Source organism: Flavobacterium davisii, from assembly GCF_019565505.1.
Taxonomy (GTDB): Bacteria; Bacteroidota; Bacteroidia; order Flavobacteriales; family Flavobacteriaceae; genus Flavobacterium; species Flavobacterium davisii.
The window spans coordinates 517,964-575,634 of the sequence record NZ_CP067378.1 but is presented as its reverse complement, the minus strand read 5'-3'; the positions used below and the strand labels follow the sequence as shown (position 1 = coordinate 575,634).

50 protein-coding genes and 7 pseudogenes (1 of these 57 cut by a window edge) are annotated in these 57,671 nt (G+C 30.3%); 35 read left to right on the top strand and 22 right to left on the bottom strand.

Annotated elements, in window-relative coordinates; genetic code table 11:
• Positions 1–7: 7 nt before the first annotated feature.
• Positions 8–1,485, bottom strand: a pseudogene (gene proS / locus JJC05_RS02855) (proline--tRNA ligase).
• 98 nt (positions 1,486–1,583) lie between these two features.
• Between proS and JJC05_RS02850 the strand changes: the two are divergent.
• From JJC05_RS02850 to JJC05_RS02820, 7 genes and pseudogenes are all read left to right on the top strand, one after another.
• Positions 1,584–2,777, top strand: coding sequence for a hypothetical protein (locus JJC05_RS02850; protein WP_235878165.1), 1,194 nt, complete (start codon positions 1,584–1,586; stop codon positions 2,775–2,777).
• 62 nt (positions 2,778–2,839) lie between these two features.
• Positions 2,840–4,363, top strand: coding sequence for an OmpP1/FadL family transporter (locus JJC05_RS02845; RefSeq protein ID WP_235878163.1), 1,524 nt, complete (start codon positions 2,840–2,842; stop codon positions 4,361–4,363).
• Positions 4,364–4,628: 265 nt separating this feature from the next.
• A pseudogene (gene rimO / locus JJC05_RS02840) lies at positions 4,629–5,931 on the top strand (30S ribosomal protein S12 methylthiotransferase RimO).
• Positions 5,932–6,303: 372 nt separating this feature from the next.
• Positions 6,304–6,687, top strand: a complete 384-nt coding sequence (locus JJC05_RS02835) for an IS110 family transposase (protein ID WP_235877351.1) — start codon at positions 6,304–6,306, stop codon at positions 6,685–6,687.
• A gap of 59 nt (positions 6,688–6,746) precedes the next feature.
• A complete protein-coding gene (locus JJC05_RS02830) occupies positions 6,747–7,100 on the top strand; it encodes a hypothetical protein (RefSeq protein ID WP_235878161.1) in 354 nt (117 codons plus the stop codon).
• On the top strand, positions 7,081–7,473 hold the full coding sequence (locus JJC05_RS02825) for a transposase (protein WP_235878159.1): 393 nt from the start codon (positions 7,081–7,083) through the stop codon (positions 7,471–7,473). The genes JJC05_RS02830 and JJC05_RS02825 overlap by 20 nt, the downstream gene beginning before the upstream one ends.
• 17 nt (positions 7,474–7,490) lie before the next feature.
• On the top strand, positions 7,491–7,628 hold the full coding sequence (locus JJC05_RS02820; RefSeq protein WP_235877300.1) for a hypothetical protein: 138 nt from the start codon (positions 7,491–7,493) through the stop codon (positions 7,626–7,628).
• 373 nt (positions 7,629–8,001) lie between these two features.
• Here the strand turns inward: JJC05_RS02820 and JJC05_RS02815 are convergent.
• A pseudogene (locus JJC05_RS02815) lies at positions 8,002–10,193 on the bottom strand (B12-binding domain-containing radical SAM protein).
• A gap of 429 nt (positions 10,194–10,622) precedes the next feature.
• Between JJC05_RS02815 and bshC the strand changes: the two are divergent.
• Both bshC and JJC05_RS02805 read left to right on the top strand, forming a co-directional pair.
• Positions 10,623–12,210 (top strand): annotated as a pseudogene (bshC, locus tag JJC05_RS02810) (bacillithiol biosynthesis cysteine-adding enzyme BshC).
• A 102-nt stretch (positions 12,211–12,312) separates the two neighbouring features.
• On the top strand, positions 12,313–12,732 hold the full coding sequence (locus JJC05_RS02805) for a nucleoside-diphosphate kinase (RefSeq protein ID WP_063744076.1): 420 nt from the start codon (positions 12,313–12,315) through the stop codon (positions 12,730–12,732).
• 549 nt (positions 12,733–13,281) lie between these two features.
• Here the strand turns inward: JJC05_RS02805 and JJC05_RS02800 are convergent.
• The 6 genes from JJC05_RS02800 to JJC05_RS02780 all read right to left on the bottom strand — a co-directional run bounded on the left by JJC05_RS02800 (position 13,282) and on the right by JJC05_RS02780 (position 17,529).
• Positions 13,282–13,947 (bottom strand): lysoplasmalogenase, encoded by a 666-nt coding sequence (locus JJC05_RS02800; protein ID WP_105196746.1) that lies wholly within the window; start codon positions 13,945–13,947, stop codon positions 13,282–13,284.
• Positions 13,948–13,956: 9 nt separating this feature from the next.
• Positions 13,957–14,166 carry a hypothetical protein gene (locus JJC05_RS17905; RefSeq protein WP_309597400.1) on the bottom strand — a complete coding sequence of 70 codons (210 nt, stop codon included), beginning with the start codon at positions 14,164–14,166 and terminating at the stop codon, positions 13,957–13,959.
• Between the two features lie 140 nt (positions 14,167–14,306).
• Entirely contained in the window at positions 14,307–15,221 is a 915-nt protein-coding gene (locus JJC05_RS02795; RefSeq protein WP_309597399.1) for a sterol desaturase family protein, read from the bottom strand.
• Between the two features lie 102 nt (positions 15,222–15,323).
• On the bottom strand, positions 15,324–15,599 hold the full coding sequence (locus JJC05_RS02790; protein ID WP_088392018.1) for an ATP-dependent Clp protease adaptor ClpS: 276 nt from the start codon (positions 15,597–15,599) through the stop codon (positions 15,324–15,326).
• A gap of 76 nt (positions 15,600–15,675) precedes the next feature.
• Positions 15,676–16,509, bottom strand: a complete 834-nt coding sequence (prmA, locus tag JJC05_RS02785; RefSeq protein WP_105196744.1) for a 50S ribosomal protein L11 methyltransferase — start codon at positions 16,507–16,509, stop codon at positions 15,676–15,678.
• Positions 16,510–17,019: 510 nt separating this feature from the next.
• The gene (locus tag JJC05_RS02780; protein ID WP_235878158.1) at positions 17,020–17,529 is read right to left on the bottom strand and encodes a GNAT family N-acetyltransferase; all 510 of its coding nucleotides are present in this window, start codon (positions 17,527–17,529) and stop codon (positions 17,020–17,022) included.
• Between the two features lie 26 nt (positions 17,530–17,555).
• On the opposite strand from JJC05_RS02780, the gene JJC05_RS02775 reads away from it, so the two are divergent.
• The 4 genes and pseudogenes from JJC05_RS02775 to JJC05_RS02760 all read left to right on the top strand — a co-directional run bounded on the left by JJC05_RS02775 (position 17,556) and on the right by JJC05_RS02760 (position 21,265).
• Positions 17,556–17,900: a hypothetical protein gene (locus tag JJC05_RS02775; RefSeq protein ID WP_235878157.1), complete on the top strand. Its 345-nt coding sequence runs from the start codon at positions 17,556–17,558 to the stop codon at positions 17,898–17,900.
• Between the two features lie 368 nt (positions 17,901–18,268).
• Positions 18,269–19,933, top strand: a pseudogene (menD, locus tag JJC05_RS02770) (2-succinyl-5-enolpyruvyl-6-hydroxy-3-cyclohexene-1-carboxylic-acid synthase).
• Positions 19,934–20,011: 78 nt separating this feature from the next.
• Positions 20,012–20,353 carry a DUF2853 family protein gene (locus tag JJC05_RS02765; RefSeq protein WP_105196740.1) on the top strand — a complete coding sequence of 114 codons (342 nt, stop codon included), beginning with the start codon at positions 20,012–20,014 and terminating at the stop codon, positions 20,351–20,353.
• Positions 20,354–20,431: 78 nt separating this feature from the next.
• The gene (locus tag JJC05_RS02760) at positions 20,432–21,265 is read left to right on the top strand and encodes a CvfB family protein (protein WP_105196739.1); all 834 of its coding nucleotides are present in this window, start codon (positions 20,432–20,434) and stop codon (positions 21,263–21,265) included.
• A 380-nt stretch (positions 21,266–21,645) separates the two neighbouring features.
• Here JJC05_RS02760 and JJC05_RS02755 read toward each other — a convergent pair whose 3' ends face one another.
• The 6 genes and pseudogenes from JJC05_RS02755 to JJC05_RS02730 form a co-directional block, all read right to left on the bottom strand.
• The gene (locus JJC05_RS02755) at positions 21,646–22,350 is read right to left on the bottom strand and encodes a DUF6048 family protein (RefSeq protein WP_105196738.1); all 705 of its coding nucleotides are present in this window, start codon (positions 22,348–22,350) and stop codon (positions 21,646–21,648) included.
• Positions 22,322–22,816 (bottom strand): DUF6452 family protein, encoded by a 495-nt coding sequence (locus tag JJC05_RS02750; RefSeq protein ID WP_123901284.1) that lies wholly within the window; start codon positions 22,814–22,816, stop codon positions 22,322–22,324. Before JJC05_RS02750 ends, JJC05_RS02755 begins: the two co-directional genes overlap by 29 nt.
• A gap of 168 nt (positions 22,817–22,984) precedes the next feature.
• Positions 22,985–24,396, bottom strand: a pseudogene (gene rlmD / locus JJC05_RS02745) (23S rRNA (uracil(1939)-C(5))-methyltransferase RlmD).
• A 663-nt stretch (positions 24,397–25,059) separates the two neighbouring features.
• Positions 25,060–25,272: a hypothetical protein gene (locus tag JJC05_RS02740; RefSeq protein ID WP_235878155.1), complete on the bottom strand. Its 213-nt coding sequence runs from the start codon at positions 25,270–25,272 to the stop codon at positions 25,060–25,062.
• Positions 25,263–25,451 carry a hypothetical protein gene (locus JJC05_RS02735; protein WP_235878152.1) on the bottom strand — a complete coding sequence of 63 codons (189 nt, stop codon included), beginning with the start codon at positions 25,449–25,451 and terminating at the stop codon, positions 25,263–25,265. Before JJC05_RS02735 ends, JJC05_RS02740 begins: the two co-directional genes overlap by 10 nt.
• Positions 25,452–25,456: 5 nt before the next feature.
• Positions 25,457–25,972 carry a beta-1,6-N-acetylglucosaminyltransferase gene (locus tag JJC05_RS02730; RefSeq protein WP_235878151.1) on the bottom strand — a complete coding sequence of 172 codons (516 nt, stop codon included), beginning with the start codon at positions 25,970–25,972 and terminating at the stop codon, positions 25,457–25,459.
• A gap of 414 nt (positions 25,973–26,386) precedes the next feature.
• On the opposite strand from JJC05_RS02730, the gene JJC05_RS02725 reads away from it, so the two are divergent.
• Together JJC05_RS02725 and JJC05_RS02720 are read left to right on the top strand one after the other, a co-directional pair.
• A complete protein-coding gene (locus JJC05_RS02725; RefSeq protein ID WP_105196734.1) occupies positions 26,387–26,923 on the top strand; it encodes a DUF1697 domain-containing protein in 537 nt (178 codons plus the stop codon).
• 7 nt (positions 26,924–26,930) lie between these two features.
• A complete protein-coding gene (locus tag JJC05_RS02720) occupies positions 26,931–27,398 on the top strand; it encodes a DUF1003 domain-containing protein (RefSeq protein WP_235878149.1) in 468 nt (155 codons plus the stop codon).
• 89 nt (positions 27,399–27,487) lie between these two features.
• Here the strand turns inward: JJC05_RS02720 and JJC05_RS02715 are convergent, their stop codons facing one another.
• From JJC05_RS02715 to JJC05_RS16495, 3 genes are all read right to left on the bottom strand, one after another.
• The gene (locus JJC05_RS02715; protein ID WP_235878147.1) at positions 27,488–29,245 is read right to left on the bottom strand and encodes a cytochrome-c peroxidase; all 1,758 of its coding nucleotides are present in this window, start codon (positions 29,243–29,245) and stop codon (positions 27,488–27,490) included.
• A 389-nt stretch (positions 29,246–29,634) separates the two neighbouring features.
• Positions 29,635–30,612: an alkaline phosphatase PhoX gene (locus tag JJC05_RS02710; protein ID WP_258929751.1), complete on the bottom strand. Its 978-nt coding sequence runs from the start codon at positions 30,610–30,612 to the stop codon at positions 29,635–29,637.
• Positions 30,549–31,088 (bottom strand): hypothetical protein, encoded by a 540-nt coding sequence (locus JJC05_RS16495; RefSeq protein ID WP_258929436.1) that lies wholly within the window; start codon positions 31,086–31,088, stop codon positions 30,549–30,551. Before JJC05_RS16495 ends, JJC05_RS02710 begins: the two co-directional genes overlap by 64 nt.
• A gap of 516 nt (positions 31,089–31,604) precedes the next feature.
• Between JJC05_RS16495 and rocD the strand changes: the two genes are divergently transcribed.
• The gene (gene rocD / locus JJC05_RS02705; protein ID WP_088393975.1) at positions 31,605–32,849 is read left to right on the top strand and encodes an ornithine--oxo-acid transaminase; all 1,245 of its coding nucleotides are present in this window, start codon (positions 31,605–31,607) and stop codon (positions 32,847–32,849) included.
• Between the two features lie 52 nt (positions 32,850–32,901).
• On the opposite strand, the gene JJC05_RS02700 is transcribed toward rocD, so the two are convergent.
• Positions 32,902–33,213, bottom strand: coding sequence for a DUF2752 domain-containing protein (locus JJC05_RS02700; RefSeq protein ID WP_105196731.1), 312 nt, complete (start codon positions 33,211–33,213; stop codon positions 32,902–32,904).
• Positions 33,214–33,260: 47 nt separating this feature from the next.
• On the opposite strand from JJC05_RS02700, the gene JJC05_RS02695 reads away from it, so the two are divergent.
• A complete protein-coding gene (locus tag JJC05_RS02695) occupies positions 33,261–33,806 on the top strand; it encodes a DUF8465 domain-containing protein (protein WP_088393979.1) in 546 nt (181 codons plus the stop codon).
• A gap of 1 nt (position 33,807) precedes the next feature.
• On the opposite strand, the gene JJC05_RS16490 is transcribed toward JJC05_RS02695, so the two are convergent.
• Entirely contained in the window at positions 33,808–33,999 is a 192-nt protein-coding gene (locus JJC05_RS16490) for a hypothetical protein (protein WP_258929435.1), read from the bottom strand.
• 146 nt (positions 34,000–34,145) lie between these two features.
• On the bottom strand, positions 34,146–34,727 hold the full coding sequence (locus tag JJC05_RS16485) for a hypothetical protein (RefSeq protein ID WP_258929434.1): 582 nt from the start codon (positions 34,725–34,727) through the stop codon (positions 34,146–34,148).
• A gap of 85 nt (positions 34,728–34,812) precedes the next feature.
• Here JJC05_RS16485 and JJC05_RS02685 point away from each other — a divergent pair, with 85 nt between their 5' ends.
• The 6 genes from JJC05_RS02685 to dnaK all read left to right on the top strand — a co-directional run bounded on the left by JJC05_RS02685 (position 34,813) and on the right by dnaK (position 42,184).
• Positions 34,813–36,468, top strand: a complete 1,656-nt coding sequence (locus tag JJC05_RS02685) for an MFS transporter (protein ID WP_088395085.1) — start codon at positions 34,813–34,815, stop codon at positions 36,466–36,468.
• A gap of 76 nt (positions 36,469–36,544) precedes the next feature.
• Entirely contained in the window at positions 36,545–37,432 is an 888-nt protein-coding gene (locus JJC05_RS02680; RefSeq protein ID WP_235878145.1) for an EamA family transporter, read from the top strand.
• Between the two features lie 169 nt (positions 37,433–37,601).
• Positions 37,602–38,123 carry a hypothetical protein gene (locus JJC05_RS16480; protein WP_258929433.1) on the top strand — a complete coding sequence of 174 codons (522 nt, stop codon included), beginning with the start codon at positions 37,602–37,604 and terminating at the stop codon, positions 38,121–38,123.
• A gap of 11 nt (positions 38,124–38,134) precedes the next feature.
• The gene (locus JJC05_RS16475) at positions 38,135–38,506 is read left to right on the top strand and encodes a hypothetical protein (protein ID WP_258929432.1); all 372 of its coding nucleotides are present in this window, start codon (positions 38,135–38,137) and stop codon (positions 38,504–38,506) included.
• Between the two features lie 622 nt (positions 38,507–39,128).
• Positions 39,129–39,803 (top strand): metalloprotease, encoded by a 675-nt coding sequence (locus JJC05_RS02670; RefSeq protein WP_235878143.1) that lies wholly within the window; start codon positions 39,129–39,131, stop codon positions 39,801–39,803.
• A gap of 491 nt (positions 39,804–40,294) precedes the next feature.
• Positions 40,295–42,184 (top strand): molecular chaperone DnaK, encoded by a 1,890-nt coding sequence (dnaK, locus tag JJC05_RS02665; protein WP_105196726.1) that lies wholly within the window; start codon positions 40,295–40,297, stop codon positions 42,182–42,184.
• Between the two features lie 567 nt (positions 42,185–42,751).
• On the opposite strand, the gene JJC05_RS02660 is transcribed toward dnaK, so the two are convergent.
• Positions 42,752–43,132 (bottom strand): RidA family protein, encoded by a 381-nt coding sequence (locus JJC05_RS02660; RefSeq protein ID WP_088393201.1) that lies wholly within the window; start codon positions 43,130–43,132, stop codon positions 42,752–42,754.
• A gap of 18 nt (positions 43,133–43,150) precedes the next feature.
• A complete protein-coding gene (locus JJC05_RS02655) occupies positions 43,151–45,352 on the bottom strand; it encodes a putative LPS assembly protein LptD (RefSeq protein WP_309597398.1) in 2,202 nt (733 codons plus the stop codon).
• 617 nt (positions 45,353–45,969) lie between these two features.
• Between JJC05_RS02655 and JJC05_RS02650 the strand changes: the two genes are divergently transcribed.
• From JJC05_RS02650 to JJC05_RS02605, 12 genes and pseudogenes are all read left to right on the top strand, one after another.
• Positions 45,970–47,139, top strand: coding sequence for an N-acetylmuramoyl-L-alanine amidase family protein (locus JJC05_RS02650; protein WP_309597397.1), 1,170 nt, complete (start codon positions 45,970–45,972; stop codon positions 47,137–47,139).
• A gap of 30 nt (positions 47,140–47,169) precedes the next feature.
• Positions 47,170–47,508 (top strand): MlaD family protein, encoded by a 339-nt coding sequence (locus JJC05_RS17900; RefSeq protein ID WP_309597396.1) that lies wholly within the window; start codon positions 47,170–47,172, stop codon positions 47,506–47,508.
• Positions 47,462–47,791 carry an MlaD family protein gene (locus tag JJC05_RS17895; protein WP_309597395.1) on the top strand — a complete coding sequence of 110 codons (330 nt, stop codon included), beginning with the start codon at positions 47,462–47,464 and terminating at the stop codon, positions 47,789–47,791. The genes JJC05_RS17900 and JJC05_RS17895 overlap by 47 nt, the downstream gene beginning before the upstream one ends.
• Before the next feature lie 17 nt (positions 47,792–47,808).
• Complete coding sequence (locus tag JJC05_RS17890; protein WP_508625135.1) at positions 47,809–48,114, top strand: hypothetical protein; 306 nt, start codon at positions 47,809–47,811, stop codon at positions 48,112–48,114.
• Between the two features lie 28 nt (positions 48,115–48,142).
• Positions 48,143–49,477 (top strand): 4Fe-4S dicluster domain-containing protein, encoded by a 1,335-nt coding sequence (locus JJC05_RS02640; RefSeq protein ID WP_235878140.1) that lies wholly within the window; start codon positions 48,143–48,145, stop codon positions 49,475–49,477.
• 35 nt (positions 49,478–49,512) lie between these two features.
• Positions 49,513–50,304: a (Fe-S)-binding protein gene (locus JJC05_RS02635; RefSeq protein WP_088393193.1), complete on the top strand. Its 792-nt coding sequence runs from the start codon at positions 49,513–49,515 to the stop codon at positions 50,302–50,304.
• Between the two features lie 7 nt (positions 50,305–50,311).
• Positions 50,312–50,794: an ABC transporter ATPase gene (locus tag JJC05_RS02630; protein WP_127823200.1), complete on the top strand. Its 483-nt coding sequence runs from the start codon at positions 50,312–50,314 to the stop codon at positions 50,792–50,794.
• Positions 50,795–50,803: 9 nt separating this feature from the next.
• A pseudogene (locus JJC05_RS19020) lies at positions 50,804–53,809 on the top strand (serine hydrolase domain-containing protein).
• A 332-nt stretch (positions 53,810–54,141) separates the two neighbouring features.
• Positions 54,142–55,269, top strand: a complete 1,128-nt coding sequence (bshA, locus tag JJC05_RS02620; protein WP_105196720.1) for an N-acetyl-alpha-D-glucosaminyl L-malate synthase BshA — start codon at positions 54,142–54,144, stop codon at positions 55,267–55,269.
• Positions 55,270–55,658: 389 nt separating this feature from the next.
• Complete coding sequence (gene tssD, locus JJC05_RS02615; RefSeq protein ID WP_105195469.1) at positions 55,659–56,045, top strand: type VI secretion system tube protein TssD; 387 nt, start codon at positions 55,659–55,661, stop codon at positions 56,043–56,045.
• Positions 56,046–56,454: 409 nt separating this feature from the next.
• Positions 56,455–56,844, top strand: a complete 390-nt coding sequence (gene tssD / locus JJC05_RS02610; RefSeq protein WP_088395034.1) for a type VI secretion system tube protein TssD — start codon at positions 56,455–56,457, stop codon at positions 56,842–56,844.
• 29 nt (positions 56,845–56,873) lie between these two features.
• On the top strand, positions 56,874–57,671 hold the 5' end (the start) of the coding sequence (locus JJC05_RS02605; protein ID WP_235878138.1) for a type VI secretion system Vgr family protein. It continues 1,122 nt past the right edge of the window; 798 of the gene's 1,920 nt are visible here — the first part of the coding sequence; it begins with the start codon at positions 56,874–56,876; its stop codon lies beyond the right edge, outside the window.

The following is a 57,671-nucleotide window of genomic DNA, read 5'->3' as shown; positions in this document are numbered from 1 at the left end:
TCTTTTTTTAGTAAGCCTTTGCAAATAAGACTCTTCCGTTTGAAGGATTTCCTGAAAAAATACAATTCCCATTCTCTTCTTTTCGATCTAGAGGGATACAACGAATGGTTGCTTTCGTTAATTCTTTAATTTTTTCTTCAGTTTCTGGAGTTCCATCCCAATGAGCAGATACAAATCCTCCTTTGTTGTCTAAAATATCTTTAAACTCATCAAATGTATTTACTTCTGTAATATGAGTATTTCTGAAATCTAAAGCTTTGTTAAACATTTCTTTTTGTATTTCCTCTAATAGGTTTTCAATAAAGGCTACTGTTTGATCTTTATTAACTACTTGTTTTGATAAGGTGTCACGACGGGCAATTTCAAAAGTTCCATTTTCTAAATCTTTAGGACCTATGGCAACACGAACTGGAACTCCTTTTAATTCCCATTCAGCAAATTTAAATCCTGGTTTTTGTGTAGTTCGGTTATCAAATTTAATAGAAAGGCCTAGTTTTCTTAATGATTTACTTAGTTCATCGGCTACCTCGGTAATTTTTTCTAGCTCTTCTTCTGATTTGAAAATAGGAACGATAACAACTTGAATAGGAGCTAAATTAGGAGGTAATACTAATCCGTTATCATCTGAATGGGTCATGATTAAAGCTCCCATTAAACGAGTAGAGACTCCCCATGAGGTTCCCCATACGTACTCTTGTTTACCTTCAGCGCTTGTAAATTTTACATCAAAGGCGTTGGCAAAGTTTTGTCCTAAAAAATGCGAAGTTCCCGCTTGTAAAGCTTTACCATCCTGCATTAAAGCCTCTATGCAAAAAGTTTCCTCAGCACCAGCAAAACGCTCATTGGCTGTTTTTACTCCTTTTACCACAGGTATAGCCATAAAGTTTTCAACAAAATCAGCATATACATTCATCATTTGTACTGTTTCGTTCAAAGCTTCTTGTTTGGTGGCATGAGCCGTATGGCCTTCTTGCCATAAAAACTCTGCTGTACGTAAAAATAAGCGAGTACGCATTTCCCAACGTACCACATTTGCCCATTGATTGATCAATAAAGGAAGATCTCTATATGATTGAATCCAGTTTTTATAGGTACTCCAAATAATCGCTTCAGAAGTAGGGCGTACAATTAGCTCTTCTTCTAGTTTAGCATTAGGATCAACCATTAATTTTCCGGTCTTTCTTCATCATTTTTTAAACGGTAATGTGTAACTACTGCGCACTCTTTAGCAAAGCCTTCTGCATTTTTTTCTTCCGCTTCAAACATGCTTTTAGGTACAAAAAGAGGAAAATAGGCATTGCTATGTCCTGTTTCTTTAAACATTTTATCTAATTGCGCTTGCATTTTTTCCCAAATTGCATATCCGTAAGGTTTTATAACCATACATCCACGAACTGCTGAATTTTCAGCTAAATCAGCTTTTACTACTAGTTCGTTATACCATTTAGAATAATCGTCTGCGCGCTTTGTTAAGTTCTTGCTCATTATCAGTATTTTGGCACAAAAATTGTGATTTGTTAAAGTTGAAATAATTTGTGCAAAACTAGTTATTTTTGTATTGTCCAACAATAAAAAATTGAGAAATGAAAACAATCTGCCAATATTTAGGAAGTACTGTTGTCAAAATAGTATTAGTAAGCATGGGGATTTTTATCCAAGCTTGTGGTTCTTATCAAAATGTTTCCTATTATGATAATGATGGAATTTACGGTTCAACTCCTAAAGAAGTAGGAGGGGATCAGATAGTTAAAGATTTAAATAATAATGGAGGGCGTTATAAAGAATATTTTGGAGCTAAAACAAATGATTTTCAAAAATCTGATAATGAGGTTTTTACAGATATTTCGAGTTATTCTTCAAGGAAAGATACAACTAAAACGGCAGTGAAACAGAGTTATGCAGGTTGGGGAAATAATGATAAACAATTAACTGTCAATGTGTATAATAGTTCATGGAATAATTGGGGCTGGAACTATGGGACATGGTGGAATCATTGGGGGTATAGATCTTATTATTCAGGATTTAGTTATTGGAATGATTGGTATTACAGCCCTCATTGGGGATATACTTATTATGGACCTCATTGGAGAGCAGGTTGGTATAATAATCCCTATTATTATGATGGATTTTATACTAATAGTTACTACGGTTGGAATGATTCTTATTATCATGGAGGAAGTTATATTTACAGTATGGGAAGAAGATCAAATATGTATGAAGGAACAGGTTATTCAAATTCGTATTTAAATTTTGGAAGAACAACCAATTATAACCTAATCCCCCAAAGGAATTATAATACTAATTCGATTTATACAGGTACAAGGAGAAGTGGAGGAGAAGTGCAAAATTTAATAAATGATCAGAATCCAAGAACTTACGAATCACCTAGAACTTACGAATCACCTAGAACTTACGAATCACCTAGAACTTACGAATCACCTAGAACTTACGAATCACCTAGAACTTACGAATCACCTAGAACTTACGAATCACCTAGAACTTACGAATCACCTAGAACTTACGAATCACCTAGAACTTACGAATCACCTAGAACTTACGAATCACCTAGAAGTTACGAATCGCCTAGAAGTTATGAATCACCTAGAAGTTATGAATCGCCTAGAAGTTACGAATCGCCTAGAAGTTACGAATCACCTAGAAGTTACGAATCGCCTAGAAGTTATGAATCACCTAGAAGTTACGAATCACCTAGAAGTTATGAATCTTCCCCTAGAGCTTATAATAGTGGATCAAATTCAGGAGGAGGGAGACGATAACCTAAGGATTTATTGAAAAAATATAAAACATGGTTTTTATTTAAAACTTTATAGATAAAAAAATGAAAAAAATTTATATAGCATTCACTATTGTTGTAAACTTTTTAAATAGTAATGCACAAGGAATAAAAGAAGCATTACAGTATTCTATAACAGATATGAACGGAACGGCTCGATTTAGAGCATTAAGTGGTGCTTTTGGTGCCTTAGGAGGCGATTTGTCAGCTATAAGTGTTAATCCTGCAAGTTCTGTTGTATTTGTAAATAATCAATTTGCTTTTACTTTAAGTAATAAATACAATACTGTAAAAAACCAATATCTTGGAATGAATACGACTACTAATACGGCTGGTTTGGATTTTAATCAAATTGGCGGTGTTTTTGTTTTTGAAAATAATAGTAAATATTCAGGATGGAATAAATTTGCTTTAGCTTTAAATTATGATAATCAAGCGAGTTTTAAAAACACTGTGACGATATTGGGAGAAAATCCTTTGAATTCGATTGACCAATATTTTTTAAATCAAGCAACAGGAATGCGTTTTTCAGATATTTCGAGTTTTAATTACAGTCAAATGGGATTTCGTCAAAATCAAGTCGCATTAGGCTATAAATCACAATTGTTAGATTATGATACTTCAAAAAATATATTTTATGCAAATATTTCACATGCTTCTGATGGAGGAAATTATATTCAAAAAAGTTATATAACTAATACGGGGTATAGTGGAAAACTAGCTTTTAATTTTTCCGCAGAATATGATAAAAAACTAATGTTTGGAATGAATTTAAATGCACATTTTTCAGATTATACTCAACAGAAAACTTTTACTGAAAAAAATAATAAAGCCTATTATTCAATAGGAGCAACAATAAATGATATCTCATTTTATAATGAATTGACAACAAAAGGGTCTGGTTTTTCACTTCAATTAGGAGCGATTTATAAACCTATTGCTGGTTTAAGATTAGGTATTACTTACGAGTCGCCTACTTGGATGGTGTTAGAAGATCAGTTAATACAAAGAATATCCACATCAGGAGTCGTTAAAACTGCTGGAACTAATTATGTACCTGTTAATAATAGAGTGGATCCAAGAACCATTGTTTTATTTGCACCCTATACGATTGTTACTCCGAGTAAATGGAGTTTTAGTGGAGGATACGTTTTTGGAAAACAAGGATTTATTAGTTTTGATTATAGTGTAAAAGATTATTCTGGAATTGTATTCAAACCCTTTAATCAGTTCAATAATCCAGATGATAACAATTCTAATAATATATTTCCTAATTTATTTAAAACAGCCAATGAGTTTAGAGTAGGGATAGAGAAAAAAGTAAAACAATGGAGTTTACGTGGAGGATATAGATACGAAGAATCACCTTATAAAAATAAAAGTTTAATGAGCGATTTAAATGGTTTTTCAGGTGGTTTTGGTTATAATTTTGGAGGAACAAAAATAGATTTTGCTTTTTCTACTTCTAAAAGAAGCTATAAAGAACAAATTTTTGAGGGAATTCCTGATTTAGTTAATACTACAAAAAGAAATAATAGCGCAACTATTACACTTTCATTTGAGTTGTAAATAAATAAAAGAAAGAGAGTATTAAAAAAATAATAGTAAGTTTTATTTATAAATTTAACGATAACAAAGAAAAGTATAAAATGCTCCCTGTTGAATTTTTTAAAGTTTCCTTTTGATTAAAAACGAAGATTAAACGAAGTTAATAGACTTGATTGTGACTCTTTTAGATAATCTTTTTTGTTTACAAGTAAAGAAGTGTTTTTGGTTTAGAGTGCCTTATCTTTCAATTTTTTATCGTAGTTTTGCACTCCAATTTTTTATAGTTATGAGAACCAAGACATTAAAGAAAAATAAAATCAATGTAATTACCCTAGGTTGTTCTAAAAATGTATATGATAGTGAAGTTTTAATGGGGCAGCTAAAGGCGAGTGGAAAAGAAGTAGTACATGAGCAAGAAGGAAATATTGTGGTAATTAATACTTGTGGTTTTATTAATAATGCCAAAGAAGAATCGGTTAATACTATATTAGAGTATGTAGATAAAAAAGAACAAGGTTTAGTAGATAAAATTTTTGTGACAGGTTGTTTGTCAGAAAGATATCGTCCTGATTTAGAAAATGAAATACCAGATGTAGATCAATATTTTGGTACTACAGATTTACCTTTATTATTAAAAGCCTTGGGAGCTGATTATAAACATGAATTATTAGGAGAACGTTTAACTACTACTCCTAAAAATTATGCGTACTTAAAAATTGCAGAAGGATGTGATCGTCCGTGTAGTTTTTGTGCTATTCCTATTATGAGAGGGAAACATGTGTCTCAACCTATAGAAAAATTAGTAAAAGAAGCCCAGAATTTAGCAAAAGAAGGAGTAAAAGAATTGATCTTAATTGCACAAGATTTGACTTATTATGGACTGGATTTATATAAGAAAAGAAATTTAGCCGAATTACTCGAAAACTTAGCTAAAGTAGAAGGTATCGAATGGATTCGTTTGCATTATGCTTTTCCAACAGGTTTTCCTATGGATGTGTTAGAGTTAATGAAACGCGAACCTAAAATTTGCAATTATTTAGATATACCATTACAACATATTTCGGATAGAATATTAAAGTCTATGCGTCGTGGAACTACCTATCAAAAAACAACTCAACTAATAAATGATTTCAGAAAATTAGTTCCAGAAATGACAATCCGAACTACACTTATAGTAGGATATCCAGGTGAAACAGAAGAAGATTTTCAAATACTTAAAAATTGGGTTGAAGAAATGCGATTTGAACGATTAGGATGTTTTGCCTATTCGCATGAAGAAAATACAACCGCTTTTGAATTAGAAGATGATGTGCCAGATGCTGTAAAACAAGCACGAGCTAATGAAATCATGGAGATTCAAGCGCAAATTTCATGGGAACTAAATCAAGAAAAAAATAGGCCAAACTTTTAAATGCGTTATAGATCGTAAAGAAGGCGCTTATTTTGTAGGTAGAACAGAGTTTGATAGCCCAGATGTAGATAATGAAGTGTTAATAGACGCATCTAAATTTTACTTAAAAACAGGGGAATTTGCTATGATTAAAATTATTGAAGCAAGTGAATTTGATTTATATGGAGAACCCATCTAAAAAAAAATAAATTAAAAATACAAAAAACTATACAAAAAGAGTAGATTATTCATTAAAATTGATTTCAGTTAATAATGAAAAACTTGTAAATAAAAGAAAAAAATCTACGATAGAAGTCTAATAATTTGATTTTTTTAACCCAGATTTCAAGAAAGTATTATTCTTTGACAAATGAGAGCTAACTTGCACTTGCGAGCAAAGCCTATGTATAAAATGGTGAATTTATCCCCTCCCAGATTTTGGCTGAAATGTAAAAAGGCTTCCATTTGGAAGCCCTTTGAGACAATCAATGATGAAACACCATGTTATCTCGTATAGAATAATTTAAGCAAAGATATTACATTTCCTCGCATTTTAATAAAAAGATATTTTATGAAAAGTTTCGAAAAAATGCAAATTGTAAATCCCAATGCTGCAGGAATTGATGTTGGGTCACGTTCTCATTTTGTAGCCATAGGACAGGATGAAAATCAAATCAGAGAATTTAATGTTTATCAATCAGGATTATGCGCTTTGGTAGCTTATCTTCAAGAGAACAAGATTCGTAGTGTTGCTTTGGAGTCCACAGGGAGTTATTGGCAATCTTTGTTTATGATCTTGCAGGGAAATGGTTTTGAAGTTCTTTTGGTTCAAGGGACTCAAACAAAAAACCTCAAAGCAAAGACAGATGTGAAAGATGCACAATGGATACAGAAACTTCATTCTTTAGGGTTATTACGAGGTTCTTTTTGCCCTCTGAAAGCACTTTGCAGATAAGAACACTTCATAGACATCGTTCTAGTTTGATTGAACAAAGTTCAAGCTTTGTAAACAAAATGCAAAAAGCATTACGTTTAATGAACTTCAGACTCGACGTTGTGATAAGTGACATCACAGGAGTTTCTGGAATAAGAGTAATTGAGATGATACTATCAGGTGAAACTTCAGGTGAAAAATTAGCTGAATATTGCGACAAACGAGTTAAAAAAAGCAAAGAAGAAATAGCCGACGCTTTACAAGGTAAAATAAACAATGAATACCTACATGAGCTTTCCGATTGTTATGATATTTACAGACTTATTCAAGATAAAATAAAAAACACCGATACTCGTATTGATCAAGTGCTGAAAAAATCAAACCAGAGAAATTGTTTTATCAGAAGATATCGAATTGGTAAAGAAACAGAATAAAGGGAAAAACCAACCCAAATTTGATGTACAGAAATATAGTTTAAAACTTTTTGGAGTAGATCTCTTTGCTATAGAATCAGTTTGCTCAGGAACCGTTACTAGTTTTTTAGCCGAAATAGGCACCGATATATATAAATTCAAGACCTCCAAGCAATTTGTGAATTGGCTCAGGTTAGCTCCAAATAATAAAATTAGTGGAGGTAAGGTTTTGAGTAGCAGAACTCCAAAAGGGAAAAATAAATTTGCATTGACATTAAGAAATGCGGCAAATACAATTGAAAGAAAAAAAGAAGGTTACCTCGTTATGTTCTTTAAAAGGATTTCTTTTAAAAAGGAAGAGGTGCTGCAATTACAGCAACAGCAAGAAAAATAGCAGTTATAATTTGGAATATGATAGTCAAAAAACAACATTATATACCAATAAATACAGACCAATATATTCAAGAAATGAAGAATAAAAAAACGATACAAATTAAAAAAATGATTAAAAAATACGGAATCGAAACTACTTCTTTATCAATTCCTTAAATTAAGTTAGATAGAATTCCGCATTAGACTTTGTTGTGAAACAAAATTTTTCAATAAATTCAAGTGCTCACGGAAAATTTTAGAAGAAGAAATAGTGAACTATTTTGATGATTAAAATTTGAGTACGTGCTTGAATTTGAAGAAAAATAAAGTGGAATAGATTTACTTCGTCTATTCGCTACGCTCGGGTCTAAGGTGTAATCTGGGTTTAATCAACTAGATCGACTAATAAAATGTTATAATATTTCTTTTTGTGTAGTTTTTTATGTAAAAAGTAGGTTCTGTTTGTTTTATATTTTCTTAATTACTTCCAAAAAGGAACCATAGAGGTCCATATAGAAGCAATTAATAGAAATTTAGATAGGAAGCAATATTATAAAACTATTAAACAATTTTCTTTGAATATATGAAACGGTTTAGAAAACCAAAATATTTCAAAATCTTCAAAATTTTCTTCAAAACTGCTTTTTATTTGCCCTAAAGTTATAGAAATATTATTTTTTATAGTCAAATTAGTTAATTGTTGATTCAACCAAATAGCCTTTTCTTTTTCTAAATGAATGGAAAAACGATTTGTTTTTGTTTGTAAAATCATTTCAGCCATTTCCCAAGATTTTCCTTTCTTATTTTTTGTAAAATATTTTATTTGCGGAAGATTAGAGATGAAATAAACTTTTTGATTAGGCTTAAAATGAAAAGAATTTTCGCTAGTTAGACAATTTTCAATAAAATTAGCAGGAATTTTAGTTCGAGGAATTTTAAAATCAAACCAATCTTGTAAAGGAAAATCAAAACACAAACCATGCATATAGTTGAAAAGGGATTTTTTTAGACCAAAACTAAATTGATCATGGTTAATACCCGTCTTATCTTCAAATAAGATATCATTATTAGCAAAAGTAATATCTTTTATTTGAGGCGTTACGCCAAATTCTTCTGGATTAAGACCTATAGGGCTATGGGCAGTCATGGCAAATTGATGCCAAAAACCACTTTGTAATATGCCTATTTCAAAAAGTTGACGTACCATTTCTAAACTATCAATCGTTTCTCGGATTGTTTGAGTTGGATATCCATACATTAGATAAGCATGTACCATAATACCAGCTTCGGTGAAATTACGTGTTACACGAGCTACTTGTTCTACTGTTACACCTTTTTTAATTAGGGCTAATAAACGATCAGATGCTACTTCTAATCCGCCTGACACCGCTATACAACCTGAAAGTTTTAGAAGTAAACATAAATCTCTTGTGAAACTTTTTTCAAACCGGATATTAGTCCACCAAGTTACAATTAGATTTCGTCTTAAAATTTCGAGAGCAACCTCTCGCATTAAGGCAGGAGGAGCTGCTTCATCTACAAAATGAAAACCATTTTCACTTGTTTGTTCAATTAATTCTTCCATTCGATCTACGATGATTCGAGCCTGAATAGGCTCGTAAATTTTTATATAATCTAATGAAATATCACAAAACGTACATTTACCCCAATAACAACCATGTGCCATAGTTAATTTATTCCAACGACCATCACTCCATAGACTGTGCATAGGGTTGGCTATTTCTATTACAGAGATGTAGCGATCAAGTAAAAGATCGGAATAATCAGGTGTACCTACTTGACTTTGTTTGTAATCGGGAAGAATAGAGTTGTTTTGAAAGACAACCTCGCCATTTTCAAGAAGAAAAGTCCTTTTCAGTTGTGTTTCTTTAGAACTTGTATGAAAAATATGATGATATAATAATTCTAAAGGCAATTCGCCATCATCAAGTGTAATAAAATCAAAGAATTCAAAAACCCTTTTGTCTTTTAAATCACGGAGTTCTGTGTTTGGAAAACCACCTCCCATAGCGATTTTTACTTCAGGATAATATTTTTTAATGAATTGTGCACAACGAAAAGCACTATATAAATTACCGGGAAAAGGAACCGAAAAACAAATGAGCTTAGGTTGCGTGATTTTAATTTTTTTTAAAAGAATATCAAGTGTAATAATATCAATATGTGTGGGATCTTTTTGTAAAAAACTATAAAGTTCATCAAAAGAATTAGCACTTCGTCCTAATCGTTCAGCATAACGACTAAAACCAAAATTTTCATCCACACATTCTATGATATAATCAGATAAATCCTCAAGATATAAAGTCGCTAAATGTTTAGCTTTATCTTGCATTCCCATATTACCAAAAGCCCATTCCAGATCGTCTAACTGCTCAAAACGAGATGCTTCGGGTAAAAATTTCCTGCGCATATTTGACGCGCCAGTGAAGGTTTTTTTCCTTGTAAAAAAGCAATAACATTTTCAATGGTTTTTATATATTCTTCTTTTAGTGCATATATTCGTTGCGAGTTTTCCGTTAAATTTTTAGATTGTATATCTTGAATGTCAAATATTTTTTCAAGCCCTTTTTTAGAAAACAATTCTAAAATAACATCAATACCCAAATCTATTTGAAATGAGTCAATAGATTTAGTATTCAAAAAGCCCTTTATATAGGCCGTAGCTGGATACGGAGTATTCAGCTGTGTAAAAGGAGGAGTGATCAGTAGAATATCTTTCAAAGGATTGTTTTTTTGCAAAGGTAAATCTAAAAATGGATTCTGTTGAAATTTTCATTCACATTCCGCATTAGATTTCGTTGTAAAACGAAAAAAATAAGCGGAAGTATCCACGTAAAAGTTTAGAAGAAAATAAGTTAACTATTTTGATGAATAAAAATTAAGTACGCGCTTCAATTTGCGGAATGATAAAAATAGAATAGATTTTTCCGCCAATTAACCTCAATTCAAATCTAATGCGTAATCTGGGTTTAATCATTACCATTATCTTGAAAATATGAAGCAGATCTACTTATGAAATTTGTTGTCATACGAAAAAAAGAGATCAATTGTATCCCGAGTTTCAAAAAGAGATTCCGATCATATTGTAAGAAGATGTTAAAAACGAAAGAAAGAACCAATCTATTTGCTATTTTTACCCAAAAAAGAACTATGCCAACAGATTGTATTACTTTTCAAAATTCAGGGTATTTTTCCTCATTGATTGTTGATTATTTAAATCAAGAAAAGAAAACGCAATCGTTTTATAATCGCTTCCCTAAGATTGAAAATTTTTTAGATCAAATAGAAGAAAAAAAAAATAACTACAGTGTAAAAAATCGAGCGGTTTTAGTTAATTCACTATTAAAACAAAATAAAGATTTTGATATTAGTGAAACTACTCTGAATAATATTCATTTGCTAAATGAACGAAATACTTTTACAATTACCACAGGACATCAACTTAACTTATTTACAGGGCCACTGTATTTTATTTATAAAATTGTATCTACAATTAATTTGTGTTTGGAGTTAAAATTACAATATCCTGAATATCATTTTGTTCCAATTTATTGGATGGCAACAGAAGATCATGACTTTGAAGAAATTAATTATTTCAAACTAAATAAAGAGAAACTTACTTGGAGCAAACAATCCAAAGGACCAGTAGGAAGATTATCTACTGAAGGATTAGAAGAGATGTTTGAAAAAGTGAAAAAAAGTTTAGGAACCAGCAATTACGCTAAAATACTTACTTCTCTTTTTGAAAAATCTTATTTAGAGCATTCTAATTTAGCAGATGCAACACGTTATTTAGTTAATGAATTATTTAAAGAATATGGATTGGTAATTTTAGATGGAGATGATGGTACTTTAAAGCAACTTTTTATACCTGCTGTTAAGGAAGAACTACTTCAGCAAACGGCATATAAAAAAGTAACAGAAACACTTTCTTCTTTTTCTTACGATATTCAGGTAAATCCTAGAGCGATCAATCTTTTTTATATAGAAGAAGATTTGCGTGAAAGAATTATTTTTGAAAAAGGAAACTACAGAATTAATAATACTAATTTAATTTTTTCAGAAGTTGAAATTTTAGAATTACTAGAAACAAAACCTGAAAATTTCAGTCCTAATGTTATTTTAAGACCTTTGTATCAAGAGCTAATATTACCTAATTTATCCTATGTTGGAGGAGGAGGAGAAATAGCCTATTGGTTAGAGCTAAAAGCCATGTTTGAAGCATTTAAAATTACATTTCCTATTTTGTTGTTGCGTAATTCCGTTGTTATTGCAAGCGAAAAACAGTTAAAAAAAAGCAAATAGTTTACAGTTAACATGGTCCGATTTATTTCTTAAACAATCAGAATTGATTAATAAAAAAACAAAGCAATTTTCAGCTTTTACAATCGATTTTTCAGCACAAAAAGAACATTTGAAAAAACAATTTGAAGGACTTTTAGATATTGCAAATAAAACAGATAAAACATTTCTAAGAGCAGTAAAAGCACAAGAAACAAAACAAATAAAAGGATTAGAAAACTTAGAAAAACGCCTTTTAAAAGCAGAAAAAAGAAATCACGAAGAAAAATTAAAGCGTATTGTTGATCTACAAGAAACCATATTCCCAAATAAAAGTTTACAAGAACGTCAGTTAAACTTTAGTACATTTTATATAGAATATGGAGAAAAGTTTATAATAGAATTGTTTCAAAAACTCCATCCACTTAGTAATCAGTTTAATGTGATTGTTTTTTAAAGGGTTTTTAGAATTCGAATAAATATCAAAAATAAATATTTAAACATTTAAACATTTAAACTAAAGTTTGTACTTTTGCCCCCAAATTTAAAAAACAAAAAAATGGCAGGAAATAGAACTTTCACAATGATTAAGCCAGATGCTGTTGAAAAAGGACACATTGGGGGTATTTTAAATATGATTACTGAAGGTGGTTTCAGAATTGTTTCTATGAAATTAACTCAGTTAACAGTTGCTGATGCACAAAAATTTTATGCTGTACATGCTGAAAGACCATTTTATGGAGAATTAGTAGAATTTATGTCTCGTGGTCCTATTGTTGCCGCTATCTTAGAAAAAGATAATGCTGTAGAGGATTTCCGTACTTTAATTGGTGCTACTAACCCAGCTGAAGCTGCTGAAGGAACTATCCGTAAAAAATATGCAACGTCTATTGGTGAAAATGCGGTTCACGGTTCAGATTCTGATGAGAATGCAGCTATTGAAGGTGCTTTTCATTTTGCAGGAAGAGAAATGTTTTAGTTGAAGAAAAATCAAGATAAAAAAAGTCCACATAATTAGTGGACTTTTTTTATTTCTTAAGTTTGAAAAAGGTATTATTAAAACCGTAATTTAAGCCATATTCCGCATTAGACTTCGTTTTGAAATAAAAATTTAAATAAATTCAAGTGTTCACGGAAAATTTTAGAAAATGAAATAATGAACTATTTTGATGAATAAAATTTGAGTACGTGCTTGAATTAGAAGAAAAATAAAGTGGAATAGATTTCTAATGCTAAATTTGGATTTAACGCGTGCTTTATCACTTCGACCAAGGGAGATAGATTCAAATGATCAATAGTATATGATTTCTTCTATTGTATAAATGATTAGATTCTAAATTTTTAAGACAACCTAATTGAGGATAAAAAAATATACTTTTTTAGATTCAAAGTTTTTATCTGTTTGTAATAAATTTCTAACGCATAATCTTAATCTGGGGTTAAATTAAGATCATCTAATTTTTTTTTTTGTTTGCACTAAATAAAATTGTATTGGATAACTTTTTTTAATGAAATTTTTAAAAAGGGATTATTTTTTTTTATTTAATTCTAGAATCCCTTTAGTTATAAGGAATTGGGCAGTAATGTAAGTTATCATGATAAGAAAACCGGATTTGGGTAATTCTAGTTCTGGATAAAATTTGTTAATGGCTAAAATACTATCAGAACTTACGAAAAATAAAGCACCTATAAGTATTGTTAAATTGTTAGGTTTAGACCAATTAAAATAACCTTTAATAGCCATTAATAGCATGATAGAAATAGTGCTGGCATATATTGTAACAGGTATTTTTAAACCGCCTAGATAAGGAAAAAGAAAATGTAATATTTCGAATAGATAGAGGATTACAAAAATAAAGCCAATCCAAAAGAAGTTGGAGTTTGCTTTGGTTTGATTTTGTTTAGTAAAAAGTAGGATAAAAAGAATATGACTAATTAAGAAAGAAACCAAACCTAGAATAAAAAACAATTCGTCTTTATGGGCAAACATTAAAACGACATCTCCAATCCAGGAAAAAAATAATGCGGAAAGAAGTAGATTTTTTGTACGGAAATCATTGCTTTTGTAAGTTTCTAATACTAAAAAAGGAAGAAGTAATGGTTTAAAATACCAAGCCAAAGCGTCTTGTTTAGTTAGTAATAAAATTAAATAGAATATACTTATACCTGTAAAAATTTTTAAATACTTGCTCATAAAATTAGCTTATATGGAAACGACTTCTTTTTGTTTAAAATCTACTGTTACGAAGTAAAAACTTGCTAAAAGGGAAAATACAAAATAACTCATTATGATGTATGTGCCATAAGGTATTATTTCATCTATTTTAAACCAACCATTAAATAAATAGAGGAAAGTAAATGCTAATACAAAACGAATAGTTTCGTAAATATATGCTAATTTACTTTGGTCCATTAATTCTGTGTAACTATAAACTGTTATAAAAATAAAAAAGCCATAATAAAAAATTTGTGGTAAGCCTATTCTTGCGATGTTATCAAATAAATATGAAATTAGTAATAAAGTGAAAAATAGTTGAAATAATGACCAACGAATCAATAGTTTTGAATTATGAGTTCCAAATTTTTCAAAATGGTATACATTTTCAATTTTATTAATGGGGTATTTTTTTCAAATCCATCAGGTCTCCAACCTGTAGGCATGAACCAAATTTTTAATTTATCAATAAATTTTTCTGCATGCCAAGCATCCTGAATTAAAACGCCCAAATGTTGAAAATTAATTTTAAAAGGATTCCACGTTTTAGCAGGACGTGTAATACCAAAAACAGGAGGAACCTCATCTAATTCTTCCTGAAAAGTTCCAAAAAGCTTATCCCAAATAATGAATATCTGAGCATGATTTTTGTCCATATATTCAGGATTAATTGCATGATGTACCCTGTGGTGAGAGGGCGTTACGATTATTTTTTCTAAAAAACCTAATTTATTGATATATCGTGTGTGGTACCAAAATTGTAAAAAAAATTGCACAGGTAGTGTAATTGCTATTACCTTGGAAGGAACGCCTAGTAGAGCTGCCGGTAGTAGTAAAAAAGTAAAAAGCTTAAAAAAATCAGAAACGGATTGTCTTAATGCACAAGATAGATTAAACTCTTCGCTACTATGATGAATTGCATGTTTGTTCCAAAAAATATTAATTTGATGTGCCCAGCGATGCGTCCAATATCCTTGGAAGTCAATAGCAATAAATGCAATGATATAAGCTAAAGCCGATTCTTTAATATGAAAAATAGCAATCTTAGAAACCATTATTTCATACGAGATAATTGAAATACTTAATCCTAAAACATCTCGAGTAGCATTTGTCATGCCAGAACTTAGGCTTGAAATACTATCCATTATAGGAGCGTAATCTATTCTTTTGTAATATCCATATAGTTTCTCAACTATAATTAAGAATAAGAACACAGGCATTGCAATGATTAGTATTTTACCGTAAGTTTCCATTTTGATGTTTAATTTTAAAATTCAAAAAAATGTTGTCTGTTTAAGTAAAACTAATTATTTTTTTTTAAAATTTATTTAAAAAATTAATATTTTTTATATGAATTATATAATTTCCGCGCTTAATCCTGCGTCAAGAAGGGCGTGATATTGAGGTTTTAAATCGTCAAATGCTCCTGTTTTTACACCGCATTTGCCCGTATAATGTACTAGTATAGCACACTGTTCGGCTTGTAGTTCTTCATGGTTACAAACACGTATAAGGGTATCTATAACATGATCAAATGTGTTAATATCATCGTTGTATAAAATAATTTCATGGTTAATAGAAACTTGTTCTAAAATAGCAATCTCTTCTTGTATTTTTTCTATTGTTGACATAATTGATTTTTTTAGTATAAACCATATAAGCTCCTAAATTTTATACTTCCTATAATTCCTTATATGGTTTGAAAAACTAATTTACATATTTTAAAGATACCCAGTTGTTACGGCTTATTTTTTTAACAAAAGTTAAACCTTTTTCTGTGCAAGAGGCATCAATGTGAGGAATATCTTGTTCGTAAAAACCGCTAAATAAAATAATCCCATTTGGATTTAAACATGTAACATAAGTTTGCATATCATTAAGCAAAATGTTTCGATTGATATTAGCTATAATCAAATCATATTTTTTATCAGTTAGTAAAGAAGCGTCTCCTTCATAAACGGTTATATGCTTACAGTTGTTACGTTCTGCATTTTCAATAGAGTTTAGATAACACCAATTATCGATGTCTATAGCGTCTATAGGTTGTGCTCCTTTCATTTCAGCAAGTATGGCTAAAATAGCCGTTCCACACCCCATATCTAATGTTTTTAATCCTTTTAGATTTAATTCCAGTAAATGTTGTATCATCATGTGTGTCGTTTCATGATGACCTGTTCCAAAGCTCATTTTAGGTTCTATTACAATGTCAAATTCAGCATCTGTTTTAGGATGAAAAGGTGCACGAACGTGACATAAACCATCAACATCAATAGGGGCAAAGTTTTTTTCCCATTCTGCATTCCAATTTTGTTGTTCAATTTCTTCAAAAGTATAGCTAATTTTGAAGTCAGAATTTTGTAATATATAAATGTCGTCTAAAATATTTTCATTCCAGTTTTCTTTAGGAATATAAGCTGAAAAACCATTTTCTGTTTCGATAAAACTATCAAATGGAAGTTCGCCTAACTCCGCTATTAAAATTTCTGAACCTAATTCTTTCGGTTCTACTTCAAAATGATATCCGATGTATATGTTTTGCATTATTTTTTTTTGCAAAGGTAGTTATTTAGTCTTTATATAGTTTGTGGTTTAGAGGTCTTTATTAGATGGAAATCGTAATTTTGCTTGCTTTTTAAAAAACAAACAAACAAAAAGGGAAAATAACAAACGTTTTATTTAAAACGATTATCTGATTTATTTTTGAAACAATATATATTAAATATTATTAATTAGATAAAAAAAAACAGATTGTAAAGAGAAATTAATTAAATTTAATAAGAAATAAAATGTAACCTATTGTTTAAAGCAGATTACATCATAAGTCTTGTGATAAAGATAAAAAACTGTGGATTTTTTACCACATTGGTAGTTTTATTGTATTAGAAACAAAGAAAGGCGCTTTTTTAGATTCCAAGTTGTTCTTATCTGTAATATATTTCTAAAACATAATTGAGTTAAAATTATAGATTATGACAGTGTTATTTTTAAGCTTGTCTCAAGCAAGAAGAGTCTTGTTTTTTTAAAAAACTAAAAAAATGAACAAATAAGAAATCAGTAGTTAAGAATTTGTAATAAAATTTGTACAAAAGTAGAATCCAACCATTTGTTAAACTTAAATCCCGCTTCCTTAATATGGCCAACTTCTTGAAATCCGAGTTTTTTGTGGAATGTAATACTTCCTGAATTTTCAGAGTCAATAACACCAATTAAGGTGTGTAATTTTTGTTTTTTTGCAATTTTTATAAGTTCTTTTAAAAGATGAGATCCGATACCATTTCCATGAAAATCTTTATGTACATATACAGAATGTTCTGCGGTAAATTGGTAACCTATTTTAAAACGAAATGAACCGTAAGTCCCAAATCCTACTGTTTTATTTCCTTTTATGGCAACTAAAAAAGGTTGATTATTTAATTTTTTTTCATTAAAAATCTTTTGTTGTTGTTCTAACGTTCTGATATGATATTCCCAAATAGAAGTACTGTTTACAATTTCATAATTCACTATTTCAAGAATATCAGGAAGATCTGTGTACTTAGCCTCTCTTATGTGGATGGACATTTAATTAAAATTAATAAATTAAGGTCATGAAATTACAAAAAATTACCCAACTTTTTGAATTCCTATTTATTTTTAATCTCGTATTGTATGGAATTATGAGTTTGTTACAAGTAAATGCGTTAGAAGAGTATCAGCGTTCTATACGTATTCCGTTACTTTTCATATTATATATAGTTTCTTCTACTAGAATAAATATGAATTTTTTATTATGTCTAATATTATTTCAGATTACATCCTCTTTATTTGCAATAGAAGGAAAAACCGCTTTTAAAATAGCAACACTATTTTCTTTAGCTTCCAAAATAGGACTTATTTATTTAATATTAGAATTTATTAAAAAAAATACCGAACAGCAATCGGAATTGCTTTAATACCATTATTTGTCTTATATTTATATATGATCTATTTTGTTTTTGATCAGGTAGAAGAATTCTATATTTATTGGGTTTTTAATTGCCTATTAACCGCCTTTTTGGGAGCTGTTGGAGTTGTTACGTATTTAAATGAACCCAAAAAAGAAAATTTGATTTTTCTGATAGCCACTATTTTTTTTCTAGTTCAAATGTCTGTTTTTTTCTTCAACATGTTTCATTATAGATCAATCTTTTTGCACAAAATAATTACGATTTCTACTGCTTTGGCATATTACATGATTTATAAATTTTTAATTTTAAAAGAAAATGCTCAAAATATGACGATAAGTTAATACTTTTGCTACAGAACATGAGTTTATTATAAATTGAAACCTACCGCTATTTACCCCAGAATTCCTTTAGCACAAAGCATAATAGAAATATGTAAAAAAAAGGATTACAACATATAGTCATTTCTCGGGTTCGCGAAATGCGCCCTTGACTATAGGATTTTCTAATCAAACAGAGTTTAATTGTTATAGTATAGTAGATGAACGTTGTGCCGGTTTTTTTGCATTAGGTTTAGCTCAACAATTGCAAGAGCCCGTAGTACTAACTTGTACTTCAGGATCTGCATTGTTAAATTATTACCCTGCTATTACAGAGGCTTTTTATAGTCAAATACCTTTAGTGGTTATTTCAGCTGATAGACCAATTGATAAAATAGATATTGGAGATGGACAAACCATTAGGCAAGCCAATGTTTTTGCTAACCACATTTTATATAATGCAAATTTAGAAGAGAATGCTTCTGCTGAAAATGATCGTTTAATACAAGAAGCTCTTTTCTTAAGTATTTCACAAAAAGGCCCCGTTCATATAAATGTTCCTTTTGAAGAACCTTTATATGAAACAATTTTAGCGCCCATTATAGCGCCTGTATGGTTTGATTTTGAAAAAAAAGAAGAAAAAGCCTCCGAAATACAACCTTTTGCAAAACAATGGAATGAAGCACAAAAAAAAATAGTATTAATAGGGGAAAATCAACCGAATACCATTGAAGCAGAATATCTAAACATAATAGCACAAGATCCTTCTGTTATTGTAATGACTGAAGTTACATCTAATGTACATCATGAAAACTTTATTACAAATATAGATACAATTATAACGCCTTTTTCAGAAAAAGAATTCGAACATTACAAACCTGAAATATTACTAACGCTAGGAGGTATGATTGTTTCAAAAAGAATAAAAGCCTTTTTCAGAAAATACAAACCCAAAGCACATTGGCATGTGGACGAATTAAGAGCTTATAATACGTATGGTTGTCTTAGTCATCATTTTAAAGAAACACCCAATGTATTTTTTGAACGTTTTTTAAAGTTAACCAGCTACAAAGAAAGCTCTTTTCAGCAAGAATTATTAGATATTCGTTTACAAAGGGCAGTAGCACACAACGACTATCTAAAAGAGTTGATTTTTTCTGATTTAAAAGTATTTCAAATAATTACAGAATTATTACCTAAAAACCTCCAATTACAAATTAGTAATAGTTCCGCTATACGTTATGCACAACTCTTTTCTATAGATTCGAGTATTTCGGTCTATTGTAATAGAGGAACTAGTGGAATAGAAGGAAGTACCACAACAGCTATTGGCGCAGCTGTAGGAAGTAAAAAAACAACGTATGTAATAACTGGAGATATTAGTTTTTTTTATGATAGTAATGCTTTATGGAATCACTATATACCCAATGATTTTAAAATTATCCTTATAAACAATGGAGGAGGAGGGATTTTTAGAATTTTGCCAGGACATCAGGAAAATGAAACATTTAATACCTTTTTGAAACCACCCATAATCTAACAGCAGAATATTTAGCCTCTATGTATGGATTCCACTATTTTAGAGCAACCAATGAAAGACAATTACGGAAAAATTGGAACGATTTTTCATCATTAAATAGACCTGCTATATATGAAATTTTTACGCCAGAAAAACTAAATAATAAAATCCTTTTACAATATTTTAAAGATCTAAATGATTGATTTTTTTAGTCTTAGCTTGTTTGTTCGTATGTTTTTTTTTATATTTGGTAGATATACAATAATCTAACTAAAAAAAATATGAGTAAAAGAGATGAACTGATTGAAAAATATACTGCAGATTTAAAAGAAAAATGTGGTGTAAATCCTGATGTAGAATTGTTAACAAAAGTAGTAATAGGTTGTGGCCCCTCTATTTATAATCAAGATTCTGCTACTGTTTCAGGTTCACAACAATCGGAATTAGATACAGTTAAAAATAACTTTCTAATAAAAAAATTAGGGCTTTCAGATAGTCCAGAGCTAGATGCCGCAATTGATAGTGTAATGGAACAATACGGACGTTCTAACCGAAATAAATACCGTGCAGTTGTATATTATTTATTAACGCTTCATTTTCAAAAAGAAAGTGTTTATAATTAATTATACAAGCAAACTTTCTAAATCCCGATTTTTATCGGGATTTTTTATTTGTATCTTTGCCATTCTAAATTTTCACAGATGATTGAAATAGGAAAATACAATACTCTAAAAATACTTCGAAGTACAGCCGTTGGTTTATATTTAACAGACGGAGAAAAAGATGTCTTATTACCCAATAAGTATGTACCAAAACAATACGAAATAGAGGAAGAAATAGAAGTGTTTGTTTATTTAGATCACGAAGAACGTCCTGTAGCTACCACTCTGGAACCCTATATATTTTTAAATGAATTTTCGTTATTAAGAGTAAGTTATGTAAACAAATTTGGGGCTTTTATGAATTGGGGTCTAGAAAAAGATTTGTTTGTGCCTTTTAAAGAACAGGCTAGGCCTATGGAAGAAGGAAAACGTTACCTTGTGTATATGTACCTAGATCAGCAAACAAATCGTCTAGTAGGTTCTAGTAGATTAAATCAGTTTTTGAATAATCAAGATATGAATCTTGAAAACGGAGAAGAAGTTGATTTAATCATTTCGCATATTTCCGATACAGGTATTAATGTTATCATTAATGAAAAACACAAAGGATTAATTTATAAAAACGAAATTTTTGAAGATTTAAGAACAGGAGATCGTATTGTTGGGTATATAAAAAATATTCGCCCAGATGGTAAGATTGATGTGTCAAGACATCCTCTAGGTTTTGAAAGAATAGATGCTTCTGCTCAAAAAATTATAGATGAATTAAAAGCAGGTAGAGGAGTTTTAAAATTACATGATAATAGTAGTCCTGATGATATTAAAACCATTTTGCAAATGAGCAAAAAGACGTTTAAAAAAGCCATAGGAATACTCTATAAGCAAAAAATGATAGAATTAAAACCTGATGGGATCTATTTGCTAAAGGAATAAAATTATTATTCCCTTTGATTCTCTAAAGTTGGCATTAAAAAAGAAAAGATGTTGAGGGGAAATTCATAACTAAATATCGAAGCTTACTACACTTTAATAAAAAAATCAAGAAAATAATAGTTAAGTGTTTAAAGCAGAGTAAAGTTGATTTTCTTTTTGAAATAATATTTATAAACCTCATGCAAAAATAGCCCCCTTTTTTTAGAACAAGAGCTCTAAAAAGGGGGCTATTTTTATAAGAAGGGGGTAAACCTTGGTTATATTGCTCTATTTTATTTCTAAATGACTTGTCAAGAGTAGATAATCCCATTTACTCATTATAAAAACTACCTGTTGTTTTTATTTCTCTAGAAAAGAACGATTTGATTAAACCAAAAAAATTATTTTTTCTTTTTATACAAAGGAATAAAATAAGTAATGCTATAATTCCATCCTACCCCAAACTTCCCTTCATAAGTTCTGTTAAAACCAGGAATATATAAATTGTTAAAATTGTCAGGTTTTTTCTCAGATAACAAATAATTCATACGAAGGCTAACACCCGCATAAAAATTATTAAAAATTTTAGCTTTTATTCCTGCAACAACCTCTGTCCAATGAGCTGTAAGATCATCATATTTTTGATTGACTACTATAGGATCTGCTTGTGGGAAATATCCTGTAGTATTGTAAATTTTATAGCTATTAAGTTCTTGACTGAAAGTAGAAATACCATAACGAAGTCCTAAATGTACCATGTCTTCCATATCTAGCCAATTTTGGTAAAAATTATAATCAAAACCTACTTTTAAATAATGGCCATTTGTCGTAAAGTTAAGGCGTTTGTCTTCCGTGATTTTTTTTTCTTTACCTATTTCAGCAGCTAAATACATTTTTTTGCCTATCCTATAATCACCAACAAGTTCTAAACCTTGGTAATTTTTATCAAAAATAGAGCGCGTTATTTTTGATACGTCAGCCCCTATTCGTAAGCCATAACGTTCTGTTTTTTTAATTGTATCGTTTGTTTTTTCCTGTGCCTGAATAAATGTTAGTGATAACATAAATAATAACAGACTAAAAGAAAATTTTGATATGTGTTTCATTTTCGTTTGTTATAAAAGTTTTTTGAATAGTTACTTCTTGTATCCAATTTTTAGGTGTAGTAAGAAACACTCCCTTAGGGGAAACGAGTGTAAAATCAGTTTTATAACCACAAGCTCTAGAAATATAAACGTCATGGCGAGAGTAACTAAATTTAATTTGATCTTCCTTGGCTAGAGCAGCGTTTTTTGAATTGATTTGGAAGTTATATATTACCTGATTATCATTTACTTTTAAAGGTAATGCAATTTTGTTACTTCCTGTAAAATCTAAAGAAGTATTCATTCCTTCCGCTGTAACTTTTAAATCGGTTATATTTTTAGGGTTAGTAGGGTTATTATTATCAAAGAATTGGATAATTATTTTAGGCGTTGTAGGCGTTTCTTGTGCGCAAATATCATCAGGTTCACAATTTAAAAATCCCATTGCAAAAATAATAGTCAACAAACCAAAGCATATCTTTTTCATATTTGTTTTAGTAAAGAGTGATTTGTAAAGGAGGCTATCCTAAAAGTAATAATTCAAGAGGTATTTTGTTGCTTTTGTATTAATAAAAGGGCGATTATCAGAATTATGATAGTCCTTTTTGGTTAAAAAAACAAGATTAGAATTCTTTTGGATGGCCTCATTTACTATTTATTTTATCTCTAAAAGTACCACATTTTCTACGTGATGTGTTTGTGGAAACATATCTACAGGACGTACACGAGTTACTTTATACATTCTGTCCATTAAAGCCAAATCACGTGCCTGTGTGGCAGCGTTACAACTTACATAAACCACTTTTTTGGGTGCAATTTTTAATATTTGCTCTACAACATCAGCGTGCATACCATCACGAGGCGGATCTGTAATAATAACATCAGGATGTCCAGAGTAGTTATAAACTCGTCGTTAAAAACATTTTTCATATCACCTACAAAAAACTCACAATTAGTTATTTTATTGCGTTCCGCATTTATTTTGGCATCACTAATCGCTTCCGGAACCGCTTCGACACCAATTACTTTTTTAGCTTTTTTAGAAACAAACTGCGCAATAGTTCCTGTTCCTGTATACAAATCATATACTAACTCATTGCCCGTTAACCCCGCAAAATCTCTTGTGATAGAATATAATTCATAAGCTTGTTCTGAATTGGTTTGATAAAATGATTTAGCATTAATGCTAAATTGTAAACCTTCCATTTCTTCTAAAATATAGTTACGTCCTTTAAATAAAATAATATCTTGGTCGTACAACGTATCATTGGCTTTTTGATTAATCACATATTGTAGTGATGTAATTTCAGGAAAACGCTCTGCTAAAAAATTCATCATACACGCTATTTGTTCTTTATGGTTGTCAAAAAACTGAATAAGAACCATAATTTCTCCTGTAGAAGCAGTACGAATCATAAGGGTACGCAATAAACCATTATGCTCTCTAGGGTTAAAAAAGCTTAAATTATTTTCATTAGCAAAACGCCTTATTTCGTTGCGAATAGTATTGGATGGGTCTTGTTGTAAATGACATTTGTTAATATCAAGAATTTTGTCCCACATTTTTGGGATATGAAAACCAACGGCATTTTTATTATTAAGTGCCTCACCGCTGTTAATCTCTTCAGGAGTCATCCAACGAGTAGAAGAAAAGCCAAATTCCATTTTATTTCGATAAAAAAATTGTTTTTTTGATCCTAAAATGGGTTCAAATTCTGGAAGTTCAATTTTGCCAATACGTTTTAAATTATTTTCTACCTCTTGGTGTTTGTAAAAAAGTTGTTGATTATAATTCATATTTTGCCATTTGCAACCACCGCATACACCTGAATGCTCGCATACAGGCTCTACACGATGTTCAGAATATGAATGAAATTGGATGGCTTTCCCCTCATAATACGATTTACGTTTTTTAAAGGTTTGAATATCTACAACATCGCCAGGTACCACATTACTTAAAAAAATGACCTGACCTTCTGGTGCTTTTGCCACACATACGCCTTTTGCTCCTGCATCAAGGACTTTTACGTTTTCGAATACGACTTGTTTATCTTTTTTTCTTCCCATAGTGCAAAGATAATAATTGCTATTAGATTTTAGAATTTTAAAGAATGTGAGTTTTGTTTTTAATTGGTCAATCAAAATGAGGATAACGATTCTTTTTTACATTCAAATTTTGGGTTTATTATAATCCAAATTTTTTACCAAGCTGATATAAATTTGCTCTTTTTGTTTTGGGGGTATACTAAAGTAAAATGAGGAATGGTGGCGAATTGTTATTTTTATTTAGTCAATTAATTCGCATTATATAAAACTAAAAAAAGACTTTCTTTATAATGGTATATTTTATCATTTGGCATGTTAAATATTTAAGAGAGTATTGAAATTAATGATAAAAAGAATAGAACAGATAGTATTCTTAAATACAAAAATTGGTTGTTATATTGAGTGTTTTTAATTCAAAATCGGTATTAGATTTGAATGAAGTGAATTTATGGAAAATCTATTCCATTTCAAGCACGTACTCAAAAAATTAATTATTAAAATGGTTTATTATTTTTTCTTTTAAAATTTTTTGTGAGTATTTGAGTTTGTTCAAAAATCTTTTTTTAAAACAATATCTAATGCGTAAACCATTTTATACATAGGCTTCGGTCGCAAGTACAAGTTAGCTCTCATTTGTCAAAGAACAATACTTTCTTGAAATCTGGGTTTAATAAAAATTTACTATTATTTGATATTTTGATCTATCATATCCAATATTTCTTTGTTATAATCTATATCAAACTTTCTAGCAAATAATTTTAGAGGTGGTTGATCTAACAATTCCTTTAAGTCGTCAGATTGAAAAGTTACAGGAAGAGGACAATTTTTTCTACTCCAATTAATATATGTTAAAGAATTATCAAATTCAATAGGAAGGCCTGTTTCTTTTAAGTACATAATGATCGAATGAAAAAAAATTCATCTGGTAATAAAGAATCAACAAAAAAATTAAAAAGAGCATGCCTGTTTAATTTTATATAATCATTCATTTTAGCTAAAATAGAAAGATCCATAGCCCACCATTGAGAACCACCATAGAATTTTAAGGGTAAAGTAAGTTTCCGTTTTATGACCATAATTTTTAAAAATTGATAAAAAGAAATTTCTTTTTAACAAGGCTTTTTATAGTATGAGTATTCAGTCCTTTTATTAATAAAAAGTCGCCCCTTTTTGAACTCAGATTAATCTTATAATATTTTATTCTTTCATAAAATTTTGGCCAAATATTTTCTGCTTTATCTAAATCAATAAAAACGGTATTCTTATTCTGATTGAAAAAAGCATCAATAAAAGATAAGTTCTTTATAGGGTAATCATGGCCACTCATGAGTATACAAAATCCTTCATTATGATGATTTATTGCATTTTCCATTAAATTTAAAGTTGCTATAATAGTGCTAAAATCACCCCAAATACAATCTACTCGATCGGTTATTAAGTATACATTATTTATTTTTTTTAGATTATCAAATAAATGAATATCCGATTTTAGGTCTATGTGTATATAAAAAAAAGATTGTTCATTATATAATGCCTTAATTTGTCTTTCCAATTGTTCTGGTGATTTATGGGCTAAAATGAGATATATTTTGTTCATTTGAAGAGCAATTTTTTTAAAAATTAGAATTCATCAAAAAGGAAGACTTTCTACTGTAAAGATATTCCGTTTATTTTGATAATGTGACAGGATAGGTTTTCTTTTAATAATGGTTAAAGATAGTGGTTTGTTAAGATAAATCAATCATGAAAAAATATTTCAGAAGGAATACAAGACATAGTGTCTCGTCCTAAAAGGGCAAAATCTTTGAAAGAAGCGGTTATATTTTCTTCTGGATTATTCAAAAAGCCACCAGAAAAGTATTTAGCTTTTTGTTTGTAGTGATCAAAATTTTTTGTTTGATTTTTTTGATGGTTAAAATTAGTAAAAGGTTTTTTACGTTTGTCTTGTTAACATTTTTAATTAATTTAAATTTGTTTTTTATTTGTTTTAAACTTTTTTAAAAATATAAAAATGGTAAAGCACCTTGCACTTCTCCGAGGCATTAATGTATCGGGGCACAATATGATAAAAATGGATGATTTGAAAGCGTTATTGGAACGAATAGATTTTCAAAACGTAGTGACTTATATTCAATCAGGTAATGTTTTTTTTGATTGTGAGGAAGAGAATGGTGCTTCGGTGGGATTTAAAATTAAACAGGAAATTTTTAAAGAATGGGGCTATGAAGTTCCTGTAATGGTTCTAGCGAAACAAGATTTAGAACAGGCACTAGCTAATAATCTGTATTTAAAGGAAAAGGATGTAGATACATCTAAGATTTACTTTGCTTTTCTAAACAAAGAATTAAATGAAGGTGCTATTCACGATTTAAAAATAAGTCAAGTGAAGCCAGATGAAGCTACTATTGATAAAAATAGAATGTATTTAAAATACATAAATGGAGCTGGTAAAACTCGCATGGATAATAAATATATTGAGAAAAAATTGAATGTTATTTCTACTATACGTAATTTTAATACAGTAAGTAAATTGTTGGAAATGTTTTAAAAAATGATTGTATGGCAAAAAAGAAATAGACAGTATAAAAGAAGTAGAGAAGGATTTAGGTACTAAAGCTTTAACTTTAGGGCAGCGTGTTGCGGATAGAGTAGCAGCCTTTGGAGGAAGTTGGACTTTTATTATTTTATTTCTTAGCTTTTTATTAGTTTGGATTTCAATAAATGTTTTTGTCTTATTAAATGTGGGGTTTGATCCCTATCCTTTTATTTTGTTAAATCTTATTTTGTCTTGTGTTGCAGCTCTTCAAGCCCCTATAATTATGATGAGTCAAAATCGGCAAGAAGAAAAGGATCGAGAACGTGCCCAAAAAGATTTTCAGATTAATCTAAAAGCCGAAAAAGAAATTAGAATTCTTCAAGATAAATTAGATCATATTTTAAAACATCAACACGAAGAAATGATGCAAATGCAAATGCAACAAATGAAATTATTGGAAGAATTAAGGTTGAAGGGAGGTGAATAATGTACCGTATCCGTTTATTGCTTGTTTCTTCCAATTTTCAACCTCCGTCTTCAATTTCTAATTTCTAGCTTCGATCTTCTACTACCATCCTAAATATCATTTAATGTTTTAATAAAACTAATTAAATCTTTTATATCTTGTTTAGAAAGATTTAAGTTGTCCTCGGGTAATGTTTGATTTTTAAGATGTATTCCTAGTCCTTTTCCACCCCCTTTGTTATAAAAAATGAGGACTTCTTCTAGGGTTTTAAAGTGGCCGTTGTGCATGTAAGGAAAAGTTATAGCAGCATTTCGAACAGTAGGCGTTTTAAAAGCATATTTTTTTAGGGGAGCTTGGGTAATTAAATACTCGCCTAAATCAGGATCTAATGAAGGAACGTTTGGTTTTGTAGGAACACCTAATACCTCACTTTCCATTTTTTGATACAAAGGCGGTACGCTTCCGTTAAACAAAGGGAAAAAATGACAAGTGGCACATTTTCCTTTGCCCATAAATAAGTTAAATCCTTTTGTTTCGTTTGAGGTTAGTGAAGCGGTTCCTTGTAAATAATTATCAAATCTTGAATTTAATGGAGCAAGTGTTCTAATAAAACTGGCTAATGATTTTAATACATGTTGTTCACGTACGACTTTTTCATTTAAAAAAACTTTTTTGAACTTTTGAATATATATAGGATTTGAATTAATTTTTGCCAAAGCTGTTTTAAAGCTTCCGTGCATTTCGTTTTTGTTATTAATTACTGCCTTCGCTTGATCTTCTAAATATACTACTCTACCATCTACAAATAAGTTGTTTTGTAATGCTGAATTGAGTAAGGTGGGGGTATTTCGAGAATTTGCGATATGATTAACTGCCGTAGTTTTATGATCAGCATAGCCTATTTCAGGAATATGGCAACTAGCACAAGATACTGCTTGATTGCCACTTAAAATTTTGTCATAAAATAATTCTTTGCCTAATGCAATTTGCGCTTTAGAAGGATTTCGATTATAGAATGGTGCGAAATAGTTTACATTAAAAGCTCCCTTTTCAAATGGTGAGTTTTTAGAGAAATCGATTGCGCTAATAAATGAATTGTTTTTAATGTTTAATTTTTGTTGAATATGATTTATTTCTTCAAAAATTGGTTTTATATATTTTACAATAAAGACAGCCCGATTAAAAGAATTGAAATCTTGATTTTGATTTATAAATTGTATGCTTTGAGCTATTTTTTTATTTAGCTTTTCTTCAAAAGAAAAACAATTTATATAAGATTGAATACCTTTTAATGCACTTTTTGTTTCGGCTAAGGATTGTAAGGCAATGGCAGAATCAAAACCCGAAATACCTAAACTGATGATTCTAATAAGTTGTAGTTTTTGAATTTCAAAAATAGAACGATCTGTAAGCTGAATGGTTTGGATTTGTAATTCTAGGGTTTGTATATAGGATTGAAGCGTAGCAGTATTTTGAATAGCTTCTTGTCTATTTAATTTTTTGTCAAAAAGAGTTTCCTCTACAACCTGAAATCCAGTAGCGTCTTCTATTTTTCTGTTGCTGTCATTTAAATCATTTTCGTTTATAGGTGCGCCATTAATTTTTGTAAAAGTACTGGGGAAATAAAAGGCAATAAATTCTTCACAAGTTTTAAAGGCTAATCGTGTTATTATAAATTGTTTTTTTAGTTCATCCTGAGTTGCATTATGTTTTGTTAGATGAGCAAGTTTGTTAGCTTCCTTTATTAGTTTGTTATAGTTGTTAAGGATTAATAATTGGGTGTTTTTTAAATAGTTAATATGATTATAACTGTTTTTTTTACAAGAAATTAAAAATAAGAGAAGGACTAAAATAAAAATTTTTTTCATTTATATACTTTAAAAAATTAGAAAGAGTTGGTCCAAAAACAAAGCATGAATTTTTGGTTTGCAATATTTAGGAAGGAAAAGGTTTGTCATTAAGAGGATATGATTTTCTTTTTTTGTTTTAAAAAATGTATAACAAGATATTGGTTTTTTTGGATACTTTTTAGACCCAAATTCCGCATTAGACTCGAAGGAGGTGAATTGACAATGCCAATTTAACCACCTTATTTTTAATAATAGGAAGGACATACTCCCATTTTAATCATCAAAATAGTTTCTTTATTTTTTCTTCTAAAATTTTAGGTGACTAGTTGAACCTATTGAGATCTTTTGTTTCACAATGAAGCCTAATACAGAATTTGGGTTTAAGTTTGTTTATTTGATTAAAAAGTTTAACGAGGTAAGCCTTTTATTAAGATAACTTGACTTCCTTGTTTTTCGTTTGGACGTATGTTGCCACCATCGACTCCTTTAAAGGCTTCCTTTTCCCAAGAATGTGCTTGTATACATAGCATAAAAGTGTTTTCAACTCCTAATGTTTCAGAAACATCGGTTAAACTGCCATATTCCCAAGAACCTTTAGGAGAGGCTGCACTTAAATATTTGTCGCCGGGTTCATTTCTTTTATGATCTAATTCAAAAACAACTTTTAACTCTTTTGTTAGAATATTATATTGATAAAGATAAGAGTCATGTACTTCATCTCCATATCCGTTAGGATCTTCTTGTAAATACACATAATTTTTGGTGACACAAATATTGTCTATATTTTGAAAAGTTTTAGCTTTACCATTTCGGTTATCCCCATCCAATTCTAAGGTTAGTTTTCCTTGTAAAGGATTATTAGCGTTTAATTCTAACTTGTATAAACGGCCGTATTTATTACGTGAGTTATTAGCGTTTACACCTGTGTTGTTTTGACCTGTAACATTAAAATAAATTTCTCTTTCTTTACCAGTTGTTTTATTCCAATCAATATCTTCAACTCGACCAAAAGTAAGAGCGTTTAAAGCTTGTGCAGCCTGATTGTTTTGTAATCCAGTATTGGTTTTTATATCGGTTATTTCTACAAATTCAACATCATAAGAGTTGTTTTCTGTCATGTTTTTTTCAACAGGATCATTATTAGTACGTTTTAAGACATACACTTTTCCATTGTTTAAATCACCAATAGTCGATTTATACAATATTAATTGTCCTCCGTATGTTCCATTATCATCATCGCCAATTATTACTACAGTTTGTCCGTTATATGCGTTTTTAGAAAGAGGAACAGCATTTTCAGCACTCCATCTACCTAGAGCGGTTAATGGTCTTGGAGTGCTATTGTTTGCTTTTGAATCAAAGGGGTTAAACCGTGAATTAGAGATTCACTATTGCTTTCGCCACAAGTTAAAAACAAAGGACCAAAACCATGTATTTCTGGAGTAGCTAAAGTAGCTGAGCATAATCTTGTGCCCGCTCCGTTAGAATTTAGTATATATTGCCCTGCAACTGGTTTAAAAGTTTTGTCAAAAGTAATTTTAGATACCGCAAAATTATCTTCATTATTTACTAAAAATGTAAATGTATCATCTGTATTTCGTATTAATCCAGATCCATCAGCAGAACCTCCAAAAACATAATCAGGAGTTTGTACTAATTTATCTTCACTAGAAAATAATGAATAAGTTTGCAATGAGGAAAATTCAGGCATAGCTTTAATCAGAGGAGGAGTTACAGAATGATTTCGTAATTCATAAGGATTAACAGCACTTGTTGTTTCATTGCTTTCATCTTGTTTATTACACGCAACTAAGCTTGCAATGATGATGATGGTAAATAAAGAGGTTTTTTTAATTTTCATATAATTTGTTTTTTCGAAGCAAACTTAAAATGACAATGTTAGATAAATGTTTAGTCTTTTTTTTAAAAAGGTTATCATTCATTAAAGTTAAAGTTAACATCATGATCTAATAGTATATTTTAAGAATATGATTTAACGTTATAGTGTTGTAACTCCTATTCAAGATAAGAGTCGAATTATAAATATCATGTTTCTTCTAAAATTTTCGGTGAGTACTTGAATTTATTAAGAAATTTTGTTTGACAATTAAGTTTAATAGAGAATCTGATTTTAAACAAATAGAAAGAAAACGAGCCATAATGTAAAAATAAAAGAAGAAGATTTGTTTAAATTTATTAATATTCAGTTTTTTTAAATGTGGTTTTTTGAATCGTTTTTTATGATGATGACAAGCTAAAATGACACCCTTGATTATCTTTTTTGTTTTTGGGAGTTATATTTTTACATTTGTATAGTATTGGGTTGATTTCTCGCCATAAAGAAGGAATTGCGATTTTTTAATCAATAATAATAATTATGTCAGTTTTAGAAAAATTAACTTCAGCTGAAGCCATTGGATTAGAGGACAAACATGGAGCACACAACTATCATCCATTACCAGTAGTATTAAGTAAAGGAGAGGGAGTGTATGTTTGGGATTTAGAAGGGAAAAAATATTATGATTTCTTGTCGGCATATTCGGCAGTTAATCAAGGACATTGTCATCCGCGTATTGTAGGAGCTATGGTACAGCAAGCCCAAACGTTAACCCTAACGTCTAGAGCTTTTTACAATGATAAATTAGGTGTTTATGAGCAATACGTAACCAATTATTTTGGTTTTGATAAAGTATTGCCAATGAATACGGGGGCTGAGGCGGTTGAAACCGCTTTAAAATTGTGTCGAAAATGGGCCTATGAAAAAAAAGGAATCAATGAAAATGAGGCACAAATTATAGTTTGTGAAAACAATTTTCATGGAAGAACGACCACGATCATTTCATTTTCAAATGATGAAAATGCTCGTAAAAATTTTGGTCCTTACACAGTTGGATTTATTAAAATTGCGTATGATGATTTAGAAGCTCTTGAAAAAGCAATTACTTCATCGTCCAATGTAGCGGGATTTTTAGTAGAACCCATTCAAGGAGAAGCTGGTGTATATGTGCCAAGCGAAGGATATTTAGCTAAAGCAAAAGAATTATGTGAAAAACACAATGTGTTGTTTATTGCAGATGAGGTGCAAACAGGTATTGCTCGTACAGGGAAACTATTAGCCGTACACCATGAAAATGTACAGCCTGATATTTTGATTTTAGGAAAAGCTTTGTCAGGAGGTGCTTATCCTGTATCAGCAGTATTAGCAAATGATGCTATCATGAATGTAATTAAACCAGGGCAACACGGTTCTACTTTTGGAGGAAATCCAGTAGCAGCAGCTGTTGCTATTGAAGCTTTAGAAGTAGTTAAAGATGAAAAGTTAGCCGAAAATGCAGAACGATTAGGACAAATCTTTCGTTCAGAATTAGCTAAATTTATCGAAACGTCTCCCATAGCTAGCTTAGTTCGTGGAAAAGGATTATTAAATGCCGTTGTAATTAATGATACAGAGGATAGCGATACTGCTTGGAATATATGTATGAAATTAGCAGAAAACGGATTGTTAGCTAAACCTACTCATGGAAATATTATTCGTTTTGCTCCTCCTTTAGTAATGAATGAAGAACAATTAAGAGATTGTGTTGCAATTATTATAAAAACGCTAAAAGAGTTTGAAAAATAACGAATAAAACTTATCTATAGTGCCCCCAAATAGTGAACTTTTGGGGGTGTTTTTATGTAAAATGTTTGCTGTAGTAAGAAATAACCATGATAATGAAGTTGAGATAACCTAATGATAGTATGATTTTGGAAGAAAAGATAAAAAATTTAAAATAACGACCGATAATTAATATTAAATAAGGAATAATACTGAATAAAGGGGGATACATTAAAAAAGCATGTTGTACCTCTCCTTTTAATAATAAAATGAGAGCCCTTTGAGCTCCACAACCTAAACAATCTACTTTAAAAAGTATTTTGAATAAGCAAGGAATCATAAAATCGTTTAGGATTATCTTTTGTACCACTGTAAAAATAGAGTTCATTGTAAAATTAAAAAATTAGTTTCTATTTTTGCAAAAAAATAAGATTTATGTTTTTTATAGGAGATAGTGTATCGGTTTTAGATGATAATATTAATGGAGTAGTAATAAAAGTAACGGGGGATCAAGTTTGGATAGAAACAGAAGAAGGATTTGAGTTGCCTTTTAAAAACAACGAACTAATTTTAATAGATCAAACAGGATTGGATTTTTCAAAAGCAAATTTTTACGCTATAAAAAAAGAAAAAGAAATTTCAAAACCCAAAAACTTTATAAAAGAAAGGAAGTCTAAAAAAGATGAAACTGTTTTAGAGGTAGATTTGCACATAGAAAAATTAGTACAAACAACTAAAGGTATGAATAATTATGATATTTTAAATATACAAGTGGAAACCGCTCAAAGACAATTAGATTTTGCAATAAAAAACAGAATACAAAAAGTAGTACTTATTCACGGTGTCGGAGAAGGAATCCTGAAAGCTGAATTAGATTTTCTACTAAGTAGATACAGTTATATCAGCTTTCAAGAAGCCAGTTTTCAAAAGTATGGTTTTGGTGCTACAGAAGTGTATATTAACCAAAAAAACTTTTTGTAAATTAGTTTATAATTTCACCAAACTCATAATCCCCATTAGGATTAGGACTATAGGTTTTAATACCGTTTTTAAAAATCACTTTTCTAAGCTTGATTACATGACGATAAGTTGAAGTGGTTTGTTGAGAAGTTTCTACCACAATAATACCACTTACATCTGTTATGCCTTCCTGTGCAATCCATTCTTCTACCAAAGCAGGACTTGTAGGCGGAATAGATTGACAGAAAAAACTAGCGTTTAAGCCACCACTATAAACCCTATAGCTAATCTTATTACTGTTATTTAATAAAGCTGTTTTTGTACCAACAATTTGATGTTTGTATAAACTAGGGTCTATATCTAATAATAAAGCATTACTGTTGTTGTATTTAAAAAGAGATTATTGCCAGAACAATTTTGCATGACAGCATTTTTATAATCAAATTTTAAATCAATTAAATCCGTAGTATAGTTACCAAACTCATATCTGTCAAAAACTAATTGCTTATTAGGACTATTAAAAGTTATATTCTTAAACAAAATCTTATGATTATACCCCACAATCTTTGAAGGATCGTTAGTAGAAATTATTTTGTTAGTAGTTATTTCAATAGTACCGCCAGATACAGTCCATTGCTCAGCAACGGGATTATTACCAACAGAACAGATTTCATTACTATTAATCGTTGAAAAAAACTTTTTATAAATTAAGTTATTGCCTGTTCCAATGAGGTAAGTTTTAATCCCTTCTTCATTAGGAAAACTTGTTTCTGGAGTTGTAAAAATAAGCGTTTCTTTATCATTAATTTTGTATAATGTATTGGTGTTGTTACATTTTTGAACAGAAATAGAGCTAAAGTTAAATGTTTCTTCTATTATATTTCCATCATCACAAGCTGTAAGTAGTAGTAGTGAAATTAGTAAAACCCAAATTTTTTTCATATTCATTAAATTTTAAACAAAAATACAATTTTAAATTTTTAATCAAAGATATTGTTATATTTGGATCGCTAACTAAAAAAGATTTATGAATTCACAAGTAACAAAAACAAATTATCCAGCTTTATATACCTTGGTAACTGTTTTCTTTTTTTGGGGTTTTATTGCTGCTGGAAATAGTATTTTTATTCCATTTTGTAAAAATTATTTTTCCTTAGACCAATTTCAATCTCAGTTAATAGATTTTGCATTTTATACAGCCTATTATTTAGGAGCCTTGTTATTATTTGCTTTCGGGAATGCGAAAGGAAAAGATATAGTAGGAAGTTGGGGACATAAAAAAAGTATAATTTACGGTTTATTATTTTCTGCTTTAGGATCGGGAGCAATGATTTTAGCTGTAAAAGGTAGTATTTATGAAGGAATGCTAGTAGGCTTGTTTATAGTAGCATTAGGTTTTTCATTACAACAAACAGCGGCTAATCCATTTGCAATCTTATTAGGCGATCCTAAAACAGGAGCAAGTAGAGTAAATTTAGGAGGAGGTATTAATTCTTTAGGAACTACAATTGGTCCTATAATAGTGGCTTTAGCATTGTTTGGAACGACAGCCTCCGTTTCGGATGATCAGATTAAGCATTTAGAACTAGATAAAGTTATTTTTCTTTATGTGTGTGTAGGCTTTCTTTTTGTAGGTTCAGCAGCCTTATTTTATTTTTCTAAAAAAGTCCCATCAGGAATTTCTAATGAATCTATAGAAAAAGCAAATAAAGCCCTAACGACACTTGTTGTTATGACATTACTTTTAGCGGCTTGTTTTACCTTTATTTTTAAATCATATCAAAATGTAGAAGGATTGGATTCAGTTCAATTATTAGACTTGAATCAATACAGAATGAACTGGCTAATGGGGGCATTGATTGTCGTTTTAGGAGGGATTTTGTATTCCTATATAGCAGCGAAGAAAAATCCAGAAGGATGGGGAGCTATGCAATATCCTCAGTTAGTATTAGGAATGTTAGCTATTTTTGTTTACGTTGGGGTTGAGGTTGCAGTAGGAAGCAACTTAGGCGAGCTGCTAAAATTACCTGAATTTGGTAGCTTACAATCATCTGATATAGCTCCTTATATATCTATATATTGGGGAAGTTTGATGATAGGACGTTGGGCCGGTGCTATTAGTGTATTTAACCTAAAAGGGATTCAAAAAATAATAGCCTTAATTGTCGTTCCTTTATTAGCATTTGGAATTGTATTAGGTGCTAATATGCTTTCAGGTAAAGATATGAAACCTCTTTATTTTTACATTGTATGTGTTTTATTACAAATTATAGCCATGTTTTTATCTAAAGATAAACCTGCAAGAACACTTATGATTTTTGCACTATTTGGTTTAATTGCCATGATAATAGGTTTATGTTCAACAGGAATGGTGGCTATTTATGCGTTTTTAGCAGGAGGTTTAGCTTGTAGTATTATGTGGCCTGCTATTTTTAGTTTATCTATCTTAGGATTAGGAAAATATACTTCACAAGGTTCCGCTTTTTTAATTATGATGATCTTAGGTGGTGGTATAATTCCTCCTATTCAAGGTAAAATATCGGATTTAATAGGCATACATAACTCCTATATTGTAGCGGTTATTTGTTTTGCATATTTAACGTTATTTGCAATTTTAGTAAAAAAAATATTAAAAAGTCAAAATTTGGATGTTGATTCAATAGAAATTAAAGAAGGACATTAAAACTAAAAGACATAATAATATTAAAAGGGTAAAAGGAATTAAGTACTTTTATCCTTTTTAATTTTAATTTAATTTTATGAATCGTAATAAATATTTTACAGCAGCTTTTTCATCTTTCTTTATTTGGGGATTTTTTAGTTTGGCTATAAAAAAAATAAATGACTATGCTTCTTTAGATATATTATTTTATAGGGTTTTTTATGCAACCTTTTTACTATTGATGATTAATTTTATATTTAGAAGACAGATTGTCTTAGATGATTTAAAAATTTTCAATAGTTTTAGCAAATCTGTCCAAAGAAAAACAGTAGTTTTAACGATTATAGGTGGATTTTTGCTCGTTTTAAATTGGTTTTTGTTTATGTACTCTGTAAACCATATCAGTATACAATCTGCCTCATTTGCTTATTTAATTTGTCCTATTATAACAACTGTTTTAGCCTATTTTGTACTCAAAGAAAAATTAGATAAAAAACAATGGACTGCTGTCGGATTGTTCGTTGTTAGTTGTGGTCTTTTGTCTTATGGTCATATAAAAGATTTAATGTATTCATTAATAATTGCTTCTACTTTCGCTCTGTATTTAATAACTCAAAGAAGGAACAATTACTTTGATCGTTTTGTAGTATTAACAATTCAATTGCTTATTTCATCTATAATATTATCTCCTTTTTATTGTTTTTATAAATCAGAAACCCCTACAACCTTTTTATTTTGGGGTGTAATGACCTGTATAGTGGTACTATTTACAATTATACCTCTTTTTTTGAATCTTTATGCTCTTAAAGGGATTGATTCTAAAACAGTAGGTGTCTTAATGTATACCAATCCTCTTATTAATTTCTTTTTAGCATTGTTTTATTTTAAAGAAGAAATAAACGTAATTCAATTAAGTGCTTACTTGTTAATAGTAGTTGCTATAATTTTATTTAACATCAATTATTTTGCGAAAAAGGCGAATTAATTTTTTTACACAAAATTAGGTTTTTTTGTTAAATAGTGTAAAATATAGCAATAATATTAATCTTTTTTGTTGTTTTGTTTGAATTTTTATTAAAAAATAACATATAAAACCCTTGTTGGCTAAGAAAATGTTATAATTTCGCTAAAATAATTCAAAAAAAAACAAATTTATGAAAAACACTATCAAAGTAAGCACTCTGTTGCTGAGTATGGCTACATCAGTAGCATTGTTTTCTTGCTCTAAGGAAAAAGAAGGGGTAATTAATCAAGAAGAGGCTGCAATTGTAGAACAACCAGCAGGGATTGAACGCGAATGTAGTTATGTAGATTCTTCTTGGCCAGCTTCAGCTAATTTATCTACAACCTTATCTTCTGGTGCAGGAACATCAGCAGATGTTACTTTTATGACAAATCAAAATATAAATATTAAAACTTTTTGGAGAGGGACTTCAGTAGCGGCTCCAATATTTAGATTTGTAAATAATGGTACGAACTGGAATTCTACCTATAATGCAATTTCTTATGGTAATGGAAAAATTTATTATGGAGAAGGTATTTTTAGAGATGCCAAATCTAAAGATGCTTCAAACTTAATTAATGTAATGATACTTGCTCATGAGTATGGACATCAATTACAATATGCGTTCCGTTTGCCTTCTAAAAAGAATCAACAGCTAGAGCAGGTGAATTAGAAGCAGATGGAATGGCAGGTTATTATTTAAGAAAAGGATATGGCAAATCTACTTATTCTGAAATAGCTACAGCTTATGAGTTTGCTTATTCAATTGGAGATAAACAAATAACAAGTGCCGATCATCACGGTACGCCTGTGCAAAGACGTTCTGCAGTTCGTTTAGGATTTTTGTTAGCAGATCCTACGAATACTAAATTAACGCCAACTCAGTTTGATTCAAACTTCTTTTATTACTATGATGGGGTTTTAGCAGGTACTAGCAGATTAGCTAAGCCAGAAGGAATGAGTGATGAAGGTCACCAATTAGTTATGAGTAAAATGAGTGAGTTACAAAAAATTCAATCAGGAAAAATGTCTGATACAGAATATTTTAACCTATAATAATTGAGTTAATTTTATATTGAGGCTGTCCAAAAGGACAGCCTTTTTGTTTACTAAAATATTCGGACACCTATCGGAGATAGTTTTCATATAAACGATTCTCAGAAACTGGGTTCGACTTTTAGGACACTCTCTTTAGAGGAGGCCTTTTAAAGTGTATTAATGCACGGACCAATTTCTTTTTGGTATCGTTTTATATTAAAGTGGAAATAAATCTAATTCGATCAAGTACTTACTTTTTAATGATGAAATCATAGTTCTTATTTTGTTTTATTAATTTAACAAAAAATTAATTATAAAGTATTAATTTATTTTTTTTAAAAATATATTTGTTTTTTGTGATTTTAAAAATTTAAATTTGTAAAAAAAATATTTAAAAACAAACTAAGTTTATGAAAAACAACAACAAACTAAACACTCTGTTGTTGGGTGTAGTTTCTATAATATTGTTTTCCTGTTCTAAAGAAAAAGAAGAAGCGAAAAAAAAGATGAAACAGTAAGTATTGAAAAACCAATAGAGGTAGTAAAAGAATGTGATTTTATTAATGATGATTGGCCTGCTTCGGCTACTCTATCAACCACTTTATCTGCTGGAGTAGGAACAGCAGCAGATGCTATTTTAATGAATGATCAAAATATAGCTATTAATACTTTTTGGAGAGGAATTTCTGTAGCCGCTCCAGTTTTTAGATTTGTCAAAAATGGCACAGATTGGAAATCTACCTATAATGCTATATCTTATAATACAGGAAAAATTTATTATGGAGAAGGTATTTTTAGAGATGCCAAATCTAAAGATGTTTCAAATTTAGTTAATATAATGATTCTTGCTCACGAATATGGGCATCAATTGCAATACGCATTTCATTTACCTTCTGAAAAAGAATCAACCGCCAGAGCAAGTGAGTTAGAAGCAGATGGAATGGCAGGTTACTATTTAAGAAGAGGTTATGGTAAATCAACTTATTCTGAGATCGTTACGGCGTATAACTTCGCTTATGAAATTGGAGATAATAAGACCACAAGTTCAGATCATCATGGTAAGCCTCAACAAAGACGCTCAGCGGTTCGTTTAGGTTTTTTATTAGCAGATCCTGTAAATGCTAAGTTAACAGCAACTCAGTTTGATTCTAAATTCTTTTATTACTATGATGGAGTGTTAAATGCGTCTTATAGAATGGCTAAACCAGAAGGAATGAGTGATGAAGGTCATCGATTAATTATGAGTAAAATGAAAGAGTTGCAAAGAATTAAATCAGGAAAAATGTCTGATGCAGAATTTTTTAACCTAGATTAAATCAGTTAGATATATTGTAAGCCAGCTATAAACTTATAGCTGGCTTTTTTGTGATCTTATTTTACCTATGAAATAACCAAATTTTAATCCAAATGACAAATTTATTTAGATATAAAAAATGACGTTGATTTTAATAAATAACTCTGTTTTTTATTCTCTATGCGTAAACTACATCTGCGATAAAAACATAGTTTTTTATCATCACAACAAAGTCTATAGAATAAATTTGATTAAATGTAATGATATTCATTATCCTGAATATTATCTATTACACGATAAACAAACAATTTTTGTACTTTTTGTCAATTATTAAACAAAGAAAAAGTTATTTGTTTGTCATTTTGTCATGAAGAGATGGAGGTGTGCTGACAAAGAAGGCTGTTTTTAGTATTGGCATAATCCTTGTCATTCTCGAAAATGTATAAGAAGTACAACTGTGATTAAAAGTAATCACATAGAAAAATGAATTAAAAATTAAGGAGAATTATATTATGAGTAAAATTATTGGAATCGACTTAGGTACTACTAACTCATGTGTAGCAGTAATGGAAGGTGGAGAACCGGTTGTAATTGCAAACGCAGAAGGTAGAAGAACGACTCCCTCAGTAATTGCTTTTGTTGAAGGAGGAGAAATAAAAGTAGGGGATGCTGCAAAACGTCAAGCAGTTACAAATCCTACAAAAACAATTGCTTCAGTAAAACGTTTCATGGGGAATAAGTATACTGAAAGTGCTAAAGAAGCGTCAACAGTAGCTTATAAAGTGGTAAAAGGGGATAATGATACACCCCGTGTTGATATAGACGGACGTTTATATACCCCACAAGAATTATCTGCTATGACTCTTCAAAAAATGAAGAAAACAGCGGAAGATTATTTAGGTCATGCTGTAACACAAGCAGTTATTACGGTACCAGCTTATTTTAACGATGCGCAACGTCAAGCTACTAAAGAAGCAGGACAAATTGCAGGTTTAGAAGTAATGCGTATCATTAACGAACCTACAGCTGCAGCTTTAGCTTATGGTTTAGATAAAGCAGCTCAAGATAAGAAAATTGCAGTATATGACTTAGGTGGAGGTACTTTTGATATTTCTATCTTAGAATTAGGTGACGGTGTATTTGAAGTATTATCTACAAATGGAGATACACACTTAGGAGGAGATGATTTTGATCAGGTAATTATTGATTGGTTAGCTTCTGATTTTCAAACAGCAGAAGGAATTGATTTGCGTCAAGATCCAATGGCATTACAACGTTTAAAAGAAGCTGCTGAAAAAGCTAAAATCGAATTGTCGGCTTCAGCTCAAACAGAAATCAATTTACCATACATTACAGCTACGGCTACTGGACCTAAGCACTTGGTTCAGTCTTTAACAAGAGCTAAATTCGAACAATTAGCAGATACTTTAGTAAAGCGTTCTATGGAGCCAGTTGCTAAAGCTTTAAAAGATGCTGGTTTATCAACTTCTGATATTGATGAAGTAATCTTAGTAGGAGGTTCTACTCGTATTCCAGTTATCCAAGAACAAGTTGAGAAATTCTTTGGTAAAAAACCTTCAAAAGGTGTTAATCCAGATGAAGTAGTAGCTATCGGTGCTGCTATTCAAGGTGGTGTATTAACAGGTGATGTGAAAGATGTATTATTATTAGATGTAACACCGTTATCATTAGGTATCGAAACTATGGGAGGTGTGTTTACTAAATTAATCGAGTCTAATACAACTATTCCTACTAAAAAATCGCAAGTTTTCTCAACAGCAGCAGATAACCAACCATCAGTAGAAATTCATGTTTTACAAGGTGAAAGACCAATGGCAAATGACAACAAAACGATTGGTCGTTTCCACTTAGATGGTATTCCACCTGCACAAAGAGGCGTACCTCAAATTGAAGTAACTTTTGATATTGATGCTAATGGTATTATCAAAGTTTCGGCTACTGATAAAGGTACAGGTAAATCTCATGATATTCGCATTGAAGCTTCTTCAGGATTAACACAAGAAGAAATCGAAAAAATGCGTAAAGAAGCTGAAATGAATGCAGAAGCAGATAAAGCAGCTATGGAAAAAGCGGGTAAATTAAATGAAGCTGATAGTATGATTTTCCAAACAGAAAAACAATTAGCTGAATTTGGTGATAAATTATCGGAAGGTAATAAATCAAACATCACGGCTGCTCTAGAAGAATTGAAAAAAGCTTACGAAACGAAAGAGATAGATACGATTACTCCGGCTTTAGAAAAAATTAATGAAGCATGGAAAAATGCTTCAGAAGAAATGTATAAAGCACAAGCAGAAAGTCAACCGGGAGCGCAAGAACAACCGCAAACTGAAACAAATGGTGATACTACACAAGATGTAGAATTTGAAGAAGTAAAATAATTTAAATTTCATTATTTTTAAGAAGAGGCTGTCTGTATAGACAGCCTTTCTTATTGCTAAAATATCGGATACCCATTGGGATAGTTTTCGTATAAGTAATCCTCAGGAGCTAAATTTGCCTTTTAAAAAAACTTCTTTTAGTACGTATTTTGAGGCTGCTCATTTAGGAATAAAAACATTGATAAATTAAAGTTTACCCCAGATTACACGTTAGAGATTTTTTAAAAAAACATTTATTGATTTAGGTACTATACAAAATTAAGAACCAAAACGAGTAAAAATATAATAGGTTATAAGATTTGTTTTTCTAATGCGTAATCAGGGTTTAATCAAATTTCGGATTAAACTTTGTGATGAAAATGATAAGGCAAAGAAAATAAAGATGTAGGGAAATTTTTTCTTGTATATTTTGGGGTAAAAGCTGTTACTTAAATGACAAGATTGCGCACTTTTACTCTATAAATATTTAATATATTTTGTAAATAAGAAGTAAGTACTACAGAAAGTATAAAAAAATGAGACTATTTTTCTAAAAAGAATAATCTCATTTTATAAATTTATGAGAGATTATTTTATAGCAATCATAGATATTTCAATGTTAACATTTTTAGGAAGAGTAGCAACTTGTACCGTTTCACGGGCAGGAGCAGTAGCCTCTTCAAAATACCTTCCATAAATAGAATTAATTTTAGTAAAATCGCCCATATTCATAATAAAAATAGTCACCTTAATGACATTTTCAAAAGTCATATCGGCAGCTTCAAGAACTGCTTTTAAATTTTGCATTACTTGTTCTGTTTCTTCCTCAATTGAAGTTAAAATAAGTTCGTTGTTTTTTGGGTTAATAGCAATCTGACCAGAGGTGTATAAAGTGTCTTTTATTAAAATAGCCTGACTATAAGGTCCAATAGGAGCAGGTGCTTTTTCTGTAAAAATTATTTTTTTCATATTTTTAAGTGTCAATTATTATAATCTTCGATCAGGTAGATTTCTTTTATCCCATTTGATATCGCTTAGTACAGAGGAGCTAATTCCTATGAAAAAATACCATGAAGCTCTGTCTCCAAAAGGATTCCATTGAAAATCCATACGCCAACTTAATAAATCCCTCTGAAAACGTAATTGTGTATAAGTAACTCCTTTTTGAACAAAATCATATCCCGTTGATATTCCTGTTTTCCATTTAGGAGTAAGATCTATATTTCCAGAAATCATTAATGAGTTTTGAGTAATAGTATTTTCTCTTTTATTGTTGGAATAAGTTAATGAATAAGCAAGGTTTAGATTCCAAGGAATTATCGAACGATAAAAACCTTTGAAAGGAGATTCTTCATTGTCTTTTTTGTCAAAAGGATTTTGATTTCGATTGCTAAAATCATTAGAGCTACCAAAAAGATCATCTGCTCTACCACCATTTCTTAATCCTGAATTGTTTAAATTATTTTGATCTGTTTTTCCTTTTCCTCCTAATTCATTACTATTAATAGAATAATTTAACGTAATATTAGCACTTGTCATTCGAAATAAACTACCGCCATTATTAATGTTAAGTTTATCTATCATATTTCCTTTATTATTAATAGCATAGGGATTTAAAGTCATACCAAAATTAATATTTAGTTTATCTTTAAGTAAATTGGTACCACCGCTTACTCGTAAAGGAGACCATTTTAAAGAATCTGCATTAATATTATAATTGCTAGATAAGTTTAAATTGTTAATTAAAACTATTTTTTTAGGAGCTGTTTTAGTAGAGTCTTTATCTCGAACTTTAGCTTCAAAGACATTGTTTATAGAAAAAGATAAGTTGTTGTTTCTTGTACTAGAAGGGCCACCGAAAATTCCTTTTTCAAAACGTGTATAATTAGCCATTTTACCACTGCCATCAATAGCGTATGTGTCATAATATTTTTCAAAACTAGGAGCATAAGCATAACTAATGTTTGGTCGTACAGTATGTCTTATAGATTGGATTTTTCCATTTTTTTTGAAATTAAATGTTCCATAAATAGTAGTTCCCACACTGCTTGAAAAATCATAAGTTCTAAAAGAATCAAAACCTTTGTTTTCAATGTCTTCTACTTTTTTTAATGTAGTGTTGTATTGCTTTCTTATTGTTTTAAGATACCAGACTTCATTGAAATTAGAAGAGGTAGTCACACTAAAGTATTTAAAAAGTTTGAAATTTGTACTAAATGGAATATTGTGTTGAATTCCGTTTTGCATATCTCTAAACATAGCAGGTTTAAAGAATAATGAATCTGTTGTTTGAACACGGTTTTCGCCCCTTAAGCTATAAGTGAAATTTAAGTTTTTAATAAAACCTTTTTTAGTACCGCTTTTAGGTGCGAAAGGGAAAATACGATCGACTCCAATTTGCAAAGTAGGAAGCGTCATATTAATCTGTCTTGTATTTGTGTTTTGTGAATGAGAAGCAGTTAAAGACAAATTTACTTGCGGAGTCCAATTAAAAGTTTTTCCGTATGAAACAGAAGAACTTAAAGTATTATTTAAAAAATTAGAGGTGTTTAATTGATTAAATGACTGTCTGTAATATTTGCTACTACCTAAATTAACAGATGCCGAAAATCGTGAGTTAGGCGTGGCTTTTGTATCAGGGGAGTGACTCCATTGTAAATTATATAGAGTAGATTTTCCATAACCGGGCAATCCTCTTTCTCCGTTTATTTGGTTTTCATATCGAAAATTAAAATTACCTCTGTATTTGTATCGTTTTGCATAATTTGTTTCCGCTCTTAAACCATAACTGCCATTTGTAAAATAGTCGCCTAATAATGCAAGATCTAAATTGTTACTAATAGCAAAATAATAACCACCGTTTTGCAAAGAATACCCTTGTGCATTATTTTGTCCAAAAGTAGGCATTATAATTCCAGAAGTCGCTTGCTCAGTCATAGGGAAAAAGGCGTAAGGAACCCCTATGGGAGTAGGGACATCTGCAATTACCATATTGGTTAAACCTGCTACAATTTTCTTTTTAGGAACAAATTTTATTTTACGTGCTAAAAAGTAATATTCAGGATCCTCTAAGTTTTTAGAAGTTGTGAATCTTGCGTTTTTAATAAAAAAAACCGAATCATTTTCTCTTTTAGTTATCTCACCTTTTATTTTAAATTCCCCCTGATCTGTTCTAGAATTCCATATCAATGCTTTTTTAGTTTTAAAATTAAAACGAATTGAGTCAGGTTCTACAATGTTAGTTCCTTGCTTAAAAATAGGGTATTGAACGTACTTACCTGTAGAATCTTTTAGTCGACCAGCGTATACTTCATCTTTATCATAATTAATGACAATGATCCCCGATTTAATTTCAATATCTTTATATTTTACCTCTGCTTCATCTTTTAAAATAGCAAGTTTTTTTTTGTTGTCTAATTTAACAGAGTGCTTTGATTTATATAAAATTTTACCTTCTAAAAAAGATTTTTTCTTTTTTATACTGTCTTTGTTTTTACTAACCTCTTCTTTTTTGTTTAAAATAATAGAATTAGATTTTAGGCTATCTTTCTGTTTTACAGATAGTAGGCTCGTATTTTTTTAGGAAGCTCCTGCGATTGTAGATTTAGACTACAAAATGCTATTAAAAAGGAACTAAAACGATGTAAAATAAGTTTGTACGCAAAGCTATAAATACTATTTTTGTAAAAATATGGCTTAATTTTTGAAGCCACAAACTTACAGCTATTTTTATAAATAAGTAAGTATTTAATAAAATTATAACCATTTAATTCATTAGTGAAATGAAGGTGAAAAATAGAAATAAAATGAAATATGTTTTTTTTACGGCTTTATTTGTTTTGTCGGGGGTTCTTCAAGCACAAAATAATGCTAAATTCAAAGTATGTTTAGATGCAGGGCATGGTAATCAGGACTTTGGAGCTACTTATCATGGATATGTGGAAAAACAGATTAATTTAGCTATTGTTCTAAAACTAGGCGCTATCCTAGAAAAAGATCCTACTATTGATGTTATTTATACTCGAAAAACCGATACTTTTATAGAACTGGTTGAAAGAGCCAATATAGCCAATAAGAACAAAGCTAATATTTTTGTCTCTATTCATTGTAATGCTAATAGGAATTTGGAAGCTTATGGATCAGAGACCTATGTGATGGGACTTTCAAAAAGTGCATCAAGTTTGGCTGTTGCAAGAAAAGAAAATGAAGTTATTAAATTAGAAGATAACTATAAAACTAAATACGCTGGTTATAATCCCAATGCTCCCGAATCTTTAATTAGTGCCACCATTGCACAAGAAGAATATTTAGACCAAAGTATTGAATTGGCAAGTAGAATTCAGGATAATTTTGATCAAAAAGTAAATCGTAAAAATAGAGGTGTACATCAAGCTCCTTTTATGGTTTTACACAAAGCCTTCATGCCTAGAGTATTGGTAGAAACAGGATTTATTTCAAATCCATCAGAAGGGGCTTACCTAAATTCAGAAGAAGGTCAAGAAAATATGGCAAGGTCTATAGCAGATGCAATTTTTAGAATGAAAGCAGAACATTTTGGAGGTACAGTTCCTTTTTTAGATATAAAAAAATCAGAAAAACCTACTCCAAAGGATAGTACACCTAAAACTAAAGAAGTAGTAGTTCCTGTAAAAGAAATTATTAAACAAGATCCTGTAAAACCAGAAACTAAAAGCAAAGGTAGTGTTGATACTCAAAAAGTTGTTTTTAAAATACAACTAAAAGCAAGTAATACACAAATTGATGTTAAGCCTGAAAATTTTAATGGATTATTGAATATTTCTTCAGTTTTTGAAGGGGGATATTATAAATATATGTACGGGGAAACAAATGATTATCAGGAATCTAGGAAAATGTTAACAGAGGCAAAATCCAAAGGATATGAATCGGCTTTTATAGTGCCTTATAAAAATGGAATTAAAATAAGCCTTAATGAAGCAGTGAAATCTGCTAAGTAATTAGTATTTTTGCAACAAAAAAAATATATTTTGAAAATAACACGAGAAATTAAAACAGCAATTCTAGTAATTGCCTCTATTTTATTATTTATCTGGGGATATAGCTTTTTAAAAGGTAGTAACTTGCTAAATAGTCACAAAAAACTATTTGTTGAATTTGATAATGTCGAAGGCCTTCTTTCTTCCGCATCTGTAACTATTAATGGAAAAGTAGTAGGTAAAGTACGATCATTAAATTTAACGGATACAGGTAAAATTTTAGCAGAACTACAGATCAATCAAGATGATTTTCCGATTTCAAAAACAAGTGTCGCTCAAATATATGAACTTCGGTTTTATAGGAGGAAAACAAATAGCGATTATTCCTAACTTTGCAGATAAAAATATAGTTGTTGATGGTGATCGTTTAAAAGCAGATGTAAAATTAGGCTTAACAGATAACCTAGGTAAAAAATTAGCTCCAACTCAACAAAAAATAGAATCATTAGTTGAAGATGCCGATCAGCTAATGGTTAATGTAAATCAAGTTTTAAATGATCAAGCTAAAAGAGATCTTCAACAAACTATAAGTCACTTAAATCAGACAATGGCTGAATTTAATAAATTAGGCAATGGTGTTAACCAATTATTAGCAACTAACCAAAAAGTTTAAACCATTCATTAGGAAATATAGAAAAAATTACCACGGATTTTTCTAAAGTATCCAATGAATTAGAAAAAGCAGAATTAGGAAAAACTTTAAAAAATTTAGAAGGAACTTTAGCAAATGTGAACAAGTTAGTATCCGATATGCAAGCAGGACAAGGAACTTTAGGCAAAGCAATGAAAGATGAAGCAATGTATAACAACTTTACCAAAGCTGCTAAAGAAATTGAACTATTACTTCAAGATTTACGTTTACATCCTACGCGTTACGTAAATGTTTCTCTTTTTGGAAAAAAGAAAAACCATACAAAGCACCTGAAACACAATTAAAATAATTTAAAACCAATCAACCTTTTATATGAATTATTTAAACAGTTTGTTTTTTCTAATTATTCTTGGTGTTGGAATAGGATTTTTTGCAAAAAATGTAAAAAAAATTATTCGTAATATAAAGTTAGGAAAAGATATAAATAGATCGGATAACTCATCAGATCGCTGGAAAAATATGCTCCTAGTAGCATTTGGTCAAAAAAAGATGTTTACACGTCCAGTACCTGCCATTCTGCATTTTGTATTGTATTCAGCTTTTATAATTACTCAAATAGAGTTAATTGAAATCTTAATAGATGGTATTTTTGGAACCCATCGTTTTTTTAAACCAGCTTTAGGAGGGTTTTATACCTTTTTAATTAGTTTTATAGAAATTTTATCAGTTACGGCATTAGTAGCAACAATTGCTTTTTTGATGAGAAGAAACCTGTTAAAATTACCCCGTTTAAATAAAACAGAATTATTAGGTTGGCCTAAAAAAGATGCTAATTTAATCTTGATTATGGAGATTATATTGGTAAGCTGTATTTTTACAATGAATGGTACAGATGAAGTGTTGTATACAATGGGGAAATCACACTTTGAAGGTCAAGGATCATTTAGTTTTGCTGTATCTCAATATTTAGGACCCGCTTTTTTTGGAAGTTTAAGTGAAGGAACTTTACATATATTAGAGAGAGTAGGTTGGTGGGGACATTTTACAATGGTAATGGTTTTTTTAAATTATTTATATTACTCCAAACACCTACATATAATTTTAGCCTTTCCTAATACCTTTTTTGCTGATCTAAAACCTTTAGGAAAATTTGATAATTTAGAAAGTGTTACGAATGAAGTGAAATTAATGATGGATCCTAATGCTGATCCCTATGCTGCTGCACCAGTAGATGCAACACCAAGTAAGTTTGGAGCTTCTGATGTAACAGATCTGAACTGGGTTCAGTTGCTAAATGCTTATACCTGTACTGAATGTGGACGTTGTACCTCCTCTTGTCCAGCTAATCAAACAGGTAAAAAATTATCTCCTCGTAAGATTATGATGGATACACGTGATCGTCTAACAGAAGTAGGAAATAATTTAGACAAAAATAATGGAACATTTATAGAAGATGGAAAATCATTGTTAAATGATTATATCACACAAGAAGAACTTTGGGCTTGTACCTCATGTAATGCCTGTGTAGAAGAATGTCCAGTTAATATAAGTCCTCTTTCAATTATCATGGATATGCGTCGTTATTTGGTAATGGAACAAAGTGCAGCACCTCAGTCCTTAAACGCCATGATGACTAATATTGAAAACAATAGCGCGCCTTGGCAATATAGTCAAATGGATCGTTTGAATTGGAAAGACGAAAATTAATAATTGAAATTGCAGACAAATCAATATAGAGAATTATGTCAGAAAATTTGATAGTGCCTACAATGGCAGAAATGTTAGCTCAAGGTAAACAACCAGAAGTTTTGTTTTGGGTAGGATGTGCAGGTAGTTTTGATGATAGAGCTAAAAAGATAACAAAAGCTTTTGTTAAAATTTTGAATAAAGCAAGTGTAGATTTTGCTGTTTTAGGAACAGAAGAAGCTTGCACAGGAGATCCCGCTAAACGAGCAGGAAACGAATTTTTGTTTCAAATGCAAGCCTTTATGAATATAGAAATTCTTAAAGCTTATGAAACAAAAAAAATTGTTACAGCTTGTCCCCATTGTTTTAATACTTTAAAAAATGAATACCCTGAATTAGGAGGAGTATTTGAAGTAGTACATCATACAGAATTTTTAAAAGAACTATTAGACAGAGGGCGTTTGACTATTGAAGGAGGCCAGTTTAAAGGTAAAAAAATTACATTTCATGATCCTTGTTATTTAGGACGAGCAAACAAAATATATGAAGCTCCTCGTGATTTAATTCAAAAATTAGATGCCGAACTAGTTGAAATGAAACGCTCTAAAGCAAACGGATTATGCTGTGGAGCAGGAGGAGCACAAATGTTTAAAGAACCTGAAAATGGAGAAAAAGACATTAATGTTGAACGGACAGAAGATGCTTTAGCAACGAAGGCAGATATTATAGCAGCTGGATGTCCTTTTTGTAATACAATGTTAACAGATGGTACCAAAGCAAAACATCGTGAACATGATGTAAAAGTACTAGATGTAGCAGAATTAATTGCTAACGCTCAAGATTTATAGTATTCAGATGTATATACCCTTTGAAAATATGCCACTTGATTCACGTGTTTGGATTTATCAATCCAATCGAAAATTAAGTGATGACGAAATAAAAGAAATAGCCATTCATACTGAAAAATTTCTTGCTGATTGGTCTGCTCACGGTACCCCTTTAGAAGCATCGTTTGATATTCGTTATAATCGTTTTATTATTTTAACTGTCAATCCTAGTATACAAGCTCCAACAGGTTGCTCAATCGATAGTTCTGTACAGTTTATCCAGCAATTAGAACAAAAGTATGCGATTGATTTGTTAGATAAAATGAATGTTACATTTAAAAATGGTGAATTTATTGCCCATAAATCATTAATAGATTTTAAGAAAATGGCTAAAGAAAAAGCTGTTTCTGCTTCCACCATTGTTTTTAATAATTTAGTTAATACTATAGAGGAACTAAATGATTCTTGGGAAGTTCCTGCAAGCGAAAGTTGGCATAGTCGCTTTTTTTAATATTTGAAGATGAAGTTTTCTATTGTAAAATATTTATTTTTTTCCCTTTTAGCTTTTCTAATGATGCAATGTGCGGTTATAAAAAACCGTAAAAGAGAAGAAGCTATTATGGCAGAAACCAAAAATATTCCTATGATTCAAAAATTTATAGATCCTGATAAAGAAGGGTTTAATTTATTTAATGAATTATCAGGAGAACGTAAATGGGTTGACAGTGTTTATAATTCTTTAAGCTTTGAAGAAAAGTTAGGACAACTTTTTATGGTGGCTGCTTATTCTAATAAAGATAGTATTCATTTTAATTCGTTAGATAAATTAATAAAGAATTATAAAATAGGAGGCTTGATCTTCTTTCAAGGAGGACCCATGCGTCAAGCCAAACTAACAAATCGTTTTCAAGCCAATTCTAAAATCCCCCTTTTTATAGGGAATGATGCAGAGTGGGGGCTTAATATGCGTTTAGATTCAACCTATGCTTATCCTTGGAATATGACTTTAGGAGCCGTTCAAGATATGAAATTGATAGAACAGTTAGGAGAACGAATGGCCAAAGAAACCAAAAGAATGGGATTGCAGTTTAATTTTGCTCCTGTTATTGATATTAATACAAATCCTAATAATCCTATTATAGGAAATCGTTCTTTCGGGGAAAATAAAGAAGAAGTAACAAAACGTGCCGTAGCTTTAATGAAAGGAATACAAAGCCAAGGAGTATTTGCTACAGGTAAACATTTTCCGGGACACGGCGATACCGAAACAGATTCACATCATACATTACCCGTTGTTAATTTTACAAAAGAACGTATTGACTCCGTAGAGTTTTACCCCTATAAAAAAATGTTTAATTTAGGACTATCTTCAGTTATGGTTGCGCATTTGAATGTGCCAAGTCTGGAAGAACGTCAAAATTATCCTTCCTCTATATCTTATAATATAGTTACGAATACCTTAAAAAAGAACTAGGTTTTAAAGGGTTAATTTTTACAGATGCTCTTAATATGAAAGGAGCAAGCAGTTTTAAAAAACCAGGTGATATAGATTTAGAAGCCTTTTTAGCAGGTAATGATATTATGCTGTTTGCAGAAGATGTTCCTTCCGCTATTACTAAATTTACTCAAGCTTATAATGATAAAATAATTACAGATGAACGTATTGAACATTCTGTAAAAAAGATCTTAAGCTATAAATATAAGGCAGGATTAAATAATTATAAACCAATAGAAATAACAGGTCTTTTAAATGATTTAAATGCCCCAGAAGCAAGTAAATTACAATACAATTTATATGAAAATGCTATTACGGTTTTAAAAAATGAACATACTTTATTACCAATAAAAGACCTAACCAAAGCTAAAATTGCCTATGTGAAATTAGGGGATGATTCAGGTAACGTTTTTTTGAGTACATTAAAAAAATATGCCCAAGTAGAGGAAATGGAAGAGAAAAATCTAGATAGCCTTTTAGTTAATTTAAAAGAATTTAATACTGTCATTATAGGTTATCATAAATCTGATAGAGCATGGCGCAAACACGATTTTTCTGAAAAAGATTTACTTTGGTTAGAAAAAATAGCCGCTCAAAATAATGTTATTTTAGATGTTTTTGCAAAGCCATATACCTTGCTTAAGATCAAATCTTTTGATGATATAGAAGGTTTGATTGTAAGTTATCAAAATGGTGATATACCCCAAACTATTTCAGCTGAATTAATTTTTGGAGCCGTAGAAGCAAAAGGGAAATTACCCGTTTCTATTAAAGAATATTTTAAAGTAGGTGAAGGAATTACTACAGAAAAAATAAACAGATTAGGCTTTTCTTCTCCAGAAGGAGTAGGAATGAACTCTTATAAATTAAAAGAAATTGATGATGTAGTTAAAAAAGCAATCGATGATAAAATAACTCCGGGAGCACAAGTTTTAGTTGCTAGAAAAGGAAAAGTGATTTACCACAAATCCTTTGGTTATCACACCTATGAACAAGATACGAAGGTAAAAAATACAGATATTTATGATATCGCTTCATTATCTAAAATTATAGGAACATTACCCAATGTAATGATGGATTATGATAAAGGGGAAATAAATTTAGCTACTCACTTAGGACAAATGGTTCATAAAGCCAGAGGAACTAATAAGGATTCTATTGTTTTTAAAGAATTGTTATCACATTATGCTCGATTAAAAGCTTGGGAGCCTTTTTATAAGCAAACAATAGATTCAATTACCAAAAAACCATCTGAAAAATTATACCGTCAAACGCTAACAGAAGGTTTTACGACTCAAGTATCTGAAAATTTATTTTTGACAGATAGCTATAAAGATTCAATTATTTCTAAAATAATGAAAAGTAAGCTTTTGCCTAAGAAAGAGTATAAATACAGTGATTTTACCTTTATTTTGTTAAAAGAATATTTAGAAACACATCATAATAAAACCTTAGATAATTTGGCTTACGAAAACTTTTTTTTCAAAAATAGGAATGAATTATACAATGTATAATCCTTTAAAAAAGGTTGACATAGACCAAATACCACCAACAGAAAAAGATACGTACTATCGTCAGGATTTAATTCAAGGATATGTGCATGATATGGCAGCTGCCATGCAAGGAGGTGTAGCAGGACATGCAGGCTTGTTTTCAAATGCAAGTGATATTGCAAAAATGATGCAACTCTATTTGAATAAAGGTAACTACGGAGGAACTCAATTCTTTTCTTCTAAGACAATGGACGATTTTAATACATGTTATTTTTGTACGGAAGGAAATAGAAGAGGTATTGGTTTTGATAAACCTCAATTAAAAGGAGAAGGACCAACGTGTGGTTGTGCTTCAATAACTAGTTTTGGACACACTGGTTTTACAGGAACAATGACTTGGGCTGATCCTGAAAAAGAACTAATTTATGTTTTTTTATCCAATAGAACTTTCCCCGATAGTAATCTACCAAATAAATTAGCAAAAGAAAATACGAGAGAAAGAATTCAACAAATTATTTACGATTCTATTTTTGACTAATCGTTAATATTAAGTGAAATTAATTTTTATTTTTTTAAAATATACTAAATTCGTAAAGTAAAATTTTGCTTTACGAATTTTTTTAAAAATAAATTAAAATATTTTATATGCTTGATAAAACCCAGATTCCGCATTAGGATTTTTTAATAAATCTGGAAAGATCAAGATAAAAATACATGAAAATTTTATTGAAATGTAGTTTTACTATATAAAGGATAAAAAAATATTTTCTAAATATAAAGTTATTTATTATCTATAATAAAGTGTTAATGCGAAGTTTTGATTTAATAAAAAAAAGAACAATTTTTTAAATAATAATTTTTTCATTGTTTATGAAAATAGCAATTGTTTGTTATCCAACATTTGGAGGAAGTGGTGTAGTGGCTACAGAATTAGGTTTAGAACTTGCTAGAAGAGGGCACGAAATACATTTTATTACCTATCGTCAACCAGTACGTTTAGCTCTTTTAAGTCATAATGTACATTATCATGAAGTAAATGTTCCAGAATACCCATTATTTCATTACCAACCGTATGAATTAGCTCTTTCGAGTAAATTAGTAGATATGGTAAAGCTTTATAAAATAGAAGTTTTACATGTGCATTATGCTATACCTCATGCTTATGCAGGATATATGGCGAAACAGATATTAAAAGAAGAAGGAATTAATTTGCCAATGGTAACTACATTGCATGGTACAGATATAACTTTAGTAGGAAATCATCCCTATTATAAACCCGCTGTTACATTTAGTATTAATAAGTCGGACGTTGTAACATCTGTTTCTAAGAGTTTAAAGGAAGATACTTTGAAATATTTTGAGGTAACTAAAGAAATAAAAGTAGTTCCTAATTTTATAGAAATAGCAGATACAGAATCTCATAATCGAATTTGTAAACGTTCTGTAATGGCTGAACCAGAAGAAAAAATAATTACACATATCAGTAATTTTAGAAAAGTAAAAAAAATTCCAGATGTTGTAAAAGTTTTCTATAAAATACAAGAAAAAATACCCGCTAAATTAATGATGGTAGGAGATGGTCCTGAAAGAGAAAAAGCAGAATGGCTTTGTAGAGAATTAGGTATTGAAGAAAAAGTTATTTTCTTTGGAAATAGTCATGAAATAAGCCAAATCTTATGTTATTCAGATCTTTTTTTACTACCTTCAGATACAGAAAGTTTTGGATTAGCAGCACTGGAAGCAATGGCTAATAAAGTGCCTGTAATATCAAGTAATTCGGGAGGGCTGCCAGAAGTTAATATAAATGGTGTTTCTGGTTTTTTAAGCTCAGTAGGGGATATAGAAGATATGGCTCAAAATGCACTTAAAATTCTTTCAAATAATGAAGTTTTAAATAATTTTAAAAGAAATGCTTTTGAAACAGCTAAACTGTTTTCTGTTGAAAATATAGTACCCATTTACGAAGGAATATATAAAGAAATAATAGGTTTAGAATAAAAATATTTGAGATTAAAGAGGAATAGTTTGAGACTTTACCAATTCACTTTTTCCAGTCTAATACCAAATTCTAGTTAAAAAAACACTAGTAACCACAACTCCTTTTTATTATTTACCAATACATTTTTCTTTTTTTTATTCAAGAAAAACAAAGTGAAGTTATTTTTTTAACAAAACATTTGTTTTTTCTTGAAAAACACAGTATATTTGACTTAGTTGTATTTCCATAAATGGTTATTATTATTAAAAAACAAATATACGATGATACCACACAAACAAAACAATTTACCTACATACTTACAAAAACCTAACACCCCCAAATCATTCCTTATATTATTTTTAGGTATCTACATCCCTTGTATTTTTTATTTTTTTAAATCTTTATAAATATGTCATTTAAATCTAAACTAGTAGTAGCAGGAAAAGAGTACACCGTATTAAACGTAAATTACGGGTTATTTCAAGAAACAGACGCAACAGGTAGACCTTCTACCGTAACAAGAGGAGGTAAAATTGAGTTAACTATTGAAGGAACAGCAGACACTTCGTTCTTTGAGTGGATGACCAACTCTTTTGAAAGAAAAGACGGTAGTGTAAAATTCTTTAAAAGAGATAGCGATGCTGTTTTAAAAGAATTAAAATTCTCAGAAGCTTATGTTGTAAAATTCAGAGAAAACTTCGACTCAACTGGCGTAAACCCATTAACCGAAACCTTTACTATTTCAGCTAAAAAAATTGAATTAGGATCAGGCGCTTATCAAAACGAATGGGTATAACAACACCTAAGAGGCTGTCCTAAAAGGGCACAATCTTATCATTTCAATTAAAGGAAAAACCAAGAGTTTTGCCCAAATAGGAGAAGCAAATCACATATTACTGTGACTTCTCCTATGGTCGAAGTGACAACTAAAGATTGATTTTTCACTTTTCAGACAGCCTCTTTTTTAACCCAGATTCCGGATTAGACTTCGTTGTGAAACAAAATTTTTCAATAAATTCAAGTGCTCACGGAAAATTTTAGAAGAAGAAATAGTCAACTATTTTGATGATTAAAATTTGAGTACGTGCTTGAATTTGAAGAAAAATAAAGTGGAATAGATTTACTTCGTCTATTCGCTACGCTCGGGTCTAATGCGTAATCTGGGTTTAATTCCTTCTTTTAAAAACACTATAAAAATTTAAGACATGTCATTTTTAGCCAAATTAGAATTAGACGGTAACACCTATAATATCTTAAACTGCGATTATAATTTCACACAAGAAATAGATGCAACAGGAAAACCACAAGGCATGCCCCAAGGAGGTGAAATCAACATCCGTATAGAAAGCAACGGCAAAACCAACCTACTACAGTGGATGCTAGACCATAGTCAAACCAAAAACGGTACCATTATTTTCTTTCGTAGAGACGCTATGAGCAAATTACAAGAACTAAAATTTGAAAAAGCCTTTTGTGTATCCTTTTCCGAGTTCTTTGATTCCCAAAACAACCAACCCTTACAAATAGCCATGCGACTCATAGCCAAACGTTTTACACTAAACGATACCACCCATGAAAAAAAATGGAAAGACTAACAAAACCAAACAACTAAAAAACACAGACCATGGAAACCTATAACAGCGATTATGGCAGACTCAATCATCCTGATGATCTAGCTAAATACGCCTCCGTTGGCACTTTTAAAGACTTTTTAGCCGATAAATCAAGCCCCTTAGTTTACTGTACCCTAACAGTAGAAGGCAAATCCTTTTTAGAAAAATCCCATTTTGATCTAACACTTGACCAAAAAACCAACGAACACGACACCTTTACTATTGCAACCCGTGCCGATTCCCTAGACAACCAAGAAGCATACATCATGGAAAACTCCAAAAGTTATCTAGGCAAAACCATACACATCCACCTACATCGATTTGGTGAAATAAAACAAACCTTTACAGGCATTATAACCCATCTGAACCTTTTAAAAAAAAATGGATACAGTCAGTTATATATTACAGGACATGCACCGACCATTATGCTAGAACAAGGCTTAGAATGCCAAAGTTTTGAAAACAAAACCCTAGAACAAATCATACAAGAAATAACCGCCGAATATCCAAAAGACAACTTCAACCTAATTACCAAAAACAGCAACACCCAACATGTAATCCCTTACACCGTACAATACAACCAAACCGATTACCAGTTCCTAAAACAATTGGCCATACGCTATGGCGAGTACCTGTATTATGACGGACAAAGCTTGGTATTAGGCAATAAAGTAGGCCCTAAAATAATTGTATTAGAAGAAAACATAGACCTAATACATGTATCTTTTGAACTATCGGTAAAACCACAACAATTTACCTACACCACCTACTATACAGAATCAGGAGACAACCTACAACGAGATAGCGCC

Coding starts and splice junctions, on each gene's coding strand:
- JJC05_RS02725 (WP_105196734.1), top strand. CDS start 26,387: ATGGTAAAGCACCTTGCACTTCTCCGAGGCATTAATGTATCGGGGCAC.
- JJC05_RS16480 (WP_258929433.1), top strand. CDS start 37,602: ATGAAAAACACTATCAAAGTAAGCACTCTGTTGCTGAGTATGGCTACA.
- JJC05_RS02850 (WP_235878165.1), top strand. CDS start 1,584: ATGAAAACAATCTGCCAATATTTAGGAAGTACTGTTGTCAAAATAGTA.
- JJC05_RS02630 (WP_127823200.1), top strand. CDS start 50,312: ATGTATATACCCTTTGAAAATATGCCACTTGATTCACGTGTTTGGATT.
- JJC05_RS02700 (WP_105196731.1), bottom strand. CDS start 33,213: ATGAACTCTATTTTTACAGTGGTACAAAAGATAATCCTAAACGATTTT.
- JJC05_RS02765 (WP_105196740.1), top strand. CDS start 20,012: ATGAGTAAAAGAGATGAACTGATTGAAAAATATACTGCAGATTTAAAA.
- JJC05_RS02730 (WP_235878151.1), bottom strand. CDS start 25,972: ATGAACAAAATATATCTCATTTTAGCCCATAAATCACCAGAACAATTG.
- tssD (WP_088395034.1), top strand. CDS start 56,455: ATGTCATTTTTAGCCAAATTAGAATTAGACGGTAACACCTATAATATC.
- JJC05_RS17895 (WP_309597395.1), top strand. CDS start 47,462: ATGAACTTCGGTTTTATAGGAGGAAAACAAATAGCGATTATTCCTAAC.
- tssD (WP_105195469.1), top strand. CDS start 55,659: ATGTCATTTAAATCTAAACTAGTAGTAGCAGGAAAAGAGTACACCGTA.
- rocD (WP_088393975.1), top strand. CDS start 31,605: ATGTCAGTTTTAGAAAAATTAACTTCAGCTGAAGCCATTGGATTAGAG.
- JJC05_RS02715 (WP_235878147.1), bottom strand. CDS start 29,245: ATGAAAAAAATTTTTATTTTAGTCCTTCTCTTATTTTTAATTTCTTGT.
- JJC05_RS02800 (WP_105196746.1), bottom strand. CDS start 13,947: ATGAGCAAGTATTTAAAAATTTTTACAGGTATAAGTATATTCTATTTA.
- JJC05_RS02660 (WP_088393201.1), bottom strand. CDS start 43,132: ATGAAAAAAATAATTTTTACAGAAAAAGCACCTGCTCCTATTGGACCT.
- JJC05_RS02685 (WP_088395085.1), top strand. CDS start 34,813: ATGAATTCACAAGTAACAAAAACAAATTATCCAGCTTTATATACCTTG.
- JJC05_RS02830 (WP_235878161.1), top strand. CDS start 6,747: ATGCAAAAAGCATTACGTTTAATGAACTTCAGACTCGACGTTGTGATA.
- dnaK (WP_105196726.1), top strand. CDS start 40,295: ATGAGTAAAATTATTGGAATCGACTTAGGTACTACTAACTCATGTGTA.
- JJC05_RS02650 (WP_309597397.1), top strand. CDS start 45,970: ATGAAATATGTTTTTTTTACGGCTTTATTTGTTTTGTCGGGGGTTCTT.
- JJC05_RS02795 (WP_309597399.1), bottom strand. CDS start 15,221: ATGGAAACTTACGGTAAAATACTAATCATTGCAATGCCTGTGTTCTTA.
- JJC05_RS02760 (WP_105196739.1), top strand. CDS start 20,432: ATGATTGAAATAGGAAAATACAATACTCTAAAAATACTTCGAAGTACA.
- JJC05_RS02835 (WP_235877351.1), top strand. CDS start 6,304: ATGAAAAGTTTCGAAAAAATGCAAATTGTAAATCCCAATGCTGCAGGA.
- JJC05_RS02750 (WP_123901284.1), bottom strand. CDS start 22,816: ATGAAAAAGATATGCTTTGGTTTGTTGACTATTATTTTTGCAATGGGA.
- JJC05_RS02805 (WP_063744076.1), top strand. CDS start 12,313: ATGGCAGGAAATAGAACTTTCACAATGATTAAGCCAGATGCTGTTGAA.
- bshA (WP_105196720.1), top strand. CDS start 54,142: ATGAAAATAGCAATTGTTTGTTATCCAACATTTGGAGGAAGTGGTGTA.
- JJC05_RS02635 (WP_088393193.1), top strand. CDS start 49,513: ATGTCAGAAAATTTGATAGTGCCTACAATGGCAGAAATGTTAGCTCAA.
- prmA (WP_105196744.1), bottom strand. CDS start 16,509: ATGCAAAACATATACATCGGATATCATTTTGAAGTAGAACCGAAAGAA.
- JJC05_RS02755 (WP_105196738.1), bottom strand. CDS start 22,350: ATGAAACACATATCAAAATTTTCTTTTAGTCTGTTATTATTTATGTTA.
- JJC05_RS02790 (WP_088392018.1), bottom strand. CDS start 15,599: ATGTCAACAATAGAAAAAATACAAGAAGAGATTGCTATTTTAGAACAA.
- JJC05_RS02670 (WP_235878143.1), top strand. CDS start 39,129: ATGAATGATCAAAATATAGCTATTAATACTTTTTGGAGAGGAATTTCT.
- JJC05_RS02735 (WP_235878152.1), bottom strand. CDS start 25,451: ATGGTCATAAAACGGAAACTTACTTTACCCTTAAAATTCTATGGTGGT.
- JJC05_RS02695 (WP_088393979.1), top strand. CDS start 33,261: ATGTTTTTTATAGGAGATAGTGTATCGGTTTTAGATGATAATATTAAT.
- JJC05_RS17905 (WP_309597400.1), bottom strand. CDS start 14,166: ATGGACCAAAGTAAATTAGCATATATTTACGAAACTATTCGTTTTGTA.
- JJC05_RS02775 (WP_235878157.1), top strand. CDS start 17,556: ATGAAATTACAAAAAATTACCCAACTTTTTGAATTCCTATTTATTTTT.
- JJC05_RS02820 (WP_235877300.1), top strand. CDS start 7,491: ATGATAGTCAAAAAACAACATTATATACCAATAAATACAGACCAATAT.
- JJC05_RS02780 (WP_235878158.1), bottom strand. CDS start 17,529: ATGTCCATCCACATAAGAGAGGCTAAGTACACAGATCTTCCTGATATT.
- JJC05_RS16475 (WP_258929432.1), top strand. CDS start 38,135: ATGGCAGGTTATTATTTAAGAAAAGGATATGGCAAATCTACTTATTCT.
- JJC05_RS16485 (WP_258929434.1), bottom strand. CDS start 34,727: ATGAAAAAAATTTGGGTTTTACTAATTTCACTACTACTACTTACAGCT.
- JJC05_RS02845 (WP_235878163.1), top strand. CDS start 2,840: ATGAAAAAAATTTATATAGCATTCACTATTGTTGTAAACTTTTTAAAT.
- JJC05_RS16495 (WP_258929436.1), bottom strand. CDS start 31,088: ATGAAAATTAAAAAAACCTCTTTATTTACCATCATCATCATTGCAAGC.
- JJC05_RS02680 (WP_235878145.1), top strand. CDS start 36,545: ATGAATCGTAATAAATATTTTACAGCAGCTTTTTCATCTTTCTTTATT.
- JJC05_RS02740 (WP_235878155.1), bottom strand. CDS start 25,272: ATGTACTTAAAAGAAACAGGCCTTCCTATTGAATTTGATAATTCTTTA.
- JJC05_RS02640 (WP_235878140.1), top strand. CDS start 48,143: ATGAATTATTTAAACAGTTTGTTTTTTCTAATTATTCTTGGTGTTGGA.